At 69.2% G+C, this 56,938-nt stretch carries 50 protein-coding genes and 2 pseudogenes (2 of these 52 running past the window's edge); 27 read left to right on the top strand and 25 right to left on the bottom strand.

From position 1 onward, the window contains the following. Positions 1-670, top strand: partial view of a Gfo/Idh/MocA family protein gene (locus EDD27_RS58215; RefSeq protein WP_338324740.1) — the 3' portion only. 377 nt of this gene lie to the left of the window's left edge; only the last 670 of its 1,047 coding nucleotides appear in the window; the start codon falls outside the window, past its left edge; the stop codon is at positions 668-670. A 5-nt stretch (positions 671-675) separates the two neighbouring features. Then, positions 676-1,770, top strand: coding sequence for a zinc-binding dehydrogenase (locus EDD27_RS52700; RefSeq protein ID WP_241564732.1), 1,095 nt, complete (start codon positions 676-678; stop codon positions 1,768-1,770). 9 nt (positions 1,771-1,779) lie between these two features. Here EDD27_RS52700 and EDD27_RS59160 read toward each other — a convergent pair. The 3 genes and pseudogenes from EDD27_RS59160 to EDD27_RS52685 form a co-directional block, all read right to left on the bottom strand. Further along, positions 1,780-2,955: pseudogene (locus tag EDD27_RS59160) on the bottom strand (MGH1-like glycoside hydrolase domain-containing protein); the annotation flags it as partial. Further along, the gene (locus EDD27_RS52690; RefSeq protein ID WP_127940180.1) at positions 2,955-3,740 is read right to left on the bottom strand and encodes a sugar phosphate isomerase/epimerase family protein; all 786 of its coding nucleotides are present in this window, start codon (positions 3,738-3,740) and stop codon (positions 2,955-2,957) included. The pseudogene EDD27_RS59160 and the gene EDD27_RS52690, both read right to left, overlap by 1 nt. A gap of 3 nt (positions 3,741-3,743) precedes the next feature. Continuing rightward, entirely contained in the window at positions 3,744-4,772 is a 1,029-nt protein-coding gene (locus EDD27_RS52685) for a zinc-binding dehydrogenase (protein ID WP_127940179.1), read from the bottom strand. 698 nt (positions 4,773-5,470) lie between these two features. On the opposite strand from EDD27_RS52685, the gene EDD27_RS52680 reads away from it, so the two are divergent. From EDD27_RS52680 to EDD27_RS52665, 4 genes are all read left to right on the top strand, one after another. Then, positions 5,471-6,844: an ABC transporter substrate-binding protein gene (locus EDD27_RS52680; RefSeq protein WP_127940178.1), complete on the top strand. Its 1,374-nt coding sequence runs from the start codon at positions 5,471-5,473 to the stop codon at positions 6,842-6,844. Positions 6,845-6,980: 136 nt separating this feature from the next. Next, positions 6,981-7,895 carry a carbohydrate ABC transporter permease gene (locus EDD27_RS52675; RefSeq protein ID WP_206642054.1) on the top strand — a complete coding sequence of 305 codons (915 nt, stop codon included), beginning with the start codon at positions 6,981-6,983 and terminating at the stop codon, positions 7,893-7,895. Between the two features lie 115 nt (positions 7,896-8,010). Beyond that, positions 8,011-8,856: a carbohydrate ABC transporter permease gene (locus EDD27_RS52670; RefSeq protein WP_127940176.1), complete on the top strand. Its 846-nt coding sequence runs from the start codon at positions 8,011-8,013 to the stop codon at positions 8,854-8,856. Between the two features lie 3 nt (positions 8,857-8,859). Further along, positions 8,860-10,008: an ROK family transcriptional regulator gene (locus EDD27_RS52665; RefSeq protein ID WP_127940175.1), complete on the top strand. Its 1,149-nt coding sequence runs from the start codon at positions 8,860-8,862 to the stop codon at positions 10,006-10,008. 4 nt (positions 10,009-10,012) lie between these two features. On the opposite strand, the gene EDD27_RS52660 is transcribed toward EDD27_RS52665, so the two are convergent. Both EDD27_RS52660 and EDD27_RS52655 read right to left on the bottom strand, forming a co-directional pair. Next, positions 10,013-10,768 carry a helical backbone metal receptor gene (locus tag EDD27_RS52660; protein WP_127940174.1) on the bottom strand — a complete coding sequence of 252 codons (756 nt, stop codon included), beginning with the start codon at positions 10,766-10,768 and terminating at the stop codon, positions 10,013-10,015. 62 nt (positions 10,769-10,830) lie between these two features. Next, positions 10,831-12,039, bottom strand: coding sequence for an RNA-guided endonuclease InsQ/TnpB family protein (locus EDD27_RS52655; protein WP_127940173.1), 1,209 nt, complete (start codon positions 12,037-12,039; stop codon positions 10,831-10,833). A 185-nt stretch (positions 12,040-12,224) separates the two neighbouring features. Between EDD27_RS52655 and EDD27_RS52650 the strand changes: the two genes are divergently transcribed. Next, positions 12,225-13,037, top strand: coding sequence for an SAM-dependent methyltransferase (locus EDD27_RS52650; RefSeq protein WP_241564731.1), 813 nt, complete (start codon positions 12,225-12,227; stop codon positions 13,035-13,037). A 3-nt stretch (positions 13,038-13,040) separates the two neighbouring features. Further along, positions 13,041-13,928 (top strand): TIGR03619 family F420-dependent LLM class oxidoreductase, encoded by an 888-nt coding sequence (locus EDD27_RS52645; protein ID WP_206642052.1) that lies wholly within the window; start codon positions 13,041-13,043, stop codon positions 13,926-13,928. Positions 13,929-13,968: 40 nt separating this feature from the next. Here the strand turns inward: EDD27_RS52645 and tpx are convergent, their stop codons facing one another. Then, positions 13,969-14,469: a thiol peroxidase gene (tpx, locus tag EDD27_RS52640; protein ID WP_127940172.1), complete on the bottom strand. Its 501-nt coding sequence runs from the start codon at positions 14,467-14,469 to the stop codon at positions 13,969-13,971. Positions 14,470-14,521: 52 nt separating this feature from the next. After that, a complete protein-coding gene (locus tag EDD27_RS52635; protein WP_127940171.1) occupies positions 14,522-15,133 on the bottom strand; it encodes a helix-turn-helix domain-containing protein in 612 nt (203 codons plus the stop codon). Between the two features lie 633 nt (positions 15,134-15,766). On the opposite strand from EDD27_RS52635, the pseudogene EDD27_RS52630 reads away from it, so the two are divergent. Both EDD27_RS52630 and EDD27_RS52625 read left to right on the top strand, forming a co-directional pair. Next, a pseudogene (locus EDD27_RS52630) lies at positions 15,767-16,182 on the top strand (YciI family protein). After that, positions 16,182-17,396, top strand: coding sequence for an RNA polymerase sigma factor (locus EDD27_RS52625; RefSeq protein WP_127940169.1), 1,215 nt, complete (start codon positions 16,182-16,184; stop codon positions 17,394-17,396). The pseudogene EDD27_RS52630 and the gene EDD27_RS52625 overlap by 1 nt, the downstream one beginning before the upstream one ends. A gap of 709 nt (positions 17,397-18,105) precedes the next feature. On the opposite strand, the gene EDD27_RS52620 is transcribed toward EDD27_RS52625, so the two are convergent. The 4 genes from EDD27_RS52620 to icmF all read right to left on the bottom strand — a co-directional run bounded on the left by EDD27_RS52620 (position 18,106) and on the right by icmF (position 24,672). Continuing rightward, on the bottom strand, positions 18,106-18,864 hold the full coding sequence (locus EDD27_RS52620; protein WP_127940168.1) for a dienelactone hydrolase family protein: 759 nt from the start codon (positions 18,862-18,864) through the stop codon (positions 18,106-18,108). 154 nt (positions 18,865-19,018) lie between these two features. Then, a complete protein-coding gene (locus EDD27_RS52615) occupies positions 19,019-19,309 on the bottom strand; it encodes a hypothetical protein (RefSeq protein ID WP_127940167.1) in 291 nt (96 codons plus the stop codon). A 117-nt stretch (positions 19,310-19,426) separates the two neighbouring features. After that, on the bottom strand, positions 19,427-21,424 hold the full coding sequence (locus EDD27_RS52610) for a S8 family peptidase (protein ID WP_127940166.1): 1,998 nt from the start codon (positions 21,422-21,424) through the stop codon (positions 19,427-19,429). 77 nt (positions 21,425-21,501) lie between these two features. After that, complete coding sequence (gene icmF, locus EDD27_RS52605; protein ID WP_127940165.1) at positions 21,502-24,672, bottom strand: fused isobutyryl-CoA mutase/GTPase IcmF; 3,171 nt, start codon at positions 24,670-24,672, stop codon at positions 21,502-21,504. 102 nt (positions 24,673-24,774) lie between these two features. Between icmF and EDD27_RS52600 the strand changes: the two genes are divergently transcribed. Next, positions 24,775-25,824, top strand: coding sequence for a glucose 1-dehydrogenase (locus EDD27_RS52600; RefSeq protein ID WP_127940164.1), 1,050 nt, complete (start codon positions 24,775-24,777; stop codon positions 25,822-25,824). Positions 25,825-25,983: 159 nt separating this feature from the next. On the opposite strand, the gene EDD27_RS52595 is transcribed toward EDD27_RS52600, so the two are convergent. After that, positions 25,984-26,919 carry a CHAP domain-containing protein gene (locus EDD27_RS52595; RefSeq protein WP_277750862.1) on the bottom strand — a complete coding sequence of 312 codons (936 nt, stop codon included), beginning with the start codon at positions 26,917-26,919 and terminating at the stop codon, positions 25,984-25,986. A 172-nt stretch (positions 26,920-27,091) separates the two neighbouring features. Next, positions 27,092-27,862, bottom strand: coding sequence for a PP2C family protein-serine/threonine phosphatase (locus EDD27_RS52590; protein ID WP_127940162.1), 771 nt, complete (start codon positions 27,860-27,862; stop codon positions 27,092-27,094). A 76-nt stretch (positions 27,863-27,938) separates the two neighbouring features. On the opposite strand from EDD27_RS52590, the gene EDD27_RS57570 reads away from it, so the two are divergent. The 9 genes from EDD27_RS57570 (at position 27,939) to EDD27_RS52550 (ending at position 37,201) form a co-directional block, all read left to right on the top strand. Next, positions 27,939-28,100, top strand: coding sequence for a hypothetical protein (locus tag EDD27_RS57570; protein WP_241564728.1), 162 nt, complete (start codon positions 27,939-27,941; stop codon positions 28,098-28,100). A 45-nt stretch (positions 28,101-28,145) separates the two neighbouring features. Next, the gene (locus tag EDD27_RS52585) at positions 28,146-29,759 is read left to right on the top strand and encodes an HsdM family class I SAM-dependent methyltransferase (RefSeq protein WP_241564727.1); all 1,614 of its coding nucleotides are present in this window, start codon (positions 28,146-28,148) and stop codon (positions 29,757-29,759) included. Positions 29,760-29,806: 47 nt separating this feature from the next. Next, positions 29,807-30,697 carry a serine/threonine-protein kinase gene (locus EDD27_RS52580; protein WP_127940161.1) on the top strand — a complete coding sequence of 297 codons (891 nt, stop codon included), beginning with the start codon at positions 29,807-29,809 and terminating at the stop codon, positions 30,695-30,697. Between the two features lie 175 nt (positions 30,698-30,872). Next, the gene (locus EDD27_RS52575; RefSeq protein WP_127940160.1) at positions 30,873-32,156 is read left to right on the top strand and encodes an ABC transporter substrate-binding protein; all 1,284 of its coding nucleotides are present in this window, start codon (positions 30,873-30,875) and stop codon (positions 32,154-32,156) included. Next, on the top strand, positions 32,153-33,115 hold the full coding sequence (locus tag EDD27_RS52570; RefSeq protein WP_127940159.1) for a carbohydrate ABC transporter permease: 963 nt from the start codon (positions 32,153-32,155) through the stop codon (positions 33,113-33,115). The genes EDD27_RS52575 and EDD27_RS52570 overlap by 4 nt, the downstream gene beginning before the upstream one ends. Further along, positions 33,112-33,915: a carbohydrate ABC transporter permease gene (locus EDD27_RS52565; protein ID WP_127940158.1), complete on the top strand. Its 804-nt coding sequence runs from the start codon at positions 33,112-33,114 to the stop codon at positions 33,913-33,915. Before EDD27_RS52570 ends, EDD27_RS52565 begins: the two co-directional genes overlap by 4 nt. Next, entirely contained in the window at positions 33,912-35,273 is a 1,362-nt protein-coding gene (locus tag EDD27_RS52560; RefSeq protein WP_127940157.1) for a GH1 family beta-glucosidase, read from the top strand. The genes EDD27_RS52565 and EDD27_RS52560 overlap by 4 nt, the downstream gene beginning before the upstream one ends. Positions 35,274-35,294: 21 nt before the next feature. Next, positions 35,295-36,290 (top strand): LacI family DNA-binding transcriptional regulator, encoded by a 996-nt coding sequence (locus EDD27_RS52555; protein ID WP_127941536.1) that lies wholly within the window; start codon positions 35,295-35,297, stop codon positions 36,288-36,290. Further along, a complete protein-coding gene (locus tag EDD27_RS52550; RefSeq protein WP_127940156.1) occupies positions 36,287-37,201 on the top strand; it encodes a phosphotransferase family protein in 915 nt (304 codons plus the stop codon). The genes EDD27_RS52555 and EDD27_RS52550 overlap by 4 nt, the downstream gene beginning before the upstream one ends. Here EDD27_RS52550 and EDD27_RS52545 read toward each other — a convergent pair whose 3' ends face one another. The 6 genes from EDD27_RS52545 to EDD27_RS52520 form a co-directional block, all read right to left on the bottom strand. Beyond that, positions 37,202-37,579 (bottom strand): hypothetical protein, encoded by a 378-nt coding sequence (locus tag EDD27_RS52545; protein ID WP_127940155.1) that lies wholly within the window; start codon positions 37,577-37,579, stop codon positions 37,202-37,204. Positions 37,580-37,614: 35 nt separating this feature from the next. Continuing rightward, positions 37,615-39,123, bottom strand: coding sequence for a glycoside hydrolase family 13 protein (locus EDD27_RS52540; protein WP_127940154.1), 1,509 nt, complete (start codon positions 39,121-39,123; stop codon positions 37,615-37,617). Positions 39,124-39,127: 4 nt separating this feature from the next. Next, positions 39,128-40,054: a carbohydrate ABC transporter permease gene (locus EDD27_RS52535; RefSeq protein ID WP_241564726.1), complete on the bottom strand. Its 927-nt coding sequence runs from the start codon at positions 40,052-40,054 to the stop codon at positions 39,128-39,130. After that, on the bottom strand, positions 40,051-40,911 hold the full coding sequence (locus EDD27_RS52530) for a carbohydrate ABC transporter permease (protein WP_127940153.1): 861 nt from the start codon (positions 40,909-40,911) through the stop codon (positions 40,051-40,053). The genes EDD27_RS52535 and EDD27_RS52530 overlap by 4 nt, the downstream gene beginning before the upstream one ends. A gap of 11 nt (positions 40,912-40,922) precedes the next feature. Beyond that, positions 40,923-42,233 (bottom strand): ABC transporter substrate-binding protein, encoded by a 1,311-nt coding sequence (locus tag EDD27_RS52525; protein ID WP_241564725.1) that lies wholly within the window; start codon positions 42,231-42,233, stop codon positions 40,923-40,925. A 296-nt stretch (positions 42,234-42,529) separates the two neighbouring features. After that, positions 42,530-43,519 (bottom strand): LacI family DNA-binding transcriptional regulator, encoded by a 990-nt coding sequence (locus EDD27_RS52520; RefSeq protein ID WP_127940151.1) that lies wholly within the window; start codon positions 43,517-43,519, stop codon positions 42,530-42,532. Positions 43,520-43,802: 283 nt separating this feature from the next. Here EDD27_RS52520 and EDD27_RS52515 point away from each other — a divergent pair, with 283 nt between their 5' ends. Further along, positions 43,803-47,024, top strand: a complete 3,222-nt coding sequence (locus tag EDD27_RS52515) for a discoidin domain-containing protein (RefSeq protein ID WP_241564724.1) — start codon at positions 43,803-43,805, stop codon at positions 47,022-47,024. Here EDD27_RS52515 and EDD27_RS52510 read toward each other — a convergent pair. Then, entirely contained in the window at positions 47,021-47,893 is an 873-nt protein-coding gene (locus tag EDD27_RS52510) for a PfkB family carbohydrate kinase (RefSeq protein WP_127940149.1), read from the bottom strand. The genes EDD27_RS52515 and EDD27_RS52510 overlap by 4 nt on opposite strands. Before the next feature lie 189 nt (positions 47,894-48,082). Here EDD27_RS52510 and EDD27_RS52505 point away from each other — a divergent pair, with 189 nt between their 5' ends. From EDD27_RS52505 to EDD27_RS52490, 4 genes are all read left to right on the top strand, one after another. After that, positions 48,083-48,820, top strand: coding sequence for a hypothetical protein (locus tag EDD27_RS52505; RefSeq protein ID WP_127940148.1), 738 nt, complete (start codon positions 48,083-48,085; stop codon positions 48,818-48,820). Between the two features lie 140 nt (positions 48,821-48,960). Beyond that, positions 48,961-49,662, top strand: a complete 702-nt coding sequence (locus tag EDD27_RS52500) for a DUF4344 domain-containing metallopeptidase (protein WP_127940147.1) — start codon at positions 48,961-48,963, stop codon at positions 49,660-49,662. A gap of 16 nt (positions 49,663-49,678) precedes the next feature. Then, positions 49,679-50,383, top strand: coding sequence for a maleylpyruvate isomerase family mycothiol-dependent enzyme (locus tag EDD27_RS52495; RefSeq protein WP_127940146.1), 705 nt, complete (start codon positions 49,679-49,681; stop codon positions 50,381-50,383). A 13-nt stretch (positions 50,384-50,396) separates the two neighbouring features. Then, complete coding sequence (locus EDD27_RS52490) at positions 50,397-50,669, top strand: DUF6343 family protein (RefSeq protein WP_127940145.1); 273 nt, start codon at positions 50,397-50,399, stop codon at positions 50,667-50,669. On the opposite strand, the gene EDD27_RS52485 is transcribed toward EDD27_RS52490, so the two are convergent. The 4 genes from EDD27_RS52485 to EDD27_RS52470 all read right to left on the bottom strand — a co-directional run bounded on the left by EDD27_RS52485 (position 50,643) and on the right by EDD27_RS52470 (position 52,944). Then, positions 50,643-50,882 (bottom strand): DUF3040 domain-containing protein, encoded by a 240-nt coding sequence (locus EDD27_RS52485; RefSeq protein WP_127940144.1) that lies wholly within the window; start codon positions 50,880-50,882, stop codon positions 50,643-50,645. The genes EDD27_RS52490 and EDD27_RS52485 overlap by 27 nt on opposite strands. A gap of 75 nt (positions 50,883-50,957) precedes the next feature. Next, entirely contained in the window at positions 50,958-51,905 is a 948-nt protein-coding gene (locus tag EDD27_RS52480) for a DUF1152 domain-containing protein (protein ID WP_127940143.1), read from the bottom strand. Positions 51,906-51,908: 3 nt separating this feature from the next. Continuing rightward, positions 51,909-52,154: a type B 50S ribosomal protein L31 gene (locus tag EDD27_RS52475; protein WP_127940142.1), complete on the bottom strand. Its 246-nt coding sequence runs from the start codon at positions 52,152-52,154 to the stop codon at positions 51,909-51,911. Between the two features lie 28 nt (positions 52,155-52,182). After that, positions 52,183-52,944, bottom strand: coding sequence for an SDR family NAD(P)-dependent oxidoreductase (locus tag EDD27_RS52470; RefSeq protein ID WP_127940141.1), 762 nt, complete (start codon positions 52,942-52,944; stop codon positions 52,183-52,185). 80 nt (positions 52,945-53,024) lie between these two features. Here EDD27_RS52470 and EDD27_RS52465 point away from each other — a divergent pair, with 80 nt between their 5' ends. Together EDD27_RS52465 and recQ are read left to right on the top strand one after the other, a co-directional pair. Further along, positions 53,025-54,209, top strand: a complete 1,185-nt coding sequence (locus tag EDD27_RS52465) for an MFS transporter (RefSeq protein ID WP_241564723.1) — start codon at positions 53,025-53,027, stop codon at positions 54,207-54,209. Between the two features lie 57 nt (positions 54,210-54,266). After that, positions 54,267-56,084, top strand: a complete 1,818-nt coding sequence (gene recQ, locus EDD27_RS52460; RefSeq protein ID WP_127940140.1) for a DNA helicase RecQ — start codon at positions 54,267-54,269, stop codon at positions 56,082-56,084. Positions 56,085-56,390: 306 nt separating this feature from the next. Here the strand turns inward: recQ and EDD27_RS52455 are convergent, their stop codons facing one another. Next, positions 56,391-56,938 carry the 3' portion of a TIGR03086 family metal-binding protein gene (locus tag EDD27_RS52455; RefSeq protein WP_206642050.1) on the bottom strand. Its footprint extends 61 nt past the window's final position, so the window shows 548 of its 609 coding nt (coding positions 62-609); its start codon lies off the right edge, out of view; the stop codon is at positions 56,391-56,393.

Here is a 56,938-nt window from a genome sequence, read left to right as displayed (position 1 = left end):
ACTCGACCTCGAAACCGCAGAATTCATCGCATCCGAAATTGAGCGGAAATCCTTGCCTTCCGCGGTCGGCCACCACTGGCGCTACCTCGGCATTGTCGAGCAGGCCCACGAGCTGCTCGACGGCCGCCCGGTACGCCTCGCGCTCGGACACTGGCTCGACAAGATCCCCCCGGTCGCCTGGTGGCTGAACCGCAGCATGTCCGGCGGCCAGATCATCGAGCAGGCGGTCCACGTGCTGGACCTGGCCCGCGTCCTGGTGGGCGAGGTCGCGATGGTGCACGCCGTCCCCGAGGACAACACCCATGACGGCGAGGTGGACCGGGCCACGGCCGCGGTGATGCGCTTCGCCGGCGGCGCGGCCGGCCTGCTGGCCACCTCCTGCCTGCTCACCCAGAAGCACCGGGTGGGGCTGGAGGTCTGCGCCGACGGCATCGCGCTGGAGCTGAGCGAGACGCGGCTGCTGGTCGACGGACAGCGCGTGATCGAGGACGACGGGCAGGCCAAGGTCCGGGTGGATCGGGAGTTCATCGACGCCGTGCAAGGCAAGGACGCGGACGTACGCGTGCCGTACCGTGAGGCTCTGCGGACCCACCGGCTGGCGCTGGCGCTCGCCCGGTCCGCAGCGGAACGGAGGCCGGTGATGCTGGATGAGTCCGGGGGTGCCGAATGAGCAAAATGCTCAGCATTGAGGCGCCTGGGCAGGTGACGCTGATCGAGGAGAAGCTGCCGGACATCCCCGAGGGCGGGTTCATGGTGGCCACCACGCACAGCGGCGTCTCCGCCGGGACGGAGCTGACCTACATCAAGGGCACGAACCCCTATCTGACCTCGACCTGGGACCAGGCGCTCGGCCTGTTCACCGAGGGCACTCCCTCGATCGAGTACCCGGTGCGCGGCATCGGCTACATGCAGGTCGGCCTCGTGGTGGAGACGCGGACGCGGGCCGTGTGCGAGGGCGCGATGGTGGCGATGTGCTACGGGCACCGCACGGCGTACGTGGCGGACCCGATGGAGGACAGGTTCGTCGAGCTGCCCGACGACCTCGACCCGCTACTCGGCATCTACGTCGCCCACATGGGCCCGATCTGCGCCAACGGCCTGCTGCACGCGGCACACGACCTGCACGGACCCGCCGTGCAGCAACTGGGCGACGGCGTGCGCGGCCGCCGGGTGGTGATCGTGGGCGCGGGCGTGGTCGGCCTGCTGACCGCCTGCTTCGCCCGGTCAGGCGGCGCGGCCGAGGTCGTGGTCGTGGACGAGACCCCGGCCAGGCTCACGGTCGCCGAAGCGCTCGGCATGAACGTGATGGCCGCGGACGACGATCCGGCGGTGGCGCTGAAGCGCCGCTGGCGGCACGGTCCGGGGGATCGCGGCGCCGATGTGGTGTTCCAGTGCCGCGGCCAGACTCGGGCGCTGGCGCTCGCCCTGCGGCTGCTGCGCCCGCAGGGCACACTGATCGACCTGGCCTTCTACACGCAGGGCGCGCAGGAGGTGCGGCTCGGTGAGGAGTTCCACCACAACGGGCTGACGGTGCGCTGCGCCCAGATCGGCCGGGTGCCGCGCGGGCTGGCGCACGCCTGGGACAGGGAGCGGCTCTCACACGAGACGATCGCCCTGCTCAGGCAGCACAGCGGAGTGCTACGCCGGCACCTGATCACTGACGTGGTCGGCTTTCACGAGGCCCCCGAGTTCCTCGCCGACCTCTCCACCGGCCGCCGCCAGACCATCCAGGCCGTGCTCAGCGACGACGTCGAGGAGGAGGGCGGCTGACCAGCTGAAGTCCCAGCAGCCGTGGCCGCGCAGCGTGAACGGGTCGAAGTACTCGCGGAAGCCGGACCTCGCCACCATGGTGAGCATGCCGTCGGCGAGCGGGCCGGCCAGGTCGGGGCGGCGGTCCTTGAGTCCCTGCCAGACCAGCCAGCAGAGGTTGATCCAGCTCGGGCCCCGCCAGTAGCGGACCGAGTCGAACTCCGGCGCCGACGGCGAGAAGCTGGGCAGGACGCCGTCCTTCAAAGCGAATCGGTCCAGCGCGGTCGCGATCAGCGTGTCGGCGATCTCGCCCGGCAGTGCGGTCAGCATGAGCGGCGTCAGCCCGGCGGCACTGGCCGAGTGGATGAGGTGTCCGGTGTTCACGTCGCGGGACTGGAAGAGGTCGCCGTCGTAGAGGTGCTCGACCATGGCCGCGGAGATGGCGGCCGCCTCGCGCTCGTGCGGTTCGGGGTCGAGGCCGCACACCTCCGCGATCTTGGCGAGCGCCTGCTCGGCCACGCCGTACGCGGTGTTGAACAGCGGGTCCTCGATGTGGAACGCGCCAGGCCGGCGGTAGCCGGAGTCGCGGTAAGCCTTGGCCAGCGCCACGTAGCGCTCGTAGTCGCGGTCGGTCGGCCGCTCCTCGGCGTTGACGGTGTCGATGTCCCTGCGTACGAACCCGGTGGGGCGTTCCTGCACACCCTGGAGCGGCAGGTCCCAGGCCGGGCTGTTGTCCATGCCCGACTCCCAGGGGTGCACGATCGAGATCAGGCCTTCGGGCGAGCGCCTGGCCGTACGCAGGAACTCCTGCTGGGCCACCAGCCGCGGGTAGATCCGGCGCAGGAACGCCGGGTCCGGCTCGGCCAGGTGCGTCTTCCACGCGGCCAGCGCGTGGACGGGCGGCTGGATGATGCCGGAGGTCGCGGTTCCCGAGGGCGCCCGGGTCTGCCAGAAATCGGGGCCAGGGAAGTATGCGCCGTCCGGCACCTTCGGGTTGAACACGATGTGCGGCACCCGCCCGTCCCGCCACTGGGCACCGAACAGGCTCAGCAGCTCCGACCTGGCCCTTCTCGGGGCCCAGCGGGCATGGCCGATCGCGATGAAAGCCGAGTCCCAGCTCCACTGATGCGGGTAGAGCCGGCGGGAGGGAACCGTGTAGCTGCCGTCCCAGTTCGCCACCAGGACACGTATGGCGTCACGCAGCATCAGAGGAACTTCCTGACGAAGGCAGCGGTCTGGGGCAGGACGATTTCCGGCTCGCCGCGCAGGCGGCATTCGAGCGCCAGGTAGCCGTCATAGCCGAAGGCGTCCAGCGTGGCCAGTTGCGCGCCCCAGTCGAGGTGACCGGTGCCCGGCTGGTTCCTGTTGGACTCGCTGATCTGCATGTGCGCGATGTAGGGGGCGGCCTCGGCCAGCGCGCGGCAGGGGTCGTCCTCCTCGATGTTCATGTGGTACGTGTCGCCGACGACCCTGATCGAGTCCATGGCGCAGTAGGAGACCGCGTCGGCCAGCGTGTTGACCATGTGGTTCTCGTACCGGTTGAGCGGCTCCAGCATGATCAGCACGCCGTTGCGCTGTGCGTGCTCGCCCAGGATGCCCAGCGCCTCAGCCAGCACCTCGCGGTCCTCCTCGGGACTGCGCGGCGGCTCGAACGGCGGCAGCCGCAGGGAGAACTGCCCCCACGAGGCCGGCGTCATGACGCCGATGCCGCCGAGCTCAGCGATCACCGTGAGCTGGGAGCGGAGCTGCTGGATCGCGTCCTTGCGCTTGGCCGGGTCGAAGTCGCCGATGAAGTGCGGCATGTCCACGCAGACCGTCGGCATGACCACGCCGTCCGCCAGGGCCCGCTTGAGCTCGGTGAGCCGCCCCGCGAAGTGGAAATCCCCCTTCCCGCGCAGCTCGATGGCGTCGAACCCGGCATCGACCGCGAACGCGAACTTCTCCTGCAGCGTGCGGCCGGGCAGAAGCTGCTCCTGTACGGCGAGCTTCACTGTTCACTCCTCGAATTGGAAGACGAGCTGGAGCACTTCGGACTGATGCTTGTCGATGAGGTCGAAGGCCTCGGCGGCCCGGTCGACGGGGACGACGTGGCTGATGAGCTCGGCGACGTCGACCTCGCCCCGGTGCACGAGCTCCATGAACGTGAGCTGCAGGCGCTCGACGTCCCACCGGTGTGCCAGCCACGAGGCGACACCGCCGATCTGGGAGGCCACGAGCTGGACCTGGTTGTGGTGGAACTCCTCGCCCAGCCGCAGCCCGATGCCGTCACCCTGGTAGAACCCGGCGGCCACGACCCGGCCGCCCTTGCGCACGGTCCTGATGGCCTCGTGCAGGCCGAGGTGGCTGCCGCTCAGCTCGATGACGGTGTCGGCGCCCTCGACGCGCTTGCGCATGAACTCGGCGACCGAGCCCGAGGCGATGTCGAAGGTCTCGGCGGCGCCGAACTTCCTGGCCAGCTCGAGCCGGTCGGGGATGGCGTCGGCGGCAACCACCCGGGCGCCGCTGAGCACGGCCAGGCGGGTGGCGAGCAGCCCGATGACGCCCTGGCCGAAGATCGCGATCTGGTCGCCCAGGTGCACGTCGGCGGCGTGCACCGCGTTGAGCGCGATGGCGCCCACGCGGGCGAAGACGCCGGTCAGCGGATCGGCGCCGGGCGGCAGCACGTGGCCGAGCAGCTTCTCCGCCGGCACGACGGCCTCGGCCCGGTGGCCCCAGATGCCCCACACGAGAGCGCCGATGGGGGGATCCGCGACATCGGCCGCCGCCTCCACCACCTCGCCGACCTCCTGGTAGCCCCAGCCGCTCAGCGGGTAGGCATGCGTCTGACCCTCGACGAACAGCCGGCGCTCGGTGTCCCACTTTCGGCTGAGGTAGGGGTTGGTTCCGCGATAGGCGGTGAGTTCGGTGCCTGCCGAGACTCCGGAGTAGAGCGTTTTCACGCGTACGGAGCCCGGAACGAGTTCGGCGGGCGACTCCAGGCCGACGCGGACATGGCCTGGTTCTTCAAAGGTGATGACGCGCATTCCCCAACACTTACGCTTAATGATCAATCAAAAGACAAAGCTTTATTGCTTGTTTGCATACGATAGTTGCGCCCGTAACACTCTTAAGTCTACGTCTTCCGCGGGGGGCTGCTGATGCAATTGGGGTTTCTGACCGCGTGTCTTGTGGAAAGTGACCTTACCGACGTCGCCCGCTGGGCCGCTCAACAGGGCTTCGAGGCCCAAGAAGTGGCTGGTTCCCCGTCGCTGGATGGCGGACGTCACATTAAGGTAGATCGTTTGACGAGGCTGAATACGCTCGAATCCAGGGCATCTTCGCCGATACCGGACCAACGCTTTCCTCGATCACATACTACGAGAACAACCTGCATCCTCAGCACGGTCTGAGCGTGAATGCGCACGTCCAGCCCGGTATTGACGCCACTGCCCCACGGTGGGCACGTTGGCGGGACGGAGCCCGGGCGGACTGTACGCGACGACCTGGAATGCGCGACCGACGTCTTCGGTCCTCTGGTCGAGTACGCCAGAGCAGGCAACGTGGAGATCGTCATTGAGAGCCGCGTGATGAAGAACTGGAACCCTGATGGGTTTGCGCGGCCTGATCCACGGCGTGGAGGTAGCACGGAGAGGGTACAGACCGGTCTCGGTATCGCCTACCGCACGTTGCGCCATCTGATCCCGGGGTAAGGGCGGCATATCCCCAATCAGAGGAGCGTGCCATGCCGAAGAAGGTAACCGCCGTCCTCTCCGTCGCACTGCTGATGGCCGCCACGCTGACGGCCTGCGGTGACGGCGGCGGCGAGCAGCCGACCGCGGTCAACAAGATCACGGTATGGACCGAGGAGAACCTCGAAGACCGGATGGCCGTGCAGAAGCAGATCGTCACCGAGTTCACCCAGAAGACCGGGATCCAGGTGGAGCTGGTCGCCATGGCCGAGGACCAGTTCAGCCAGTCCATCACGGCCGCCGCCGCGGCAGGCGACCTGCCGGACGTGATCGGCGCGCTGCCCCTGTCCGCCGTTCGCGAGCTGGAGACCAACGAGCTGCTCGACACCGAGACGCCGGGCAAGGTCGTCGACCAGCTCGGCCGGGACTCGTTCACCCCACGGGCCCTGGAACTCAACACCTCGGGAGGCCAGCTGCTCGCGGTGCCCAGCGACGGGTGGGCGCAGCTGATCCTCTACCGCAAGGATCTGTTCGACAAGGCCGGGCTGCAGCCGCCGGACACGTACGAGGCGCTGCAGGCGGCAGCCCAGAAGCTCAACACGGGCGGGGTCGCGGGCATCACGCTGGCGATCGCGCCGAAGGACTCGTTCACCGCGCAGAGCTTCGAGCACGTGGCGCAGGCGAACGGGTGCCAGCTGGTGGACAATTCCGGAAATGTCGCCCTGGACTCGCCGGCGTGCGTGCGGGCCTTCGAGTTCTACGCCAACCTGGCCAAGAACTACTCGGTCAAGGGCAAGCAGGACGTCGACACCACCCGGGCCACGTACTTCTCGGGCAAGGCGGCCATGATGATCTGGTCGTCGTTCATCCTGGACGAGATGGCGGGGCTGCGGAAGGACGCGCTGCCGAGCTGCCAGGAGTGCCGCGAGGATCCCGAATGGCTGGCCAAGAACACCGGCGTGGTGACCGCGCTGGAAGGGCCTGACGGGAGCGCGCCCGCGCAGTACGGCGAGATCGTCTCGTGGGCGATCACCCGTGACGCGGCCAAGGACCCGGCCGCCAAGTTCGTCGCGTACATGATGAACGAGGGCTACGAGCGGTGGATCGGCATGGCGCCCGAAGGCAAGTTCCCCACCCGGACCAACTTCGCCGAGCAGTGGAACAAGCTGCCCGCCGGGGTCGACTCCAAGAAGCCGCTGGCCGACATCTACCCGGCCGACGTGCTCGAGGCCCTGCGCAAGAGCCCCGAGACGTTCGCGCGCTGGGGCATCCCGCAGGGTCAGGGCAAGCTGGTCGGCGCCACCATGGGCGAGCTGCCGGTGCCCAAGGCGCTGAGCGGGGTCGTGGACGGCTCCCTCACCCCGCAGGCCGCCGCCGCCCAGGCCAAGACCGACGTGGAGACGATCAAGCGCGGGATCCGGCAGTGACCACCATGCGTAGCAGACCCCCGGCTGCCATGAAAACGCCGCGAGGGAGAGCCGTCGCCTGGAGGAGGAGCGACGCAGGAGCGACGGGGCAAGGCGGCGGCATATGGCGACCGAGCCCGCCGAACGGAGTGAGGCCATGAGCACGGGCCGCACGCTTCGGCAGCAGGAGGGTCGCGCGGGACTCGTGCTGATCTCGCCGACGCTGATCATCACGCTGGTCGTGGTGGTGGTGCCGCTGCTGTGGGCGATCATGCTGGCGTTCCAGGACGCGCGGCTGATCAACATCCGGCGGGTGGGGATCTTCGGCAACTACACGCTGGAGAACTTCACGTACGTGATCTCCGAGCCGGGCTTCTGGTCGTCGCTGGTCAACACGCTCGTCTACACGGTCGCGGGCACGGCGTTGTCGATCGTGATCGGGCTGGTGGCGGCGCTCGCACTGCGTGACAAGTTCGCCGGGCGCACGCTGGTCAGGGCCTCGATCCTGATTCCGTACGTGGCGCCGGTGGTGGCCGTGGCGTTCCTGTGGGAGACGATGCTCAACCCCCAGTACGGCATCGTCAACACGTGGCTGCGCGAGCCCATCGCGTTCCTCACTCAGGCCAGGGGCGAGTTCCTGGGCATCCAGGTGCCCGTGGCGCTGCTGACCGTGATCGCGTTCGAGGCGTGGCGGTATTTCCCGTTCGCGTTCCTGTTCATCCTGGCCAGGCTCCAGGCGCTGCCCGCGGAGCTGGACGAGGCCGCGGTGGTGGACGGGGCCACGCCCACCCAGCGCTTCCGGTACGTGATCATGCCGCAGCTGTGGCGCATCATCGCGTTGCTCTCGGTGCTGCGGTTCGTGTTCACGTTCACCAAGTTCGACGACGTCTACCTGCTGACCGGCGGCGGGGCCGGCACCGAGGTCGTCAGCGTGCGGGTCTACAACTTCCTGACCGCCCGCGACGACATCGGGGCCTCGGCCGCGCAGGCGATCGTCCTGGCAGTTGTGCTCGTCGTGTTCCTCATCCTCTACCTGCGCTTCTTCAGCGGGGGTGAACGTGAGCAGGAGTGAGCCCGACGCCCCGCGAGCAGAGCGAGCAAATGGACAGGGTGCGGTTCCGCGAAGCGGAGTGGAGGCCCGACGCAGGAGGGACTCCGCGGAGCGAGTGAGGAGCGGTGAGCGACCAATGAGCAGGGATAGCTTCGAACGGATCCTCTTCAGGTATCTGAAGCCGCTGGTGATCCTGGTGCTCTTCGTGGTCACCGCGTTCCCGTTCTTCTACATGGTGATGTTGTCGGTCCGCGACATCCAGGAGCTCATCCTGGATCCCGGCTCGCTCTGGCCGAGCAGCTTCACCCTCGACACCTACGTGAACGTCCTGACCAGGCAGGGCTTCCTGACGTTCATGAGGAACAGCGCGATCATCGCGGTCGCGTCGGTGGCGTTCACGCTGCTGATCTCGATCCCGGGCGCGTACGCGGTGGCGCGGCTGCGTTTCTTCGGGCGGCGGCAGGTGCACTTCCTCTTCCTGGCGGTGTACCTGTTCCCGGCGATCGTGCTGGCCATCCCGCTGTTCGTGCTCTTCACGATGCTCGGGCTCCGGGGATCCCTGGTCGGACTGATCCTCGTGTATATCGCGCAAACCGTGCCAGTCACGGTATACATGCTCCGCAACTACTTCGAGACCGTGCCGCAGAGCGTGGAGGAAGCGGCCGCGATCGACGGGTGCACGAGACTGTCGACCATCTGGCGGGTGGTGCTGCCACTCTCCAAGCCCGCGCTGATGGCCACCGGCCTCTACGCCTTCATGATCGCGTGGAACGAGTTCCTGTTCGCCCTGCTCTTCCTGGTGGAGCGGCGGGACAGCTGGACCGTTTCCCTAGGGCTTTCACAGCTCGCGGGAAGCATCGAGATCCCGACGACGGTCCTGATGGCCGGGTCGGTGGTGCTCACGCTACCGATCGTGATCGTCTTCTTCGCCAGCGAACGACTGCTGACGGAGGGGCTCACGGCGGGAGCCGAGAAGGGATGAACCATGCTGACGGCAGGGCAGATCCTCCAGCTCATCCGTAATGGCTCCTGCCGTACGCGCAAAGAACTCATCGAGTACACCGGTCTGTCCCGGTCGACGATCACCGACCGGGTCGACCGGCTCATCGACGCCGGATACATCCACGAGTCCGGCGTCGGCGCCTCCGGGGGCGGGCGACCGCCCTCGGTGCTCGACGTGGACGCGACCAAGCGGCTGATGCTGGTCGCCGACCTGGGAGCCACGCACGTCCGGGCGGCCCTGACCGACCTGGCCGCCCGGCCGCTGGCCGAGGAGAGCACCGAGATGCGCATCGACCGCGGGCCCGAGGCCGTGCTGTCGTGGGTGCGGCAGGCGTTCCAGCGCATGCTGGACCGGCACGGACGGCCCGCCGCGGAGGTGTGCGGCATCGGGCTGGACCTGCCGGGCTCGGTGGACCACACCAACGGGCGGGTGATCAGGTCGTTCCTCATGCCGGGGTGGGACGACCATCCGGTGGGCGAGGCCATGGGGGCGGCGTACGACGTGCCGATCCTGGTGGAGAACGACGCCAACGCGATGGCCCTGGGCGAGTGGTGGTCGTCCTGGCGGGCGACCGACTCGCTGATCCTCATCAAGGTCTCGACCGGGATCGGCACCGGCATCATCCTCAACGGGCAGATTTATCGCGGCGTCGAGGAGGCCGCCGGAAACATCGGTCACGTGCGCATTCGCGAGAGCGACGACCGGGTCTGCACCTGCGGCTCGCGCGGCTGCGTCGCCTCGCTGGCCAGCGGCCACGCCCTGGCCGCCGACCTGGGCCAGGAGTTCAGCCGGGACGTGGTCCGGCTCGTGCAGGCCGGCGACCCCACGGCCATCGCCCGCACCCAGGAGGCGGGGCGGACGCTGGGCGTCGTGCTGGCCACGGCGGTCAGCCTGCTCAACCCGGGGGTGCTGGTCCTGGCCGGGGACATGGCGGAGACCAGGGAGCACTACCTGACCGGGATCAGGGAGATCGTCTACCGCCGCAGCCTGCCGTACACGACCAGGAACCTGGAGATCGTCACCTCGTCACTGGGCGACCGGGCCGGGATCGTGGGCATGGCGGTCATCGTCATGGAACACGTGCTCTCCCCCGCCTCTGTGGACGCCGCCCTGGCCGACCCGGTGAACTGACCGCTCAACCGCCGCCCAGGTCGCGCCGCAACCGCTCGGGCGCCTCGACCAGCGAGGGGCCGTACCAGGTCAGCAGCCGCCCGCTCACCAGGGCGCAGCTGTGGCCGGGGAAACACTCCGGGCCGTCCGCCGCCGAGAACGCATACGGCTCGTCCGGCAGGACCACCAGGTCGGCCCGGCACTCCACCAGCTCGGGGAGCGGGATCTTGGGGTAGCGCTCGGCGTGGCCCGCGTACAGGTTGTCGACGCCGAGGTGCTTCAGCACGTCCCCGGTGAAGGTGTCGCGGCCGACGACCATCCACGGCCGACGCCAGATCGGGATGATCGCCGTCCTCCTCCGACCCTCCGCCGCTGCCTCCCCCCACGCCGCCTCCGCCGCATCCAACCAGGTCGGGCGGTCGGTACGGCACGCGTACGTGAACATCCGCTCCAGCGAGACGAACGCCTCCTCCAACGTCTCGATCTTGGTGACCCAGACGGCGATACCCGCGGCACGCAGCGCCTCGAGGTCGGCCGGGCGGTTCTCCTCGGCGTTGGCCAGGACCACGTCAGGCCTGAGCTTTTTGATCGCCTCCAGGTCGGGGTTCTTGGTGCCCCGGACCCTGGTCACGTCGAGGTCGGCCGGGTGCGAGCACCAGTCGGTCGCCCCCACCAACGCCTCCGGCACGGTCGCCGCCACCGACTCGGTCAGCGACGGCACCAAGGACACGATCCGCCGCACGGTCTCCGGGACCGCCACGGCCATGCCGAGGTCATCCATATCAGCAGACTAGATCTGTGACTCCACCCACGGCTGAAGCCGCGGGCTTCCTGCGTCGGTGGCTAGGCCACGTCGCAGAGGACCAGCCCGGCCCTGTTGAGGACGTTGGTCGCGCCGACGTGGTCCGCGTTAGCCGCGAACCCGCACTTCACGCACTCGAACTTGGCTTGCGTGACGCGGTTCTCCTTCGCGACGTGCCCGCATGCGAGGCACGTACGGGAGGTGTTACGCGCGTCCACCGGAACCAGGAGGCGACCGGCACTCTCAGCCTTGTTCGCCAGGATTCCGAGGAACCGCACCCAGCCCGCGTCGAGGATGCTGCGGTTGAGCCCGGCCTTCGCGGCGGCGCCGTTCGGCAGGAAGGCGCCGGGCACCTCCGGGTCGGGCTTGGGCTTCGGCGTGCGGGTCATGCCCGCCGTGTTCAACCGCTCGTGCGCGATGACGTCGTGGTCGCGGATCAGCGCCCGGGCAGTCTTGTGGTGGAAGTCGAGCCGCTGACGGCGGATCTTGGCGTACAGCTTGGCGACTTTCCGGACGGCCGCACGGTGGCGCTTGGCGCGTTGCCGGGTCCGCTTCGGGAACGTCGCAAGGTGCCGCTGGGCCTCGGCGAGCTCGTCCGCCATCGCATGCATGAAGCGCGGGTTGGCGACGTGCTCTCCGCCCGAGGTGGTCAGGAAGTACGTGGTGCCCATGTCGATGCCGACCACCGCGCCCGTGGGCGGGAGCGGCTCAGCGGGAACCTCGTCGCACGCGAGGACCACGTACCAGCGGCTCCCCTCGCGCTTGATGCTGATCGTCTTCACCCGGCCTAGCACGGGCCTGTGCTGGTGCACCCGGACATGCCCGATGCCCTGCAGCCGGACGAAAGTCGCCGTCGGGTGCTCGGGCTGGGAGTCCCACCGACAGCCGTCGCCGTCTTTGGGCCACTCAACGGTGTCGAACCAGCCGCGCCCCTTGAATCTCGGGAAGCCTGGTGTGCGCCCGGCCTTGACGCGAGCGAAGAACGCCTTAAATGCCTTATCCAGCCGTCGTAGGGTGGCTTGCTGAGAGGAGAACGACCACCGGCCCTGCCCGTCGGGGTCGTCAGCGCGGATGTCCTTCAACTCCCCGGACTGGTCGCCGTAGCCGACCGTCACGCCCGCCTTGCGGTAAGCGGTGCGCCGATGCTCCAAAGCTCCGTTGTACAGCTGGCGGTGGTCTTCCAGGCATGCGGCAAGTGCGGCGGCCTGCTTACTGGTGGGGCGCAGCAAGAACTTGAACGACCTGCGCACGTCCACCCCCTACGTTCGGTAACGAGATCACCACGGTACGGCTGACACCGACAAAAATGTGCAGGGAGGGAGCGCGGATTTCCCCCGCCACCTGAAGGCGGCGGTTCCCTCCGCGCGAGTCTGATGGATAAGAGCGGCCTGATGTCGGTATAGATCCGTAGAATCACCCGAAAGATCGTTACCACGTGATCGGGGGGGATGTGGTGGAGCGAGAGTCGCGCGGCTTCGATCCGGACACGCCCAACGTTGCCCGGCTCTACGACTACTTTCTCGGGGGCAAGGACCACTTCCCCGCGGACAGGGAGGCGGCGGAGCGGATCTTGCGAGTTGCTCCCGAAGTGCGGGCCGCCGCCCGGGCGAACCGGGCGTTCCTCACGCGTGCCGTGCGTCACCTCGCCGGAGCCGGGGTGCGGCAGTTCCTCGACATCGGCACGGGGTTGCCGCGGCGGGAGAACGTGCACCAGATCGCCGGCGACGGCTCCCAGGTCGTCTACGCCGACGTGGACCCGGTGGTCATGGTGCACGCGCGGGCGCTGCTGGCCGACCAGGGCGGCACGACGGTGGTTCAGGGCGACCTCCGCAAGCCCGCCGACATCCTGGACGATCCCGAGGTCAGGCGGGCGATCGACTTCGGCCGTCCCGTGGGTGTGCTGCTGACGGCGGTCATGCACTTCGTCACCGAGTCCGAGCGGCCGCAGGAGATCGTCGCCTGCCTGCGCGACGCCATGGCGCCCGGCAGCTATCTGGTCATGTCCCACGGCACCAGCGACGCCCGCGCCGCCGCCGTGAATGCGGCCACCGAGGTCTACCGCACTGCCAGCGCGCCGCTCACGCTGCGCGGCCGGGGACGGATCATGGAGCTCTTCGACGGGTTCGAGCTGGTGGACCCCGGGCTGGTCTGGTTGCCCGAATGGCATCCCGAACCGGGCGACACCGTCGACTTCACCGACGGCCCTCAGTCGTCGCTGATCCTGTGCGGTGTGGGCAGGAAGGCCTGAGGCGTGGACGTCGGGCTGGCGGTGCCGCAGTACGGCAGGTTCGCCACGCTGCGCAGCACGCTCGACGTGGCGCGGGCGGCCGAGGAGATGGGATTCGCCGGCTTGTGGGCAGGCGACCGGCTGATGACGCCGCTGCGGTCGAAGGACCGCTATCCGGGCGGGGGCGGCATCCCGGAGGCACATCGGGTCTTCCTGGACCCGTTCGCGGTGTTGTCCGTGGCCGCCTCGGCCACGTCCACCATCGGACTGGGCACCAGCGCGCTGAACGCCTGCTGGTATCCGCCGCCCGTCCTGGCCCGCTCCCTCACCACCATTGACCACCTCAGCGGCGGCCGGCTCGCCGTCGGCCTCGGGCTCGGCTGGTCCTCCGACGAGTACGCCGCCGTGGGCGTGCCCTGGCACGACCGGGCGAAGCGGTACGAGGCCACCCTGGACGCGCTGGAGGCGATCTGGACCACGGACCCGGTGTGGTTCGAGCACGAGCTGTGGACGATCGCGCCGAGTCACATCGAGCCCAAGCCGGCCCGCCGCCCGCCGCTCTACCTGGCCGGCTTCTCCGGGCCCGCGCTGCGCCGCATCGGCCGCCGGGCCGACGGCTGGCTGACCGCCGCGCTGCCCATTCCCGTGCTCACGGCGATGTGGCGGACGGTGTGCGAGAGCGCCGAGCAGGCCGGCCGCGACCCGGGGGCGCTGCGCATGGTCATGCGCTGCAACCCCGTCATCACCGACCAGGGCAGCCCGCCCAGGAGCGGCACGGTGGCCGAGATCGCGGCGTATCTGGCCACCGCGGCGGAGGCCGGGGTCCACGAGCTGATCCTGGACCTCCAGCTCACCGCCACGAGCGACCAGCACCTGCTGGAGCTGGCCGCGGACATCAGATCCCGCCTCTGAGGTCATCTTCGAGTGCGCTGACCGCGGCCTCCCGTGAGGCCTACTTGAGGGCGCTCAGCGCGCCCTCGTAGTCGGGCTCCTGCGTGATCTCCGGCACCAGCTCGGAGTAGATCACCTTGTTGTCGCCGTCGAGCACCACCACCGCACGCGCGGCCAGCCCCGCCAGCGGCCCGGACTCCTGCGCCACGCCGTAGTCGGCCAGGAACTCGCGGCCGCGCATGAGCGACAACATGGTCACGTTGTCGAGGCCCTCGGCGCCGCAGAACCGCTTCTGCGCGAACGGCAGGTCGGCGGACACGCAGAGCACCTCGACGCCGGGGTGCTCGGCGGCCACCTGGTTGAAGCGCCGCACCGAGGCCGCGCAGACGCCAGTGTCGACGCTCGGGAAGATGTTGAGCACCTTGGTGGCCTGGCCGAAGTCCTCCAGGGAGCGCTCCGCCAAGTCGTTGCCCACCAGGCGGAAGGCGGGCGCGCTGTCGCCGGGCTGCGGGAAGGTGCCGCCCACGGTGATGGGGTTGCCCTTGAATGTGACGTCTGACATGAAAGCCTCCTGATAGCCGTGTTCCCGATCCCGGATCTTATCCGCGTCAGGATCAGGCCCAGTCGTTGCGGGCGGCGTGCCAGCCGAGCTGGGCGCGGGTGCGCACGCCCGCCAGATCCATCAGCGCCCGCAGCCGCCGCTGGAGCGTGCGCAGCGACAGGTCCAGCTGTCCCGCCACCGCCTCGTCGGTCAGCCCCGACAGGAGCAGTCCGAGGATCTTCCTGTCCAGCTCCGTGACGGAGGACTCCGGCTGCTCGTCGAACGCCTCCGCCGTGTTCAGGCGCAACGGGTACGCCCGCTGCCATACCGCGTCGAACAGTGCCTCCACGGCGGCCAGCAGCCCACTGCGGTGCAGGAGCACGGCGGCCGGCTCGCCGCCGGGCTCGGTCGTCAGCGGCACCAGGGCGAGCTCGCTGTCGGCCATCATCAGCTTGATGGGCAGCTTGTCCGTCACCCTGACCTGCACGCCCCTGCGCAGGGAGTCGATCGTCTCGGCCACCGCCCCGGGCCCGGCCAGGAACTCGCGCTCCACCACGACGAAATACTCCACCCCGCGATCCACGGCCTGGTCCTCGGCCGTGTTGGATCCCGGGGGCACCGCCACGAAGGGCGCCGTGGAGAACGAGCGTGCCCGTTTCCGCGCCGCCGCCTGGTTCCCTGTCAAGTGGGCGTGTTGAGGTTTAAGGCTTCGCGTCCTCGTCATCTGGGAGAAGTGTGTCTGGTGTTATCTTGGGTGGCTGTCAGTAGTCAGGCCATGTGAGGCAGGTAAGGTTGGCGCGTATGGTTTTGTTCGTGAGTTCCGGCGCCAGATGTCGCTGAGTTCGGGCGCCAGCGAGATCTCCCCGCTCTCGATGTTCGTGAGTTTCGGCGCCACACCGGTTGCGACGGCCGCGCCCGGCGTCGAACGGATCTCCGCTCACGCATAGTGACGAACCATGGGAGGCCGGCCGCGCGTTGTCTGCGGCAAGAGAGTGCGCCGCGGGCGAAACGCCGCTGAAGATTCCCGTCGCTATCTTCAGCCCGGTAGCGGAAAGAGTCACTGAGCGCGTCCCGAATGCTTTCCCCAGATCCGTGTGAGCGTCGCCGCCTTCCAACGATACGACGATAAGCTTTCTGATCAGCAGGGCGTCCACGTCAGCCATCGCTCAGGGGCCGCTCTGACGGGCGAAACCCAAGTCGGAGGGATCGGCTACGTCGCGGCGAGAGATTTCTCCGGGGCCGTGTCGATCCGCGGGCCGCTCGTTCGACCTTTGGGTGCGAGGGCCGAGAGGCGGCCCCGCCGGACGAGGAGAACGCGATGCCGAAGTACCTGCTGATCATGCGGGGCACCGACGAGTCGAACGCGGCCATGATGGCCAACATCGACGAGATGATGGCCACGACCCGCCAGTTCATCGAGGAGATGGTCAAAGCCGGCGTTCTCCTGGCGGCGGAAGGGCTGGACGATCCGGGCCAGGGCGTCGTGGTCGACTTCAGCGGCGAGGCCCCGGTGGTCACGGACGGGCCGTACGGCGAGACCAAGGAACTGTTCGGGGGCTTCTTCCTGCTCGACGTCGCCTCGAAACAGGAGGCGGTCGAGTGGGCCAAGCGGGTCCCGGCGGCCCCCGGGTCCAAGATCGAGGTCCGGCGGGTGCCCGGGAGCGACGAGGTCCCGCAGGTCGACGAGTGATCATCAAGGGCTGGGCCGGGCGCGAGAGCAACGGCCAGATCTGATGGGTACGGCCGATGTCGAGGCCGTCTGGCGGATCGAGTCGGCGCGGATCGTCGCCGCGCTGACCCGGTTCACCGGCGATTTCGGGTTGGCCGAGGACGCCGCCCAGGAGGCGGTGGCCGAGGCGCTGGTGTCGTGGCCGCTCACCTCTCCGACCGATCCGGCCGGCTGGCTGATGGCCACGGCCCGGCGGCGGGCGATCGACGCGATCCGCCGCCGGACCGCCCTTCAGGACCGATACGCCCTGCTGGCGGCCGACCTGGTGGTTGACGAGGAAATCGATCCCGACAAGATCGATGACGACGTGCTGGCGCTGATGTTCATCAGCTGCCACCCGGTGCTCTCCCCTGAGGCCCGGGTGGCGCTGACCCTGCGCGTGGTCGGCGGCCTGTCCAGCGAGGAGATCGCCCGCGCGTTCCTCGTACCCGTGCCGACCGTGCAGGCCCGCATCACCCGGGGCAAGAAGACGATCGCGGCGGCCGGGGTGCCGTTCGAGCTGCCGCCGGCCGCCGAGCGCCGGGAGCGGCTGGGCGGCGTGCTCAGCGTCCTCTACGTGATCTTCACCGAGGGGTCGACGGCCACGTCGGGCGACCGGCTGTTGCGCCCCGACGTCGCGTACGAGGCGATCCGGCTGGCCCGCACGCTGGCCGCGTTGCAGCCGGACGAGCCGGAGGTGCACGGCCTGCTGGCGTTGTGCGAGCTGACGGCCGCGCGTTTCCCGGCCCGGACCGGCCCGGACGGTTCGCCGGTCCTGCTGGAGGAGCAGGACCGGCGGCGGTGGGACTTCTCGGCGATCCGCCGTGGGCTGGCCGCGCTGGCCAAGGCATCGACTCGTGGCCTCGGCCCCTACGGCCTGCAGGCCGCGATCGCCGCCACCCACGCGTCGGCGCCCTCGGTCGAGGCGACCGACTGGGACCGGATCGTGGTGCTCTACGAGGCACTCGGCCGGGTCGCGCCCTCGCCGGTGGTCGAGCTCAATCGGGCCGTCGCCGTTGCCATGGCCTCGGGTCCGGCGCAAGCCCTGGCCATCGTGGACGAGCTGATCGCCTTGGACCGGCTCCCCGGTTCGCATTTGGTTCCGACCGTACGCGGTGAGCTGCTGGCCCGACTCGGACGGCGACCGGAGGCGCGCGCCGAGCTGGAGCTGGCGGCCCGGCTGTGCGCCAACCAGCGCGAACGCTCAGTGCTGCTGCGCAAGGCGGCCACGCTGAGCTGACTTCTCCAGCTCGGCCAGCCGGGACTCAAGCGCGGCCCGGATACCCGTCGATCGCATCGGCCCCGACGGCCGAATCCCCGAATGCGGACGGCGGGAGCGCGGCGAACCCGGGGAGAAACTCGCCCACGGTCGGCGCGTAGACCTCGTCCGGGACCGACCGTGGCCCAGGTGCTTTGTCAGGCCAGGGTGGCAGCAACGGTTCGATCAGATCCCATAGGTCGTCGACGACCCACGCCTCACTCGCGCTCCACCGAGCGAGGCTGATTTTCACATCGTGGCGCTGATCAACATCTATTCAGCAGATCGTGTTAGGGACTTCAAAGCATCGCGAGGTAGTTAAGCGCCGTGCACCCTCATTTCGGCAGAAGGCGCATCCACATCGTTCATCACGGCGGCCGAGTTCTACGGAGAGTCATCTGGCGACGTGTGCTTACCTCGCCAGGATCTCGGCCATGGTCAACAAGTGGCGCTCGTTCTCACGAACACTCGCACGCGGTAGGCCAGCGAAGTGGCGCCGAAAGTGACCAACATCTGGCTCGCGTTCTCGCGAACAAAATCAGCGCGTACTTGCCTCACCAGTATTCAGGGGTCTTCAGCCATGTCAGGCATGTCAGGTGCACTGCCTCGGTACTACCGGCCTGAACGGGTGGTAGCCGCGGTTGACGACTACGGCTTGCTCGGCTGTGCCATCGCGTCGGCGCCGGTGGTGTCAGAAGCTACTGCCAGCGCTACCCAGGTGCCGAGCGAAGAATCGGATCGAGCTGTCGATTTCGAAAGATGGGACTCGAAAGTGGCTGCCGGGGTTGGCGTGCAGGGTTTTCTCGGCGGAGCCGAGTGCGTCGAACAGCTTCATGACTGAGTCCCGCGGATTGCCTTCATCGTCCCACTGCAGCAAGAACTCGACCGGGATTGTGATCCGCGCCGCAGTGTCGGTGAGCCAGTCGCTTCCGGTGAGGCCGAGGACCGCGGCTTTGATCCGGGATTCGGCCGCGACGAGGCGGATGCCCATCTCACCGGCCTGGGACAGGCCGTAGTACCCCACGGGCTGGCTGTCGCCGACGGAATCCAGTTTCTGGAGCGCGTCGAGGGTGGTCTGCCAGTCGGGGATGAGCTGCGCCGCCACGGTTTCGTTGAGGGCGGGCCACTCCGGGCCGAACCAGAAGGGCTCGCCCGCGGCCTCTCGTTCCTGGATGAGCGCGACGAGCCGCCGGATTTCCGGGTGTTCCGGCCTGTCGCCGGTACCTGGCGCGTCGATCGCGGCGACCGCGAAGCCGCAGGAGGTGACGTAGGGGAAGGCGCGGGAGACGACCTCCCATCCCTTCTTGTGCTGGCCGCCGCCGTGCCCGATCAAGACCAGTGGGCGGGGACCGGAGCCTTCGGCGGGCGTCCAGAGCACCCCGGGGATGTCTCCGATGGTGAAGAGCTGTTCGCGGATGCCGTCAGTGAACGTTTCCGAGGTGATGCGCATGGCGGTATTACATCGGCATTCCCGCTGACGCGGCGAGTCGATTATCGGCTTATTCGGACCGGCATCTGACGGCCTGGGAGGCACCGGCGACGCTTGGGCTACTACTACCGAAATGACGACCCGCTCGCCGAGCTGGCGATCCTGATCCCTCCGATCAGGGCAGATTCGAGCGCTGTTGCTGGCCACGAAGTCTCTCCAGCGGGGCCGCAACCTCATTGACTTGCTCAGGTTTCCGGGTGGACCACTCGGAGACCTCGTTGAACCATCGGTTCCAGACCGCGCCTACAGCCTCGGCTGTGATCTCTTCCTCACCACACACCAGAGCGGTGAGATCACGCACTTCAGGGTCGTACTCGTCCTCAGGAGCCCCCATGCCTAACAGGCCTTCGGGGTCGCACTGATTGATCAGCACACGGACAGCAGCGGTTACCTGATCATCTCTCATGGACTCCAGCATGCCCCGGCGCAGCCGAGCTTCCCTCTACTTGCCTAACGTTCCTGACAGGCCTTCAAGCAGCTGACCTGCTAGTTCTCCTGATAACCCTAGATAACCGCAGGACCGTCAGGGTTCCCGTGCCCGTAGCGGAACGACGTTGGTCGCAGCTAGTTGAAGCTCCTCGCGCAGCTCGGTGTTCTCGGCGGTCAGTGCGTTCACGACGCGGACCAGCGCGGGAACGTCGGCCCGCAGCCGGACGAGCTCCTTGTCCTTGTTCGCAACGGTCTTCTTCAGCTTTGTGATCTGCTCGCGCAGCCGGACCTCGACGTCCGGTGTCGCTCCGCGCTCCTTCACCCGCTCGTAGAACTCGTTGCGCAGGTCGGTGTGGCGCTGTGTGAGCGCGTTGCGTGGGACACAGGCTTCCTGGGCTAGGGTCACCTTCGCCGGGTCGATGGTGAGCGTGGCCTCGGCGGTGCCGTGCGCGGGCACGGTGAGCTTCGCCGTGGACAGGCCGGCCGCGTCGGAGCCCGTGACGGCCAGGTCGAGGGCGATCTCGGCCTCGCCGTCGTTGCGGTAGACGATCGTCCTGGCCGTCTTGGGGTCATCGGCGGCGTGCGGCCAGTCGTAGAAGGCCGTGGGCAGCGAGCCCGTGGCCGTGAGCGTCGCGCTGACGGACGCGGCCACGTCAAGCCGCCCGGTTCCCTGCTGGAACGGCGTGTACGGCAGCGCCTTCGCCGAACTCATCAGGGCGTCCTTGACCTGCTGCCCGGTCCAGTCCGGATGCCGCTGCACCAGGATGGCCGCCGCGCCCGCGACGTGCGGGGTGGCCATGGAGGTACCGTCCAGCTTCCAGTACGGCCCGCTCGCCTCGTCGTTGTACGACGAGTGCGCCGCGTTGATCCCCACGCCGGGAGCGGAGAGGTCCGGCTTGAGCCCGTACGTCCTGTCGAGCGGCCCCATGCTGGAGAAGTCGGCCCGCTCGTCGCTCTTGTCCACCGCGCCCACGGTCAGCGCCAAGGCGGCGGAGCCGGGCGCGCCGATCGTGCCCTCGCCGTAGCTGTTGCCTGCCGCGATCACGAACAGCGTGCCGTGCTGCTTCGACAGGTTGTCCACCGCCTGGGCCATCGGGTCGGCGCCGCCGTCGGGCACGTCGCTGCCCAGGCTCATGCTGACGACTTTCGCCCTGGCCGCGGCCCACTCCATGCCTGCGATGATCCACGAGTCCTGGCCGTAGCCGTTGTCGCCGAGCACCTTGCCGACGAGCAGGTCCGCGCCGGGGGCGACGCCCTTGTTCGCGCCGTCCGAGGCGGCGCCGGTGCCGGCGACCGTGGAGGCGACGTGGGTGCCGTGCCCGTTGACGTCCTTGACCTCCTCGCTAGGTGCGAGTCCGTCGCGGTCGACGGTTTCGTCGGGAACGAAGCTGGCGGACTCGGTGATGCGGCCCTGGAGGTCGGGGTGGGTGTCGTCGACGCCGGTGTCGAGCACGGCGACCTTGACGCCCTTGCCGTCGTAGCCGGCGGCCCACGCCTGCGGGGCGCCGACCTGCGGCACGCTCTCCTTCAGCGTGACCTTGGCCTTGCCGTCGAGCCAGACCTTGGCGATGCCGCCCGACCTGGCCGCGGGTGCGGCGATCGTGTTCCAGAACGGGCGCGGGTCCGCCCCGACCTGGAGTGCCGCCCCCTTGACGCTGGGCAGCGCCCTGACGACCTGGGCGCCGGTCATCGAGCGCGGCATGACGCCCGAGTACGTGACGATCACCGGCGGCGTGCCCTGGTAACCCATGGCGGCCAGGCCGGCGACGTCGAACAACCGCCGGTCGAGCCGCTCGGCCGCGATCAGCGGCACGGCCTCGTCCGGCAGAACGTAGACCTTCCCGTCTGACTGGAGGACCTGGACGCCGCCCTGCGCGCCGTCCGGCCGGTCCACGGTGACGGTGTCCTGCTCGCCCGGTCCGTCCACGTAATGGACCCGGTCGCCGGTGATGAGGGTGATCTCCGCCTCTTGGAGCGCCGGCTCCGGGGGCGCGGACTCCCGGGAGTCCGCGTGCGCGGCCGTCGGCACGGCCAGCACTGTCGCCGCGAGCGCTGTGGCGGTCAGCGTCCTGGCGGGGAAGTTGAGGGGCATGGGGTGGATTCCACCGCTCCCGCCATGCCCCCGGGAAGGTCATCCGCGCGGCGGGAACCCGCCCTGGCGGGAGCCCGTCACACGTTGCGTCGGTATTGGCCGCCCGCTTCGAACAGCGCCTCCGTGATCTGGCCGAGCGAGCAGTGGCGGGCGGCCTCCATCAGCACCTCGAACGCGTTGCCTTCCGACATCGCCACCTCGCGCAGCCGCGCCAGCTGGGCGGGCGCCTCCGAGCGGTTGCGCTCGTGGAAGGTGCTCAGGCGCTCCAGCTGCGAGCGCTTCTCCTCCTCGGTGCCCCTGGCCAGCTCCAGTTGGTGCGGCGCCGGCTCCTCGGAGTCCTTCGTGAACGTGTTCACGCCGATGATCGGCAGCGAGCCGTCGTGCTTGCGCATCTCGTACAGCATGGACTCGTCCTGGATCTTGCCGCGCTGGTAGCCGGTCTCCATCGCGCCCAGCACGCCGCCCCGGTCCGAGAGGCGCTCGAACTCGGCGAGCACCGCCTCCTCCACCAGGTCCGTCAGCTCGTCGATGATGAACGAGCCCTGCAGCGGGTTCTCGTTCCTGGCCAGGCCCCATTCGCGGTTGATGATGAGCTGGATCGCCATGGCGCGGCGGACCGAGTCGGCCGTCGGGGTGGTGACGGCCTCGTCGAAGGCGTTGGTGTGCAGGCTGTTGCAGTTGTCGTAGATGGCGATCAGGGCCTGCAGGGTGGTGCGGATGTCGTTGAAGTTCATCTCCTGGGCGTGCAGGGATCTGCCCGAGGTCTGGATGTGGTACTTCAGCTTCTGCGAGCGCTCGGCGGCGCCGTACCGCTCGCGCATGGCCACCGCCCAGATGCGGCGCGCCACCCGGCCCAGCACGCTGTACTCGGGGTCCATGCCGTTGGAGAAGAAGAACGACAGGTTCGGCGCGAAGTCGTCGATGTTCATGCCGCGGGCCAGGTACGCCTCCACGTACGTGAGCCCGTTGGCCAGGGTGAAGGCCAGCTGGCTGATCGGGTTCGCGCCGGCCTCGGCGATGTGGTAGCCGGAGATCGAGACCGAGTAGAAGTTGCGTACGCCGTTCTGGATGAACCACTCCTGGATGTCGGCCATCATCCGCAGGCTGAACTCGGTGGAGAAGATGCAGGTGTTCTGGCCCTGGTCCTCCTTCAGGATGTCGGCCTGGACGGTGCCCCGGACGGTGGCCAGCGTGCGGGCCCGCACCTCCGCGGCCTCCTCGGGCGTCGGCTCGCGGCCGTGCTCGGCGCGGAAGCGGTCGAGGGACTGGTCGATGGCGGTGTTGAGGTAGAAGGCCAGGATCGTGGGGGCGGGGCCGTTGATCGTCATGGACACCGACGTGTTGGGCGCCGTCAGGTCGAACCCGTCGTAGAGCACCTTCATGTCGTCGAGGGTCGCGATCGAAACCCCCGACGTGCCGACTTTTCCGTAGATGTCGGGGCGGGGATCGGGGTCGTGGCCGTACAGCGTCACCGAGTCGAACGCCGTCGACAACCGGGTCGCGGGCTGGCCGTGCGACAGCAGCTTGAAGCGCCGGTTGGTGCGGAAGGCATCGCCCTCCCCCGCGAACATCCGCGTCGGGTCCTCGTCCTCCCGTTTGAACGGGAAGACGCCGGCGGTGAAGGGGAACGTTCCCGGCAGGTTCTCACTCCGCAGGAACCGCAGCAGGTCGCCGTGGTCGGTGTAGCGGGGCAGGGCAACGCGGGGCACGCGGTTGCCCGAGAGCGTCTCCCGCCAGAGCGGCGTGTGGATCTCGCGGTCGCGTACCTTCACGACCAGCTCGTCGGCCGTGTAGCGCTCCTTGACGGCGGGCCAGGTGTCGATCAGGGTGCGGCTCTCCTCGGTGAGCTCCCGGTCGGCCTGCGCGTGCAGCTCCTTCAGCCGGTCGTCGTCCATGAGCTCCTGGACGGCCGCCAGTTGCTGACGGCGGCGCGCCACCTCGGCCTGGGCGAGGGTCTCGGCGTGGTACGCGCGGACGGTCTCGGCGATCTCGGCCAGGTAGCGGGACCTGGCGGGCGGCACGATCGCCGCCGAGGCCTGCGAGGTGCGCCCGGACACTTGCGGCAGCAGGCCCGGGCCCGCCTCCTCCAGCAGGAGGCCCTTGAGGTGGTGGTAGAGGGCCGTGACGCCGGCGTCGTTGTAGCGGGCGGCGATGGTGCCGAAGACCGGCATGTCCTCGGGTCTGGCGCCGAAGGCCTCGCGGTTGCGTACGAGCTGGCGGCGCACGTCCCGTAGGGCGTCCTCCGCACCGCGCCGCTCGTACTTGTTGATCACGACGGCCTCGGCGAAGTCGAGCATGTCGATCTTCTCGAGCTGGGAGGCCGCGCCGAACTCGGGGGTCATCACGTAGATGGGCACGTCGACATGGGGAACAATCCCAGCGTCGCCCTGGCCGATGCCCGGCGTCTCCACGACCACCAGGTCGTAGCCGGCGGCCTTGCACGCGGTGATCACACCGTCGAGGCAGGCCGGCACCTCGTTGGCGGCGCCCCTGGTGGCCAGGGAGCGGAAGTAGACCTGGGGGCCCAGACTGTTCATCCTGATCCGGTCCCCGAGCAGCGCGCCGCCGCCACGCCTGCGCGTGGGGTCGATGGCGATGACCGCGATGCGCAGCTTGTCGTCGTTGTCGACGCGGAACCTGCGTACCAGCTCGTCGGTGAGCGAGGACTTGCCCGAGCCGCCGGTGCCCGTGATGCCCAGCACGGGCACGTGCTTGTCCGCGGTCAGCCCCTCGATCCCGCGGCCGCCCTCGATGAGCGTGATCGCCCGGGCCAGCGCCGCCTGGTCGCCCGCGACCACGGCCTCCACCGAGGGCGGGTCGCCCAGCTCGACGTCACAGTCCTCGATCAGCTTGTTGATCATCCCGGGCAGGCCGTACCGCTGGCCGTCCTCGGGCGAGAAGATGCGGGTGACGCCGCGCGAGTGCAGCAGGTCGATCTCCTCGGGCACGATCACGCCCCCGCCGCCGCCGTACACCTTCACGTGCCCCGCACCGCGCTCACGCAGCAGCTCCACCAGGTAGGTGAAGAACTCGACGTGCCCGCCCTGGTAGGAGCTGATCGCCACGCCCTGGACGTCCTCCTGGATCGCAGCCGTGACGATCTCCTCGACCGAGCGGTTGTGACCGAGGTGGATCACCTCCGCGCCCTGCGACTGGAGAATGCGCCGCATGATGTTGATCGCCGCGTCATGGCCGTCGAACAGGGCCGCGGCGGTCACGAAACGGACTGGGTGTACCGGGACGTGCACGCCTGATCACTCCTTCGTGAGGGCTCTCCTTCGAAGATACTAGGACGTCCTACTATTTCCCAGGACGTGCGGGGTAGGAAACCGGCGAGGAGGTGACGCCGGATGCGTGCGCTGACGTTTGCGCCAGGCCACAAAGGGACGCTCGACGTGCAGGACGTGCCCGACCCCGAACCCGGCAAGGGTGAGCTGCTCGTCCAAGGGCTCGCGCTGGGCATCTGCGGGACCGACAGGGAACTGGCGGACGCCGAGTACGGCTGGCCGCCGCCCGGCAAGGAACGGATGATCATCGGGCACGAGTCGCTCGGCCGGGTGCTCGAGGTGCCGGAAGGCTCGGCGTTCTCCGCCGGCGATCTGGTGGTCGGCGTGGTGCGCCGGCCCGATCCTGTGCCGTGCGCGGCGTGCGCGCGCGGCGAGTTCGACATGTGCCGCAACGGCCGCTACACCGAGCGCGGCATCAAGGAGATCGACGGGTACGCCAGCGAGCGCTGGACCGTCGAGGCCGGATACGCGGTGCGTCTGGACCCGTCGCTGGAGAGCGTCGGCATGCTGATGGAGCCGGCGTCGATCGTGGCCAAGGCGTGGGAGCAGATCGAGCGGATCGGCTCGCGGGCCTGGTTCGAACCGCGCAAGCTGCTCGTCACCGGAGCGGGGCCGATCGGGCTGCTGGCCGCGCTGTTCGGGCAGCAGCGGGGGCTGGAGGTGCACGTGCTCGACCGGGCTCCGGAAGGGCTCAAGTCGCGGCTGGTGGACGATCTGGGCGGGACGTACCACTCGGCGTCGTCACTGGAGGCCTTCGCCTCCTCCAAACCGGACATCATCATCGAGTGCACCGGTGCGGGGCAGCTCGTCATCGACGCCATGATCACCACGAGCCCGGCGGGCATCGTGTGCCTGTGCGGCCTCGCGCCCGGCGGGCGTACGCACCGGGTGGACGCGGGGGTGATCAACCGGGACATCGTGCTGGAGAACGACGTGGTCTTCGGCACCGTCAACGCCAACCAGCGTCACTACAGAGATGCGGCCGCGGCGCTGGCCAAGGCGGACCCGGGGTGGTTGGAGCGGCTCATCACGCGTCGGGTGCCGCTGGACCGCGCCCTGGACGCCTTTGAACCAGGCGACGACGTCAAGGTCGTCATCGACCTCACCTCATAGCGCAACAACCCGGCAGCACGGACGCAGCCGCCCAGCCGGCGTCGCCCGGCATCGACCCTGCCGACTGCCCGGCGTGGCGTTGCGGACCGGCAGGGCCACTCGGCCGGCAGGGCGTTGCCGACCAGCGGGCGGCACAACGTCTGGGCAGCGATGGGTGGCTCAGGTGGGGTCGTAGGGCTTGCGCCGGGTGGGGCTGGAGTGCCGGGTGGCCGCATTTCCGGAGCCGGCCGGGACGCGACTCCTGGTGGAGCGGTCGGGCTGCGTGGCGGTGGCGCGTTTCTTGGCGGTCCCTGGTTGCGCTTTGGGGGCGCCGGCCTGCGCCTTGGTCGCGCCCGCCAACGCCTTCGCCACGCCCACCGGGGCCTTCTCGTGGGTCTCGCCCTCGTCACGCATAGGGGACGTGGAGCGTGTGGGGCGGGGTGCCGGCTTCTCGGCGCGCCGGCCGGTTGGCGCGTTCCATGGCCAGGGCAGGCGGCGGTGGGTGCCGCGGCGGCGGCCGGTGACGCGTAAGGAGAGCACGATGGTCATGAGCACCATGGCGGCCAATAAGGCGGGCGGCGTGCCTAACACGTCCAGCGGCGACCCGGGCGCGGGCTCCGACCGTGGCGCCGAGACGAAGGGCCGCTCGGTCGAGCGGATCTCGTCGGCCTTCTCCGCACCGGCCTTGACCAGCCGCGGCACACCGTACCCGACGACCTTGTCGGTCTCCCGGGTCTTGCGCTTGAGCCAGACGCGATCGACGTTCGCCTCGATCGTGTGGATTTTCTTGCCGTCGACGCGCTCCACGACTCCGACGTGGTCGATGCCTTTGTAGCTTTTGCCGCCGCGCCAGTCGAAGAAGACCAGCGCGCCGGGCTCGGGACGCTGTGTCCAGGCTCCCTGTTTGATGAACCAGGCGGCGTGCGACGGCGTCCAGGCGAACTCGCCGACATATTGGGTGAGGCCCGCCTTGTCGGCCGCCCAGGCCAGGAACATGTCACACCACGGCGCATTGCGGTACTGGGTGTCTTGGACGCGATCCGCGTACCACTGGCCGAACTTGGTGAACTGGCCGCCCTTCTCCTTATAGCCGAGTTCCTGCCGTACCGTTTCCAGCAGCTCGTCAGCGATCGGGTCCAGGGTGACTCCTCCCAGAAAACCGGCAAATCACGATGGACTGTAATAGCGCCGTCAAGAAATTGCGCGGATGACTGAGAAAGTGTCTTGCAATGAGCCGAAATATCGGCTATGTGACTGTTGAGACAGATGGGACTAGCGCCCACGCATGTCAGGAGCCTGCACCCACGCGATAAACGGTCACGTCCCCCGCGCCCGGCGCCACCACGTCGGCCACGATCACGGTCACGTTGTCGGGCGACCCGCCTTCGTTGGCCAGATCGATGAGCCGCTGGACGGCCGCCGCCGGGTCTGCCACCGTGGTCAGCACCTCGTGCAGGACCTCGGGCCCGAGGACGGTCGTCAGCCCGTCGGAGCAGAGGAGGTAGCGATCATCAGGCTCGGCCTCGCGCAGCGCCATGTCGGGCTCCGCCCTGCCCTCGCTGCCGAGCACCCGCAACACCATCGAGCGCCGGGGATGCACGGCGGCTTGATCCTCCGTGATCCTTCCTTCGTCCACCATCGACTGCACAAGTGTGTGATCCTTGGTCATCTGGTAGAGAGCACCATCGCGCAGCAGGTATCCGCGGGAGTCACCGAGATGAGCCAGGGCGAACCGGTAGCCGTCCCACAACATGGCGGTCACCGTGGTCCCCATCCCCCGGCGCGCCGGGTCGATGTCGGCCAGCTCCACCAGCCTGCGCCCCGCCTCCTGCACGGCGCCCTCCAGCGCCGCCTCCAGGTCGGCACCGGTCTCGGGAAGCGTGGCATCCAGCTCGTGCATGACCGCGATGGCGGCCGAGCTCGCCAGCTCGCCCGCCGCGTGCCCGCCCATCCCGTCGGCCACCACGAGCAACCGGCCACTCGCATAGCCGGAATCCTCGTTCTGCTCCCTGCGGCGGCCCACGTCTGATCCGGCGGCATAGCGGATGTTGTGCTTCATACCCTGCAGTAAATCATTGGTTGAAAGACTTCACAAGCAGATGCGCTGAAGACTCTTGTGAACTACTCTGGGCTCCATGAGCCACGACCCGACCGTCAACGCCGGGGACATCGCCCGGCTCGCCGGTGTCGGGCGGGCCGCGGTGAGCAACTGGCGCCGCCGCCACGACGACTTCCCTCAGCCCACCGGCGGCACCGCCAACCAGCCGTTGTTCTCCCTGCGTCAGATCGAGTCCTAGCTGCGCCGCTATGGGAAGTCCTACCAGGTCTCGCTGGGAGATCGGGTGTGGCAACGCCTGAAAGCCGCCGGCGATTTGCGGCTGGGCGAGTTGGTCGCCCAGGCCGGGACGTTGCTGGCCGGGCAGCAGAGCGCGCCGGCCGCGGCCTCCGGTGAGTCCTCCCTGAGCGACGGTCCGAGCCGGGCGGACACCGCACCGGACCGGCTCGATCCGGAGCTGGCCGGGCTGGTCATGGAGCTGGCGGGGCAGCACGACCCGCTGACCGCGTACGAGTTCCTGTGCGAGCGTTACCTCGAAGCCCACTCCCGCCAGCTGTCGGTCACCCGCGAGGACGTGGCCGAGCTGATGGTCCGGCTCGTACGCACGGACGGCGGGACGGTCCTCGACCCCGCCTGCGGGGTCGGCACGCTGCTGCTGGCCCTCGACGGGACGGCTCGGGTGCTGGGCCAGGAGCTCAGCGAGACCTCGGCCGCCATCACCGCCTCCAGGCTCCGGCTGCGTGGCGTCGACGCCGACATCGTGGCCGGCGACTCGATGCGTCACGACGGCTTCGCCGGGCAGCGGGCCGACGCGGTGGTGTGCGACCCGCCGTTCAACGAGCGGGCCTGGGGTTACGAGGAGCTGACCGGCGATCCGCGCTGGGAGTACGGCCTGCCGCCGCGCGGCGAGCCCGAGCTGGCCTGGGTGCAGCACTGCCTCACCCACGTCAAGCCGGGCGGGTTGGTGGCCATCCTCATGCCCCCGGCCGCCGCGAGCCGCAAGGCGGGCCGCCGCATCCGCGCCAACCTGCTGCGTGCCGGCGCGTTGCGTGCCGTCGTGGCGCTTCCCGGCTCGGACCTGTGGCTGCTGCGCCGCCCGGCCGCGGGCGAGCGGCCGCCGTCCGAGGTGCTCATCCTTGACGCCACCGCCGACCTGGGGAGCGTGGAGCCGGCCTGGCGGGCGTACCTGGAGGACCGTTCCGATCAGAGCGTGCGCATCATCGACCTGCTGGCCGACGAGGTCGACATGACCCCGGCCCGCCACCAGCGCCGCGGCGACGTCGGCCGGGCCTTCGCCGAGGCTCGCGACCGTTTCCTGGCGGCCGCCGCCGTGCCGCCGGATCTGAAGATCCTGGAGCAGCCGCTCGACCAGCCCGCCACCACGCTGGGCGATCTGATCAAGGAGGGCCTGGTGACCACGTTGCAGGCCCCGCCCAAGATGACCGCGGACGGCGGCGACGTCCCGGTCCTCACCGCGGACGACGTGCTCAACGGCACGCCACCCTCCGGCTTCACGACCATGCAGCAGGGCTTGGTCACGATCCGCCCCGGCGACGTGGTGGCCTCCTACTCCAGCGTGCGCGTGATGGCCGACGGCGGCGCGGTGCTGGGCCCGCACCTGACGCTCTACCGGGTGGACTCGCGCCGGCTGGATCCTGACTTCCTGGCCGGCTACCTGCGTGCCGCGGGTGGCCGGGCCACGACCGGCTCCAGCAGGTTCGACGTGCGCCGCACCCGCCTGCCGCGGTTGTCGCTCAAGGAGCAGAAGGCGTACGGCGAGGCCTTCCGCCAGCTCGCCGTGCTCGAAGACGCCATTCGCAAGACCTCGACGCTGGGGCAGACGCTCATCAGGCTTGGTCTCGACGGCCTGACGGACGGCCACCTGCACCCTCAGTCCTGACTTTCCGTATGTAGTAATTTTCCGTGAAAGGCTGCGGGGAGGGGCGAATGGTCATCGGTGACCGCTATGAACTCGACGACCTCCCTCTCGGTCAAGGCGGCATGGGCGCGGTCTACGCCGGGCACGACCGTCACCTGGACCGCCGGGTCGCGGTGAAGCTGCTCAGGGTGCCCAGCGGCCCGGAGCAGGAGCTGGAGCGCCGCTTCATCCGCGAGGCCCGCATCCTGGCGAGACTGGAGCATCCCGGCGCGCCCGTACTCTACGACTTCGGCACCCATGAGCAGCGGCTCTACCAGGTGATGCAGTTCATCGAGGGCGTGACGGTGGCCGACGTGGTCAGCGAGCACGGGCCGCTGCCCGTGCCGTGGGCGGCCGCCATCGCGGCCCAGGCGTGCGCGGTGCTCTCGGCGGCGCACGCCCTGTCGATCTGCCATCGCGATCTCAAGCCGACGAACCTGATGCTCTGCCCCGACGGCAGCGTGAAGGTGCTGGACTTCGGCCTGGCCCTGCTGCGTGACGCGGACGTGACCACGTTCACGCGGATCGGGCAGATCCTGGGCACGCCGGCGTACATGGCGCCGGAGCAGATCCAGCACGGCATCGCCGAGCCGCGCAGCGATCTCTACTCGCTCGGCTGCGTCCTGCACGAGATGTTGACGGGACGCCAGCTCTTCACCGGGCCCACCGACTACATGGTCTTCGAGAAGCAGGTCAAGGAGCGTCCGCCGGCCGTCCCGGGCATTCCCACCGCGTTGAGCGCGCTGCTGGCGCAGCTGCTCGAGAAGCAGCCAGGCGACCGGCCGGCGGACGCGAACGAGCTGTACGAGCGGCTCGACCCGTTCGCCGTTGAACTCCCCATGTTGCCCGGCTTCCTGACGAAGGCCCCCAGCCCCGGCCGCATGTACGCCCGCATGGCGGGCCGCGCCCTCAGCGGCTGAAGCCCCTGCCCCCTCCGTCGATTCCGCTGCGCGCGCCTTGCACCGGCCGTGAACGCGCTCTCTCGCGTGAACCGATCGTTATCTAACACCCGTTGACAGAGCGAGGTGAATCTCGGGAATCTCTTGAGAGAGCGCTCTCTCACCCGATCCCCTGACTCCTTCACAGGAGGGTTCCATGACCCCTCGAATCCGGCTCGCCGTACCTCTCCTCGCCGCGGCCCTGCTCACGGCCGCGTGCGGCGGCGGAGGGAACACGGCCACCCCGACGAGCGCCGCGCCGGGCGAGAAGATCAAGCTGACCATCGGCCTCTTCGGCGACTTCGGCTTCAAGCCGCTCTATGAGGAGTACAAGAAGACCCACCCGAACATCGAGATCGTCGAGAACGTCACGCAGTTCAACGACCACCACAGCAACCTGGTCAAGCGGCTGGCCACGAACGCGGGCGCGGGGGACATCGAGGCGGTCGAGGTCGGCTACATCAGCACGTTCACCGCGCAGCCCGGCAAGTTCGCCGACCTCAAGCAGTACGGGCTCGACCAGCGCAAGGCCGACTACCTGGACTGGAAGTGGCAGCAGGGCCTGAGCAAGGACGGCACGCAGGTGCTCGGGCTCGGCACCGACGTCGGCGGCCTCGCCATGTGCTACCGCAAGGACCTGTTCGACAAGGCCGGACTGCCGACGGACCGGACCGAGGTGGCGGCGCTCTGGCCGACGTGGGAGCAGTACATCGAGACCGGCAAGAAGTTCGCCGCGGCGAACGTGGCCGGCGCGAAGTTCGTGGACTCCCCCGGTGAGATCTTCCGCGCCATGGTCAACCAGGCCCCGGTCGGCCTCTACGACGCCCAGGACAACATCATCGTGGGCACCAACCCCGACGTGAAGAAGGCCTGGGACCTGTCCAACCAGCTCACCCAGGAGGGCCTGACCGCCAAGCTCGCGGCCTTCTCGCCGCCGTGGAACACCGGTTTCGCCAAGGGCTCGTTCGCCACGATCATCTGCCCTGCCTGGATGACCGGCTTCATCCAGGAGCAGGCCAAGGACGCCTCCGGTAAGTGGGACATCGCGACCGTGCCCGGCGGCTCAGGCAACAGCGGCGGCTCGCACCTCATGGTGCCCAAGCAGAGCAAGCACCCGAAGGAGGCAGCCGAGCTGATCAACTTCCTGACCTCCAAGGAGAACCAGGCGAAGGTGTTCAAGGAGGAGGGCACGTTCCCGTCCATCCCGGCCCTCTACGACGACCCGTCGATCCAGAACTTCACCAAGCCGTTCTTCGGCGACGCCCCCATCGGCAAGATCTACTCCGAGGCCGCCAAGGCGCTCAAGCCGCAGCACCTCGGCCCCAAGGAAGGCGACGTGCGCGTGGCCATCGGCAACGGCCTCGGCCGCGTCGAGCAGGGCAAGCAGACGCCGGACGAGGCGTGGGCGCAGGTGCTCGAGGACGTCAAGAAGATCAAATGAGCACCCTTCCCCTCGCGATCACGCGACGGCGTAGGCGCAGCGTGCGGCACACCCTCGACCTGAGGGTGTCGCCGTACGCCTACGTGGCGCCGTTCTTCCTGCTCTTCTGCGCCTTCGGGCTGTTCCCGCTGGTCTACACGGCCTGGGTGAGCCTGCACGAGTGGACGCTGTTGTCGGAGACCCAGGAGTTCGTCGGGCTGGGCAACTACTCGACGCTGCTGGCGGACGCGTACTTCTGGAACGCCACCTTCAACACCCTCTCCATCGGCGTGCTGTCGACGGTGCCGCAGCTGGCGCTGGCCATCTGGCTGGCGCACCTGCTCAACCGGCGGCTGCGCTTCCAGACGTTGTTCCGCGTCTCGCTGCTGCTGCCGAACGTCACGAGCGTCGTGGCGGTCGTGGTGATCTTCAGCCAGCTCTTCGGCCGGGACTTCGGAATGATCAACTGGATCCTGTCCTGGTTCGGCGTCGGGAACATCGACTGGGCGGCCGGCACCGCGACCTCGCACATCGCCCTGTCGGTGATGATCATGTGGCGCTGGACCGGCTACAACGCGCTGATCTTCCTGGCCGCCATGCAGGCCGTCCCTCGCGAGCTGTACGAGGCCGCCACGCTGGACGGCGCGAGCAACTTCAAGCAGCTACGCAGCATCACGATCCCGATGATCCGCCCGACGATCGTCTTCGTCGTCATCGTCTCGACGATCGGCGCCATGCAGATCATCGCCGAGCCCATGTTGTTCGGGCAGAGCAGCGGCGGCGGGGGCGGCATCGCCACCGGCGGCCCGGACCGGCAGTTCCAGACGCTCGCGTTGTTCGTCTACGAGCAGGGCTTCGCGAACTCGACGTTCGACTTCGGCTACGCCTCGGCCGCGTCCTGGCTGATGTTCCTGGCCGTGGTGTTCGTCGCCGGGATCAACTTCCTGATCACCCGCAGGGTGAAGGGCGGGCTGGTATGAGGCTGCGCTATCTGACCCTGATCGCGGTGGCGTTCTTCTCGGCGTTCCCGCTCTACTACAGCGTCGTCGTGGCCTCCCGGCACAACTCGGCGCTGGCCCAGGTGCCGCCGCCGCTGATCCCCGGCGGGAACTTCTTCGCCAACGTCTCGCGGGTCTTCGACACGGTGCCGTTCGGGCTCGCGCTGGTCAACTCCCTCATCGTGGCGGGGTCGATCTCGATCGCCGTGATGTTCTTCTCGACGCTGGCGGGGTTCGCCTTCGCCAAGCTCGCGTTCCGGGGCAGGAACATCATGCTGGTCATCACGGTCGCCACCATGATGGTCCCGGCGCAGCTCGGCATCATCCCGCTCTACATGCTCATGGTGAAGCTGGAGTGGACCGGCACCAACTATGCGTTGATCGTGCCGGCGCTGGTCAACGCGTTCGGCGTGTTCTTCATGACCCAGTACCTGTCGCGCGCGCTGCCCACCGAGCTGCTGGAGGCCGGCAGGGTGGACGGGTGCTCGACGTGGGGGCTGTTCTGGCACGTCGTGTTGCCTGCCGCGCGGCCGGCGGCGGCGGTGCTCGGCATGCTGACGTTCATGTCGGCCTGGAACGACTACTTCTGGCCGCTCGTCGTCCTGACCCCGGACAACCCGACGGTCCAGGTGGCCTTGTCGACACTGGCCAGTGGGTACGTCAACGACTACGTGCTGGGCCTGGCCGGCACCGCGATCGGGACCCTGCCGCTCGTGGCCGTCTTCGCCCTCTTCGGCAAGCACATCATCGGCGGAATCATGCAAGGAGCTGTAAAGGGATGATCTTTCCCGAGGACTTCGTCTGGGGAGCCGCGACGGCCTCCTATCAGATCGAGGGGGCGGTCAAGGAGGACGGGCGGGGCCAGTCGATCTGGGACACCTTCTCCCACACCCCCGGGAAGGTCGTGGACGGCGACACCGGCGACGTGGCGTGCGACCACTACCACCGCTACAAGGACGACATCGGGCTGATGCGCGAGTTGCGGCTGGGGGCCTACCGGTTCTCGATCGCGTGGCCGCGCATCCAGCCCGACGGTGCGGGGCCGGTCAACCCGCGTGGGCTGGCGTTCTACGACAAGCTCGTGGATGAGCTGCTAGCCGCCGAAATTTCGCCCTATGCCACGCTTTATCACTGGGATCTTCCCCAAGCCCTCGAAGACCGCGGTGGTTGGACAAATCGCGACACGGCCTACCGGTTCGCCGACTACGCCGCGGCCGTGCACGACCGGCTCGGCGACCGCGTCCACACCTGGGCCACGCTGAACGAGCCGTGGGTCTCGGCATACCTCGGCTACGGAAACGGCGTGCACGCGCCGGGCCGCCGCGACCCGGCCGAGGCCATGCGCTCGGCCCACCACCTGCTGCTCGGCCACGGACTGGCCGCGCGCCGGCTGCGGCCCGGGACCGTCATGCTGGTGGTCAACTCCGCGCCGGTGCTCACGCCTGCCCAGGTCGGCGACCCTTCCGCGGTGCCGAGCGAGGCGGACGCGGCCGCCGTTCACCGCATCCACGCGCTGCTGACCCGGCAGTTCCTCGACCCGGCCGTGCACGGCACGTACCCGGCCGAGGTTCTGGAGGCGGCGGCGCGCAACGGCGGGACCGAGCACATCCGGGACGGCGACCTGGCGCTGATCAACGCACCGATCGACCTGATCGGCATCAACTACTACAACCCGTGCGTCGTCGAATCAGGCCCCGGCCTGCCCGCCGACGCCGCCTGGCCGGGCTCGGAGGACGTGCGCTTCGCCGCGGCGGACGCGCCGACGACCGCCATGGGCTGGCCGATCGTCCCCGACGGCCTGTCCCGGCTGCTGATCCGGCTCTCACACGACTATCCCGAGGTCGGCCTCATGGTCACGGAGAACGGCGCGGCCTTCGACGACGTCGTGGAGAACGGCCGGGTGCACGACGCCGACCGGCTGGCGTACCTGGACGGGCACCTGCGCGAGGTGTGGCGGGCCGTCCAGGCCGGAGCGGACCTGCGCGGCTATCTGGTCTGGTCGCTGCTGGACAACTTCGAATGGGCGGAGGGCTACCGGCGGCGGTTCGGCATCGTGCACGTGGACTACCCGACGCAGACCCGGGTGCTCAAGGACAGCGCTCTCTGGTATCGCGACGTCATCGCCAGAAACGGGCTGTAGATTTTCCACGTGAGTTCCCTTATGAGACGCCCGACCCTGGAGGCGGTCGCCGCCCGGGCGGGGGTCTCGCGTGCCACCGCCTCCCGCGTGGTCAACGGGCAGACGACGGTGGCGCCGGACATCCGCGACGCCGTGCTGCGCGCGATCGACGAGCTGGGCTACGTGCCCAACTCGGCCGCGCGCAGCCTGGTCACCCAGCGCACCGACTCCATCGCGCTGGTCATCAGCGAGCCCGGCACCAGGGTCTTCTCCGACGACCCATGGTTCTCCACGGCGATCAGGTCGGCGTCGGTGGAGTTGGAGGAGGTCAACAAGCAGGTCGTGCTGATGCTGGCGTCCAACGCCAAGAGCCACGCCCGGGTGGAGCGCTACATCGCGGGCGGGCACGTGGACGGGGTCATGCTGATCTCCATGCACGGCGCCGACCCGCTGCCGGCGGCGCTGTCGCGCCTGCGCGTCCCTGTGGTCTCGTACGGGCGGCCCGCCGTCCCCGTGAACATCCCGTACGTCGACAACGACAACCTGGGCGGCGCGGAGACCGGCGTCAGGCACCTGGTGGAGCAGGGACGCCGCAGGATCGCCACGATCGCGGGCCCTCAGGACATGATCGCCGGCCAGGATCGGCTGGCCGGCTACCGCAACGTTCTCCGCGACTCCGACCTGCGCTCCATCGTCGCGGTCGGCGACTTCACCCGCCAGTCGGGTGCGGTCGCGATGCGCCAGCTGCTGGGCGACGACCCGTCGATCGACGCCGTCTTCGTCGCCAACGACCTGATGGCGGTCGGGGCCTTGCAGTCGCTGCGCCAGGCGGGGCGCCGGGTGCCCGACGACGTGGCCGTGGTGGGCTTCGACGACATCGAGGCCGCCAAATACACCGAGCCGCCGCTGACGACGCTCAGACATCCGGTGACCGAGCAGTCGGCGGCCATGGTCCGGCTGCTGCTCAGCCTGTTCGAGGGCGGTCCGGCGGAGCCGATGATCCTGCCGACGGAGCTGGTGATCCGGGAGTCGGCTTGACGAGTGGCCTCCACGACCAGGACCTTCCCCGCGGCCTGCCCGGCATGATCTCCAACAGCTCGGCCGTGGCCGCCGCCGTCGCCGTGGCCGCGGAGCACGGGGTGCGGGCTCGGGAGCCCGTGGTGCTCAACGACTCGTTCAACCTGCGGATCCACCTGCGGCCCGCGCCGATCGTGGCGCGGGTGCCGACGGTCACGGCGCTCGGCCGGCCGCGGCCCGCCGACGTGCTGCGGCGGGAGCTGGAGGTCGTCTCCTACCTGTGCGGGCTGGGCGCGCCGGTGGTGCCGCCGAGCGACCTGCTGCCGGCGGGGCCGCATCTGCGGGACGGGGTCGTGGTGTCCTTCTGGACCCATGTCGAGCACGACCCGGACTACGCGGTGACGCCGGAGCAGGCCGGGCGGGCGCTCGCGGGACTGCATCAGGCCCTGCACGGGTTTCCCGGCCGCTTGCCGTACCTCTGGCCGGTGCTGGAGGAGCCCCTGCGGCTGCTGGACCTGCTCGACGGGCAGGTCGAGGCAGACGTGCTGGAGCGGCTGCGCGAGGCCCACGCCGGGCTGGCCGAGCGCGTGGAGGGCGGGGCCGTGCAGGCCGTTCACGGGGACGCGCACCCGGGGAACCTCCTCGCCACCTCCTCCGGACTGCTGTGGAACGACTTCGAGGAGACCATGGCCGCGCCGGCCGGTTGGGATCTGGCGTGCCTGCTCCGCACGACCAGGCTCGACGGGCAGGCGGCCGTGCGCGCCTATGGCGCCGACCCCGGCGATCCGGGGGTGCGGGCTTTCCTGGCGGCACGCGGGTTGCAGGGCACTCTGTGGATGCTGGTCAGGGCGCTGCGGTTCCCCTCGGAGGCGGACACGGCGCGGGCGGCGCTCGAGGCGTGGCTCCGCGACCCGAGCGGCGCCACCCGTTGATCAGACGGGCACCACCTCGGCCACGCCGTCGTGGTCGTCGCGATGCGGACGACGGCTCGAAGGCGGCCCGCAGCGCGTACGCTTCCCCGCCCGCCCGCTCGATCGCCACAACCGTCCCCTTGGCCAGCTCGTCGTTGCGCGCGTCATCCGGTGCCGTGGCGCGACCCCACCGTGGGCCTGGGCGACGGGCAGGTCGACGTGGCCGTCGCCTGGCTGCCCATGCCCCGGCGACGGCGGCTGCTCCTGGACGGTCGTGAGCACGGAGGACCGGTGGGTGGCGCTGCCTGCCGGGCGCCGGCTCGCCTCCCATGCCGTGGTCGCGTTCGCCGAGGTCACCGGGGAGCCTTTCGTGGCGCTGCCGGTCTCGGCCGGACCCATGCGGGACTTCTGGCTGGGCAATGATCAGCCGTACGTCACGCCAGCCACACCGTGGTGTCGGCAGGCAGGGCGCCGTCCTCCAGAGGGCCGCTCGCCAGGACGACCGTGCCCGGGGGCAGGCCGATCGGCTCGGGGCCCAGGTTGGTGACGCAGGTCAGGCCGGAGTCCCGGCGGAAGGCGAGGACCTGGCCGGTCGTCGGCAGCCAGGTCAACGTCCCGTCCCCCAGCGACTCCCTGCGGATGCGCAACGCCGTGCGGTACAGGTTGAGCATCGAGCCCAGGTCCGTACGCTGGGCCTCGGCCGTCAGCTTGCGCCAGCCCTCGGGTTGCGGAAGCCAGGGCGTGCCGCCGCCGAAGCCGAACGGCGGCTCCTCCCCCGACCACGGCAGCGGGACACGGCAGCCGTCCCTGCCGGGGTTGGCTCCGCCGGACCTGGCGTACATCGGGTCCTGGCGCAGCTCGTCAGGAAGGTCCTCCACCTCCGGCAGGCCGAGCTCCTCTCCCTGGTAGACGTAGACCGAGCCGGGCAGCGCCATCGACAACAACGCGGCCGCGCGGGCGCGGCGGTAGCCGAGCTCCAGGTCGGACGGGGCGCCGTGGAGGCGGCCGCCGTGCTGGAACGCGGTGTCGGCGCGGCCGTAACGGGTGACCGGCCTGGTCACGTCGTGGTTGGACAACACCCAGGTCGGCGGGGCGCCGATGGGCGTGTGGGTGGCCAGGGTCAGGTCGATCACGCGGCGCAGCTCGGCCGCCTCCCATGGGCAGGACAGGAAGTCGAAGTTGAACGCCGTGTGCAGCTCGTCGGGGCGCAGGTAGCGGGCGAAACGCTCCTGATCTGGGAGCCAGACCTCCCCGATCAGGACGCGCTCGCCGTACTCGTCGGCCACCTCGCGCCACCGGCGGTAGACGTCGTGGACCTCGTCGAGGTCTTCGTAGCCGGTGTCGGACTTGAACAGCAGGGCCGCCGAGTCGATGCGGAAGCCGTCCACGCCGCGCTCGAACCAGAACCGCAGCACGTCCTCGAACTCCCGGTGCACGTCGGGGTTGGCCCAGTTGAAGTCGGGCTGCTCGGGGGCGAACAGGTGCAGGTACCACTGCCCGTCGGGCACCTGTGTCCAGGCCGGCCCACCGAAGATCGACTGCCAGTCGTTCGGCGGCTCGTCGGCGAACCAGAACCGGTCGCGGGCCGCCGGGTCCGCCAGCGCCTCCTGGAACCAGGCGCTCCGCGTCGAGCTGTGGTTCGGCACCACGTCGATGATGACCTTGATGTCGAGCTCGTGTGCCTCCTCGATGAACCGCCCGGCCTCGGCCAGCGTGCCGAAGACCGGCTCGATGTCGCGGTAGTCGGCCACGTCGTAGCCGCCGTCGGCCATCGGCGACGGATACCACGGGTTGAGCCAGATCGCGTCGATCCCGAGGTCTTTCAGGTACGGCAGGCGGGAGCGCAGGCCGGCGAGGTCACCCACGCCGTCACCGTTCCCGTCGGCGAAACTCCGCAGGTAGACCTGGTAAATCGCGGCCCCCCGCCACCACGTTTGCGACATGCGCTCATCCCTTGATGCTCCCGGCGGTGAGTCCCGCCATGATGTGCCGTTGGAAGACGAAGAAAACGATGATCATGGGGATGCCGGCGATGACGAGGCCGCCCATGACCTGGTTCTGGGTCACCGCCCCGGCCGTCTGCGACAGGCCCACGCTGATCGTCATCTTCTCGCTGTCGGTCATGACCAGCAGCGGCAGGACGAAGTCCTTGAACGCGGTGACGATCGTGAAGATGGACACCACACCGAGGATCGGCCTGGAGACCGGCAGCACCACCGACCACAGGACCCGCAGCGGCCCCGCGCCGTCGATCTGCGCCGCCTCGATCAGCTCCCGCGGTATGGAGTCGAAGAACCGCTTGAGCAGGAAGATGTTGAAGCCGTTGGCCGCCGCGGGGAACCACAACCCCCATGGATTGTTGAGCAATCCCAGGTCCACGATGGTGACGTAGAGCGGGATGAGGATCACCATCGGCGGGATCATCAGCGTGGCCAGCATCGCGCCGAGGATGACGTTGCCGAACATCGGCCGCAGCTTCGACAGCGCGTACGCCGCCGTGACGTCCACCGCCATGCAGAACAGCCAGGCTCCCAGCGAGTAGTAGGCGGTGTTCGCCAGCAGCGTGCCGATGTCGAACAGCTCCCACGCCTCGAAGAAGTTGCCGAACGCCGGATCCTCAGGGAAGAGCGTCGGCGGCATCTCGGCGATCTCCTCCGGCGTCTTCATGGCGCCGGTGATCATCCAGTAGAGCGGGAAGACGAAGGCCAGGGTGAACAGGACGACGACCGCGACCAGGACGAGCCAGTAGATCCGCCGCCCCCACCGGCTGTTGAGCTGGTGCGGCGAGACGATCGTGCGGAACTGCACGTGAATGGGCTTCGGCGCCCTCTTGCGTCTGCGCCTGGCCGCCACGTCCGCGCCGATGGCGATCACGGCTTGTCCTCCCGGGTGGTGCGGAGCTGGACGGCGGCGAAGACGAGCAGGGCGAGCATGAGCAGCATGCCGAGCGCCCCGGCCTGGCCGTAGTTCATCTGCGAGAAGGCGAACTGATACATCAGGTACGCCACGCTCACGGTCGCGTTCTCCGGGCCGCCGCCGGTGAGCATGTACGGCTCGATGAACACCTGCATGGTCGCCACGATCTGCAGCATCAGCATGAGCAGCAGGATCAGCCGCGTCTGCGGGATCGTGACGTGCCGGACGCGCTTGAGGATCCCGGCCCCGTCGAGCTCGGCGGCCTCGTACAACTCGGGTGGGATGTTCTGCAGCGCGGCCAGGTAGATCAGGGTCGCGCTGCCCATGTTCATCCACGTGGAGACGAGGACCAGCGAGATCAGCGCGGTCGACGAGCTGTCCAGCCAGGCCAGCGGCGGCAGATGGAAGAAGCCGAGTATCTGGTTGAACAGCCCGGGCCCCGGATCGTAGAACCACTGGAACAGCAGCACGGCCACGATCGGCGGCAGCATGACCGGCAGGTAGACCACGAACCTCAGGTAGGCGCGGGCGTGGCGCAGCTCGTTGAGCACGAGCGCGACGACGAACGGCACGGCATAGCCGCACAGCAGTGCCAGCACCGTGAACTCCACGGTGTTCAGCCAGGCCTCGCCGAAGGCCGGGTCCTGGACGGCGGCCTTGAAGTTGTCCAGTCCCACCCAGGTCGGCGGGTTGATCAGGTCGGTCTTCTGGAAGCTCAGAATGAACTCCCTGACCATCGGATACCAGGCGAACACCGTGAAGCAGAACAGCGCCGCGCAGAGGAACCCGTAGGCCGTCAGATTGCGCCTCACCATGTCTTTCAAGGTCAGCCCTTGGCCGCCAGCATCGTGTTGGTCTTGGTCTCGGCGTCGGCCAGCAGCTGGTCGATGTTGGCGTCCTTCCGGCTCAGCACACCTGACATGACCACGTCGAGGATGGCGTACAGCTCCTGCGCGTGCACGGGCTCGGCCTTCGGCGGGATGGTGGCCGCGGCCTGCACGTACGGCTCGTAGTTCGTGACCGGCAGCGAGGCGTTCTTCACCCGGTCGGCCTGGATGGCCTTGCCGGTGGGCGAGTCGCCGTACACGTCGTTGTCGGGCACGCCGACCGGGTTGCCGTTGGCCTTGCCGCGGGCGAAGTCGAAGCGGCCCTTGCCGACGGTGTTGAAGCGGAAGTCGATCCACGCCATGCCGGCCTTGGCCTGCTCGGGCGTGGCCTTCGGGTTGATCATGTACGCCTCGCCGCCGCTCAGCGACGCCTTGGCCTCGGGGAAGCCGGTGATGCCGTAGTCGGCGACGTTGCCCTTGAACTTGTTGACCACGTCCGTGACCACGTCGGGGGCGCCGAGCATCATGCCGACCTTGCCGCTGCCCATCGCCATCATCAGCGACTCCCAGCCGACGAGGAGCTTGCTGCCCATGCTGTTGTCGACCCAGCGCATGTCGTGCAGGTTCTGCAGCACGGCCTTGCCCTCGGGCGAGTTGAACGCCGCCTTCTTGTTGTCCGGGGTCAGGATGGCGCCGCCGCGGCCGTAGATGGCCTGGGTGAAGTGCCAGCCGCCGGTGTTGCCGCCGGAGTACTCGCCGTAGCCGACGAAGCCGGGGCCGAGAGCGGCTATCTTCTTCGCCGCCTCGCGGACCTCGGCCCACGTCTTGGGCGGAGTGTTCGGGTCGAGGCCGGCCTTGGTGAACAGGGCGCGGTTGTAGACCAGGCCGACGCTGTAGTGCACGTTGGGGACGCCGTACACCTTGCCGTCCTTGGTGACCAGCTCGCGTACGTCGGGGCGCAGGTCGTTCCAGTTCTTGATCGTGCTGGTGTACGGGGTGACGTCGAGTGCCTGGCCCTGGGCGATGACGTCGTCGTAGTTGGTGACGGGCACCACGAAGACGGTCTCCATCTGGCCGCCCGCCAGTTTGGGGCCGAACGTCTTGGGGTCGAAGCACGGCTGCTGGTCCGTGCTCTTGACCGTCACGCCGGGGTGCGCCTTCATGAACTCGGCCACGTCCGCGTTCCAGGCCTGCCGCTCCTTGGGCGCGGATTTGGCGGGCCGGCAGGCCACCGTGATCGTCACGGAGTTCGCGGATGACGACGAGGGCGCTTCGCTGGACCCGCAGGCGGTGGCCGAGACGCCGATCACGGATGCGATTAAGAGGCCGGTGGATCTCCGCATGGTCTGACCCTTCTGATGCGAGGTGCCCACACCATAGGATCGGCGACCGAAGTGCGCAATATTTCGACTGCCTATTGCAAGATAACGACTGAGTTACGCGCCTACCGTAGTACCCGTGACCTCCGCACGGGCCGGGGTCCCTTGAGGGAAAGGATGGAGGCAGAGCGCGACGCTCCCACCGCTCGCACAGGCGGAGGTCCTTCGGTGGGAGGGATGGGTGAGGGCCGGGGATCCGTCCGCTGGGTGCCGCGGCGGGGCGGGCGTCAGGTGGTGGCTCGGGCGGTGGAGGCGCGGACTACCAGTTCGGGCTCGAACAGCAGCTCGTCCGCCGGCACCGCCGCCTTGTCGATCTGCGCCACCAGCAGGTCCACCGCGGCCCTGCCCATGGCGTCGATCGGCTGGCGGACCGTGGTCAGCGGCGGCTCGGTGCAGTTCATCAGCGCCGAGTCGTCGAAGCCGATGACCGAGATGTCGCCGGGCACGGCGAGCCCGGCACGGCGGGACGCGCGCACGGTGCCGAGCGCGAGCAGGTCGCTGGCGCACACCACGCCGGTCACACCCCGCTTGACCAGCCTGGCGGCGGCCGCGTGGCCGCCCTCCAGCGAGAACATCGTGTGCTCGACCAGCCCGGCGTCGCCGCCCTCGGCCAGGAACGTCTCCAGCTTGCGCCGCGACGGCATGTGGTCCTTCGGCCCGAGCACCATGCCGATCCGCTCGTGGCCGAGCGCGCGGAGATGCGCGACCGCGATCTCGGCCGCCACCACGTCGTCGCACGACACCTGCGGGAAGTCGAGGTGCTGGACGGCCGCGTTGACCAGGACCGTGGGCAGCTTGCGCTCGTGCAGCAGCTCGTAGTGCCCGTGCGCGGCGTCGGCCTGCGCGTACAGGCCGCCGGCGAAGACCACGCCGCTGACCTGCTGCTGGAGCAGCAGGTCCACGTAGTCGGCCTCGGAGACACCGCCGACCGTGCGCGTGCAGAGCACCGAGGTGAAGCCCTGCTGCGCCAGGGCGCCGCCGACCACTTCCGCGAAGGCGGGGAAGATCGGGTTCTGCAGTTCGGGGAGCACCAGGCCGACCAGCCTGGCCCGGTCGCCGCGCAGCTGGGTGGGGCGCTCGTAGCCGAGCACGTCGAGCGCGGTCAGCACGGCCTCGCGGGTCGCGTCGGAGACCCCGGGCTTGCCGTTGAGCACGCGACTGACGGTCGCCTCACTCACTCCGACCTTCTTCGCCACCTCTGCGAGTCGTCGTGTCATGCGCAAACTATACGGCCTGGCACGCAAGCGCTTGCAATGGCTTACGTTGAGCGAACGTCACGCCTTGCGCGGCGCCCACAGCGGATTTCCGGCTCCCATCCGCTTTCTGACCAGCACCGACGGACGGAAGCTCACACCTCCTGTTAGTCGTGGATTTGCGCAATCTCATCGAAATATTGCGGCCATCTGCTCGACATCCTATGGTTCGGCCATCCGCCGTACCCGCCGAAGGGCCACCCCCATGAGAGCTCTGTTAGCCGCCCTTTCGTTAGCCATCGGACTCGTGACCGCTCCCTGGGCCGCGCCTGCCCAGGCCGCGGCCGACACGAATCTCGCGGCCGGCAAGACCGCCACCGCGAGCAGCCACACCGACGTGTACCCCGCCGCCAACGTGACCGACGGCAACCAGGCCACCTACTGGGAGTCGGCCAACAACGCCTTCCCGCAGTGGGTCCAGGTCGATCTCGGCACGGCCGCGAGCGTCAACAGGCTCGTGCTCAAGCTCCCGTCCGGATGGCCCAGCCGGACGCAGACGCTGACCGTCCAGGGCAGCACGAACGGCTCCAGCTTCACCACCATCGCAGCCTCGGCCACCTACACCTTCAACCCGGCCGCGACCGTCACTGTCACCGGGACGACCACCCGGTACGTCCGGCTGCAGATCACCGCCAACGCTGGCTGGCCGGCCGGTCAGCTGTCCGAGTTCGAGGTCTGGGGCAGTGCTCCGGACACGGGCGCCAACCTGGCCCTCGGCAAACCGATCTCCGCCTCCTCGCACACGCACACGTACGCGGCCGCGAACGCCAACGACAACAACGTCCAGACCTACTGGGAAGGCGGCGCCTACCCCAACACGCTCACCGTGCAGCTGGGCGCGAACGCCGACCTGACGTCGATCACGCTCACGCTCAATCCCGACCCCGTGTGGGCCAGTCGCACGCAGACCATCCAGGTCCTCGGCCGCGAGCAGAGCGCGACCGGCTTCACCACACTGGTCCCCTCGGCCGCCTACACGTTCGACCCCGCGACCGGGAACTCGGTGACGATCCCGGTGACCGCCAGGGTCGCCGACGTCCGCCTGCAGATCACCGCCAACTCCGGCGCGCCGGGCGGCCAGGTGGCCGAGTTCCAGATCTTCGGCACCGCCGCGGCCAACCCCGACCTGACCGTGTCCACCTTGGCCTCGGCTCCGGCCGCGCCGGTGGAGACCGACGCGATCACGCTGTCGGCCACGGTCAGGAACGCCGGCACCGCGGCCGCCGCAGCGACCTCCGTGACCTTCTACGCGGGCACCACCAAGGTCGGCAGCGCCGGCGTAGGCACGCTGGCCGCAGGGGCGTCGACCACCGTGTCGGCGAATATCGGCACAAGAGAGGCCGGGACCCACCAGCTCTCCGCCAAGGTCGACGAGAACAACACGGTCATCGAGCAGAACGAGACCAACAACACCACGACCGGCACGCTGACCGTGAAGCCGGTCGACACGGCCGACCTGATCGCCTCCCCCGTCGCCTGGACCCCCGGCAACCCGGCCGCGGGCTCCGCGGTGACGTTCACCGTGGCGATCAAGAACCAGGGAACGATCGCCTCCAGCGGCGGCGCCCACGGCATCACCCTCACCGTCACGAACGAGTCCGGCACCGTCGTCCGCACCCTGACCGGCTCGGCCACCGGCGCGATCGCCCCGGGAGCCACGACCGGCCCGGTCACGCTGGGCACGTGGACGGCGGCCAACGGCAGGTACACGGTCAAGACCGTGCTCGCCGACGACGCCAACGAGCTGCCGGTCAAACGCGCCAACAACACCAGCGAGCTGCCGCTCTTCGTGGGCCGCGGCGCGAACATGCCCTACGACACATACGAGGCCGAGGACGCCGCGATCGGCGGCGGCGCGGCCCGCGTGGGCCCGAGCAGGGAGATCGGCACGGTCGCCGGCGAGGCCTCGGGACGGCGCGCGGTGACGTTGCACCAGACCGGCGCGTACGTCGAATTCACCACCAAAGCTCCCACGAACACCCTGGTCACCCGCTTCTCGCTGCCGGACGCCCCGGGCGGCGGCGGCATCGACTCCACCCTGAACGTCTATGTGGACGGCACGTTCCTGAAGGCCATCAACCTGACCTCCCGCTACGCCTGGCTCTACGGCCCAGAGGCCAGCCCGGACAACAACCCGAGCTCAGGCCCGCCCCGCCACATCTATGACGAGGCGAACCTGCTGCTCGGCACCACCGTCCCGGCCGGCCACACGATCAGACTGCAGAAGGACGCGGCCAACCCGCACACCTACGCGATCGACTTCGTCGACTTCGAGCAGGTCACGCCGCTCGCCAACCCCGACCCGGCGAAGTACGCCGTACCGACCGGGTTCACCCACCAGGACGTCCAGAACGCCCTCGACCGAGCCCGCATGGACACCACCCTGACCGGCGTCTACCTGCCCGCGGGCGACTACCAGACCTCCTCCAAGTTCCACGTCTACGGCAAGCCGATCAAGGTCGTCGGCGCCGGACCGTGGTTCACCCGCTTCCACGCCCCGTCCGGCCAGGAGAACACCGACGTCGGCTTCCGCACGGAGGCTTCGGCCAACGGCTCGGCGTTCGCGAGCTTCGCCTACTTCGGCAACTACACCTCGCGCATCGACGGTCCTGGCAAGGTGTTCGACTTCTCGAACGTGGCCGATATGACGATCGACAACATCTGGGTCGAGCACCAGGTGTGCATGTACTGGGGCTCGAACACGGACAACATGACGATCAAGAACTCACGCATCCGCGACGTGTTCGCCGACGGGCTCAACATGACCAACGGCAGCACCGGCAACCATGTCACCAACATCGAGACCAGGTCCACGGGCGACGACAGCTTCGCGTTGTTCTCGGCAACCGACAACAACCCCGGCGAGCAGCACGGCAACGTCTACGAGAACCTGACCTCGCTGCTCACCTGGCGGGCCGCCGGTGTGGCCGTCTACGGCGGCTACGACAACACCTTCAGGAACATCTACGTGGCGGACACCCTGGTCTACTCGGGCGTGACGATCAGCTCGCTGGACTTCGGGATCCCGATGCACGGGTTCGGTGCGAGCCCGCCCACGACGTTCGACAACATCTCACTGGTACGGGCGGGCGGCCACTTCTGGGGGCAGCAGACCTTCCCGGCGATGTGGTTGTACTCGGCGTCGAAGGTGTTCCAGGGCATCCGGATCACCAACCTGGACATCGTCGACCCGACCTACCACGGGATCATGTTCCAGACCGACTACGTCAACGGTCAGGCGCTCAACCCGGTGCGGGACACGGTCTTCACGAACGTGTCGATCAGCGGGGCGCGCAAGAGCGGCGACGCCTTCGACGCCAAGTCAGGCTTCGGCATCTGGGTGAACGAGCTTCCGGAGCCGGGCGAGGGCCCGGCCGTCGGCGCGGCCACCTTCAACGGCGTGCGGTTCAGTGACAACCACCAGAACGTCAAGAACACGACCTCGACGTTCACGCTCACCGTCAACTAGAGCTCGGCCCTGGTGGGCAACCCCTGCCAGTCGCTCACGCTGGTCACCGCGGCGGCGCTCAGCAGCGCCCCGCGGTACAGGCGTTCCTGCGGGGTGAGACCGTCCAGGGCGGCGCTGATGTAGCCCGCGGCGAACGCCTCCCCCGCGCCCGCGGTGTCCACGATCGGCACCTGCCAACCTTGGACGTCGTAGCGCATCCGATCCGCCCGCACGCTGGCCCCCTTGGCGCCGCGGTCCACGACGACCTCCCGCTCCGGCGTGAGGGCCGGCTTGACGAGGTCGAGCTCGTCCTGGCGAAGGAAGAGCAGATGCGCGGCGCAGGCCAGCTCGCTGAGGGTCTCCTCGGCCTCGCGTACCGACGGCCACAACTCGGGGACGTACTCGACGGCGAAGGAGATCATCACCTCGGCGTTCCTGGCGGCGCTGACGGCGGCGCGTACGGCGTCCAGCGCGTCTATGCCGAGGCCGGCGGTGAGGCCGGTGACGTGCAACATCTTCGACGCGCCTATCCGGTCGATGGGCACGTTGCCGGGCGCGAGCCGCGACCCGGCCGAGCCGGTGCGGTAGTGCGTGACCTTGAGGTCGCGGGCCACCCGGCTCTCCCTGAGCAGCAGCCCCGTGCGCAGCCCCTCGGACACGCGCATGTCCGCCACGTCCACGCCCTCGCCCCTGAGCACGGTGAGCGCCCTGGCGCCCAGTTCGTCGTCGCCGACCTTGCCCAGGTACGCGCACGAGTGACCGAGCCTGGCCAGCGCCACGGCCAGCGTGAACTCCGGCCCGCACACATCCAGCCTGGCCTCGCTCTCGTGGCGAACCCGGCCGCTGGAGACGACGCCGAGCGGCTCGCCCAGCGTGTAGACGTCGGTCATGGACCAGACTGTAGTGGGTCAAGTCAACCTAAAACGGATTTTTTCGCATAAGTCCAGGTTGCGACCGTGATCAAATTTTTTCTGTAACTTTAGCCAACCTTTTCCCTATTCTGTGCCTCAAAGTAGTAGAGGAAGTCGGCCACCCCAGGCCGGCTTCAACGTGATACGGGGAGAGGAATCAGCACCCTCATGAGAAGAATCGCACTAGGTATCGTCTCCGCCCTCGTGGGCGGGGCCATGCTGGTGTCGGGGGCGGGGGCCGCCTCCGCCACCAAGGCAGACACGCAGCTCAAGATCCGCGACATCACGCCGAACCCGGTTGTGGTGGAGGCCGGCGCGGAGACGACTGCTTACTTCGACATCGGGGCCAGCTCCGACGTCCAGAAGGTCGAACTGAGCGTCGCTCCCGCCGACGACGGCTTCCGCACGATGCGGACCAAGGACGTCAAGGACCTCGAGGGCTGGCGCTTCGCGATCGGCTTCAACGAGAACGACCCTGACGGCAAGTGGAAGGCCACGGCCGTGGCCTTCGACGGCGCCGGCAAGCAGATCGCCAAGGACGAGGCGTTCTTCGCGGTCGAGATCAACAAGGGCAAGGCGGAGACTGCCATCTGGAGCTTCCGCGCCGACCCGTACAAGGTCCGCAAGGGCAAGTCGATCTACTTCTCCGGCCGCCTCGTCGTTGACGACAACGGCTGGGAGGGCGTCCGTGGCGAGAAGGTGAACGTCTACTACCGCGCCAACGGCTCCAGCGCCTGGAAGTGGGTCGCCTCCGACTGGACCGGTCATGGCGGCAAGTTCTACGCCAAGACGAAGGCGTGGAAGAGCGGCACGTTCCGTGCCGTGTACGCGGGTGACGACGAGCTCGAGGGCGCCAAGAGCCGCACGGACTACGTGCGGGTCTACGGCTCCTGGTGGCGTCGCTGATCCACCACGCTGAGGCCCGGTCCCCTCGGGGGCCGGGCCTTCGGCTTGTCCGGATCCTTTACCTTCTCCCAGGTTTATCGATCACCTGATCGCCGCATGGACAGTCCCATTGTCGTGATCGCCCTGGAAGGAGCCCCCGCATGCCGCATTCCCTCCTCGCCCTCGTCCTGACGAGCACGCTGGGAGCGGCCCCTGCACCCGACCTGACCGTGCGGTACGAGCCCCCCGGCTCGCCCCGCGCCGAGCTGGCCAGGAAGGTGTTGAAGGAGAGCGAGGCGCTGAAGACCAGGATCAAACTGCCCAAGCCGGTCGAGGTCGTCGCCCGCGACTGCGACAAGCCGTCGGCCACGTGGGACGGCGCGGAACGCCGGATCACGATCTGCTACTCCCTCGTCGGCGAGGTCCGCCGCACGCTGATCGGGATCTCGCAGACCGAGGAGGCCGACGCGCGCGCCACGGACCGCCGTGTCGACGGCGCGCTGACCGCGCTCTTCCACCACCAGCTCGGGCGGGCCCTGGGCGCCATGAACGGCCTGCCCGACAGCGAGGCGCGGGCCGACCAGTTCGCCGCGCTGACGCTCGCCTCGGACGCGCCGAAGCGGGTGCCGGCCGCCGCCGAGGCCCGCCACCTGCTCGCCAGTCATGCCGGACTCGGCCGCCTCTCGGGGCAGGAGGAGTCCGCCACGTTCGCCTGCCTGCTGTACGGCGCCGACCCCGCCAGGCACGCCCGCATCGCCAAGGGCGGCTGGGTTCCCGCCGCACGCGCTCCGTTCTGCGCCGACGAGTACAAGCGGGTCAGGTCGGCCATCGGTGCCATGGCCCCAGTGAAAGCCGGCACGTAGCGGGTAGCGTCCGAGTATGGCTGAGGACCTGCTCAGAGACTATGACCCGTTCGACATCTTCGACGCCGAGGCGGCCAGGCTCGACCGGTTCTTCGGCGGCCTCGGCGAGAGCGGGTGGAGGCGGCCGTCCCGCTGCGCGGGCTGGTCGGTCCGCGACGTGCTGGCGCATCTGGCGGGCGAGGAGGCGTACAACCACGCCTGCCTGGACGGGACCGTGCAGGAGCTGATGGACCGGCTGGCCGACGAGGGCGTGAGCGGGTTCAACGACTTCAACGAGTGGTGCGTGCGCGAACGCCGCGACCTTCCCGTCGAAGAGGTGCTGGAGGAGTGGCGGGTCAAGAACGGCGAGACGCGGCGGCGCATGCGGGAGCTCGGCCGCGACGCCATGCTCGACACGATGGCCGGGCCGTACCCCAACGGGTTGCAGGCCTTCCACTACGACTCCGAGTACGCCACCCACGCCGACGACGTCGGCGCGCCCGTGTCCGAGGACGAGGCCGACGACAGGACGTTCTGGCGGGTGGCGGTGGGGCGGTTCGTGCTGGCGGAGCAGGACGCCAAGGTGCAGGTCGAGCAGACGGCCGAGTACATGTGGGTGGCGCTGGACGGCATCACGGCGACGCTGTCGTACCCGGAGTTCGTGGAGGCCACGGTCGGGCGGGTGCCGGACTCGCACGGGCTCGACCCGCGCATCACCGCGGCCCTGAGGTGCCTGGCCTGAGAGGAGCTTGATCATGTGGCTGCGTAACCGTGAAGGCACGGAGCCACTGAGCGCGCGTAGCCCGTTGCGTGCCCGGCGGATCCTGTCCCTGGTGGCGCTGGTGCTCGGCGTCGTGGCGGCGGTGGTCTTCGTGATCATCGCCATGAGCACGGGAGAGCAGGTCTGGCGCTGGGAGGCCGCGATCGCCGCCGTGGTGGCCGTCGTCGCCGCCATCGACCTGGCCATGCTACGGCGCCGCCGTTCAGGTGGTCAGCAGCCTTCAGGTGGTCAGCACCGCGACCAGTAGGAGCAGGATCACCACAGCGCCCACCGTGAAGATCAGCCAGACGTGCGTCAGCGCCCACATGCGCATCCGATCACCGTACGCCTGCGGGAAGAGGTCCCCGCCCGCCTCGATCCTGTTGATGGCCTCCACACGCTTGGCCAGCTCGGGATCTTCCCGCTCGAGCTGCTGCTCGATCTGGGCGAGGATGCGGCGTTCCCTTCCAGAGAGACCCATCACACCACCACTGCTGCTGCTCTCACGCCGGTGAAATCCATGTACCCACCAGTAGGCGGGGCATGCCCGCCGCTTCTAGTGGGGGAACGCCTTGGGCGGGCGGGGCCGGATCTCGTCCCGGTACGCCGCTATTACGGCGGCGACCTGCCGTGCCAGCACGGTGTCCTCGATGCGCTCCAGATAGAGCGAGCGGCGGGCCAGCCCGTCGAGATCTACCGCGAAATAGAGGGCCATGAGTGGATTGATGAACAACTCGCTGCCGCGCGTCCGCGCGGTGAAACGTACGTCACCGAACTCACCGCGCACCGCGGCCGCGATCGAGCCGTTCACGATGCTGGGGTAGTCCGGCATCTCGGATCGGGCGTGGGCGACCGCGTCCAGGTAGAGCGCGCCCGGTTTCGTGGCCCTGGACAACGAGAACGCGCCCAGGTAGGCGCCGTCGCGCTCCAGCGCCGCGAGATTCTCCAGGACCTGTACGTGGTTGACACCGTGATAGGCGTCGACGCCGAACCCGAGGCAGGCGACGATCTTCTCCCGCAGGTCCAGTCCGTGCACGGCGGCGAGACTGGCCATGTCCTCGACCGGCGTGCCGAGACCGGCCTCGTCACCACGCATGAGGATGTCGGTGCCGCCGTCCACCAGGACGATCGTGTCGACGCCGAGCCGGCCGATCAACCGTGCGTAGGCGGCACGCAGCGGCCGCACGCCGACCTTGGGGAAGGCGTACACGGTCGCGGGCAGGCCCTGCGCGTCCAGCCAGCGGGCGAGGGCCCGCTCGGGGAAATACCAGTCGCGGGAGGCCGTGTCCGGGCCTATGACGGCGACGTCCTCGTCCAGCCAGGCGTCGATGTCCAGTGACTCCAGGCGGCTGAACGACAGGTTGGCCAGGTGGACCTCCTTGCCCTGGTCGCGCAGTGCGAGGGCAAGCGGTAACCCGGCGTAGACGTCGAAGCCCCCGCCCGCTCCCGCGACGAGGATCCTTTCGGAGGCCTCGAGGCGGGCGGACAGGGGCGAGTCGAGCATGCGTCAGATTTTGCCGTATCGCTGCTTGAAGCGTTCGACGCGACCGGCGGTGTCGAGGATGCGGCCCTTGCCGGTGTAGAAGGGGTGGCTGGCCGACGACACGTCCACGTCGACGACCGGATAGGTCTTGCCGTCCTCCCACTCGATCGTCCTGTCGCTGGTCAGGGTGGAGCGGGTGAGGAAGGCGAAGCCGGCGCTGGGGTCGCGGAAGACCACGGGACCGTACGCGGGGTGCAGGTTCTTCTTCATGACCCGCCCAACCATACGACAACGGTTTTCATTCCCTGGCTTCGGGATCGAGCCCCAGCACCGTCCGACCGCCGTCCACCGGGACGGTCGCGCCGTTGACGAAGGCGGCCTCGTCCGACAGCAGGTACGCCACCACGGCGGCGACCTCGCCAGGGGTGGCCACCCGTCCCAGGGGGTGGAGCGCGGCCAGCTGCTCTTCGACGGCCGCGGCCTCCTCCGGAGTCCGGGAGGCCAGGAAGGACTCGTAGCGTTCGGTGGCCACCGTGCCTGGGGCGACGGCGTTGACCCTGATGCCGCGCCTGCCGTACTCGACGGCCAGCGCCCTGGTCAGGCCCTCGGTGGCGGCCTTCGCGGTCGCGTACGGGAGGCTGCCCGGCACGGCTCGGGTGGCCTGGTGTGAGGTGACGTTGACGATGGCGCCCGGGATGCCGGCGGCGAGGAAGTGGCGCACGGCGGTGGCGCAGCCCACGACCGCCAGGTCCAGGTTCGCCGCGATCAGCGCCCGCACCTCGGCGATCGGTGAGGCGTGGACGGAGGCGTCACGGAACACGGCGGCGTTGTTGACCCAGCCCCTCAGCGTGCCCGATTCCTGGGCCAGGTCGGCGGCCCAGGCGGCGACCTCCTCGTCGGCCGCGTCGCCGATCACGGGCATCACCCTGGGGCCGGCCCAGGCGAGGGCGTCGGGGTCGCGTTCGATGGCGACCACGGTGTTCTTCTCACCGAGCAGCCTTTCGACCACGGCCTTGCCGATGCCCCGCCCGCCACCGGTGACCACATAGGAAGAACTCATGAGTCCATGGTCGCGCTCGCCTCGAGGGGCGTGACCTTTATCACCGTATTTCAGGCTGGTGAACGGGAACGATCCGTGACGTGATCGCCGCTCCCGGCCCGAAGTCGCCCGCGCGCATGATCGGCGCACTCGCGATCACGCAGACCGCCGGGTACGGCGTGCTCTATTACGCCTTCGCGGTGTTCATTCCGCCGATGTCCCGCGACCTCAACGCCGGGATCGCGCAGCTCACCGGGGCGATCACGCTGGCCGTCCTGGTGTCGGGCGTCGTGGCGCCCGTCATCGGCCGCTGGCTGGACCGGCACGGCGCTCGCGGGCTGATGACGGTCGGCTCCGCGCTGGGCGCGGCCGCGGTGCTGGCGTGGTCGCAAGTGAGCTCCGTGGCGCAGTTGTACCTCGTGTGCGCGGTGCTCGGCGTTGCGTCGGCCATGGTCTTGTACGAGGCCGCGTTCGCGGTGATCGTGGCCTGGTTCGACGCGGCGCGGCGGGCGCGGGCGCTGCTGGCCGTCACTGTGGTCGCCGGGTTCGCCTCCAGCATCTTCCTGCCGCTGACCGGGTTCCTCGTCGAGCGGTACGGGTGGCGGCAGGCGCTGGTCGTTCTCGCCGCCGGGTACGCGCTGACCGCCGTGCCCCTGCACGGCCTGGCGGTGCGGAGCCGCCGGGCGCCGCCCCACGTGAACCGGGGCGAGATCGTCGGCGCCGCCTTGCGGGAGCGGCCCTTCTGGCTGCTGGCCGCCGGGTTCCTCACCCATACCGGGGCGGTGGCGGTCATGGGCGTGCTGCTGGTCACGTACCTGATCACGCTGGGGCACCCGCCGCTGTTCGCGGCGAGCGTGGCGGGGCTGCTGGGCGTGCTCTCGGTGACCGGCCGGCTGGTCACCACGGGGCTGCAGGCGCGCTGGCGGGTGGCGCCGATCACGGCGGTGATGTTCGGGCTGCAGGGGCTGGCGGCGGTGCTGCTGCCGCTGGTCGGGCGAAGCGTGGCGGGGGCCGTGGCGGCGGTGGTCCTGTTCGGGCTTGGCTTCGGGGTGGCGACGATCGCCCGGCCCGCTCTGCTCGCCGACCGGTACGGCACCGCCGCGTACGCGTCGTTGAGCGGGGCACTCACGCTGCCGATCACCGTGGCCAAGGCGGTCGCGCCGTTGATGGCGGCCGGGATCGCGCAGTTCGCCGGGTATCCGGCGGTCATGGCGGCGGTGGCTGCGGCCTGCGTACTCGGGGCGCTGTCGCTGGTGGCCTACGATAGGTCCCCTGCCGCGACCTAGCGGATCGCCCTCCGCGAACTTACGATCCGTTCCCCCACGATCACGTAAGGTAGCCGCATGGATACCGCCTCCCAGGTTCTGCACCGCGTGTTCGGCTACGACTCGTTCCGTGCGGGTCAGCAGGAGATCATCGATCACGTCGTGGCCGGCGGCGACGCGCTCGTCCTCATGCCGACCGGCGGCGGCAAGTCGCTCTGCTATCAGATCCCCGCCCTGGTGCGCCCCGGCGTGGGTGTGGTCATCTCCCCGCTCATCGCGCTGATGCAGGACCAGGTCGACGCGTTGCGGGCGCTCGGCGTGCGGGCCGGGTTCCTCAACTCGACGCAGGATTTCGGCGAGCGCCAGCTGGTGGAGGCCGAGTTCCTGGCCGGCGAGCTCGACCTTCTCTACCTCGCCCCCGAGCGGCTGCGCGTGGAGGCCACGATGCGGCTGCTGGCCAAGGGCGACATCTCGGTGTTCGCCATCGACGAGGCGCACTGCGTGGCGCAGTGGGGCCACGACTTCCGCCCCGACTACCTCGCGCTCTCCGAGCTGCACGAGCGCTGGCCGGAGGTGCCGCGCATCGCGCTGACCGCGACCGCCACCCCGGCCACGCACGCGGAGATCTCCTCCCGACTCGGCCTTGAGCAGGCCCGCCACTTCGTGGCCAGCTTCGACCGGCCCAACATCCACTACCGCATCACGACCAAGAGCGAGCCCAAACGGCAGTTGCTGGAGTTCCTGCGCACCGAGCATCCGGGCGAGTCCGGCATCGTCTACTGCCTGTCGCGTTCCTCGGTCGAGAAGATCGCCGAGTTCCTGGTGGACAACGGCATCGCGGCGGTGCCGTACCACGCGGGGCTCGACGCCCGCACCCGAGCCACGCACCAGGCCCGCTTCCTGCGGGAGGACGGGCTGATCGTGGTGGCCACGATCGCCTTCGGGATGGGCATCGACAAGCCGGACGTCCGCTTCGTCGCCCATCTCGACCTGCCCAAGTCGGTGGAGGGCTACTACCAGGAGACCGGGCGGGCGGGTCGCGACGGGTTGCCGGCGACCGCGTGGATGGCATATGGGCTGCACGACGTCGTCCAGCACCGGCGCATGGCCATGGAGGGGGACGACGCCCACCGCCGCCGTCAGGTCCTGCACCTGGACGCCATGCTGGCGCTGTGCGAGACCGTCGGGTGCCGCCGGGTGATGTTGCTGGACTACTTCGGGCAGCAGGGCTCCGAGCCGTGCGGCAACTGCGACACCTGCCAGGCGGCGCCCGAGTCGTGGGACGGCACGGTCCCGGCCCAGAAGGTGCTCTCGACGGTGTTGCGGCTGGCGCGTGAGCGGCGGCAGAAGTTCGGGGTCGGACAGGTGGTGGACATCCTGCTCGGCAAGAAGACCGCCAAGGTGCTGCAGCACGGGCACGACACGTTGACCGTGTTCGGTGTGGGAGCCGACCTGGGCAACGCGGAGTGGCACGGGGTGGTGCGGCAGCTCCTGGCGCAGGGGTTGCTGGCGGTGGAGCCTGACCACGGTGCTCTGGTGCTCACGGACGACAGCGCGGCGGTGCTGCGCGGGCAGCGCGAGGTGCTGCTGCGCCGCGACACCCTGCGCCCGGCCCGCGCCAAGGTGGCCGCTTCTGCCAAGGGACGATCGGCCGCCGTCGAGCTCCCGGCGGAGGCCGCCCCGGTCTTCGAGCGCCTGCGGGCCTGGCGGGCCGGCGTCGCGAAGGAGCAGGGGGTTCCGGCGTACGTCATCTTCCACGACGCCACGCTCCGCGAGATCGCCACCCGGTCACCGTCGACACTGGCGGAGCTCAGCTCGGTGAACGGGGTCGGGGACAACAAGCTGGCGAAATACGGCGAGCAGGTCCTCGAAGCACTGGCCGACGCCGACACCTGACGCGGGCGTGGTGGCGACGGCACCTGACGCGGGGGCGTGGTGGTGGCGACGGCCGCACGAAGAACGGTCGTCGCCACCACGTTGGTCGGCCTGGTCGCGGCGGTCCGATGCCCCGCGCGCCGCCGATCGACCGGCCGGACGTGTGTTGTCGGCTCCTGGCGCGGCGGGTGGGCCCGCTCACGATCTTCTCACCGTATCGGACGAGCCGTCGCGGGTTCGCGGGATCCCGGAGCACCAGGTACACGAGGATCGTACGGTGTGCGCGCAGGACGTGCCCGACCGGGGCAGGGGTACTGACCAGTTAAGTTACGTGCACGACGGCCAGTTCGGGTCGCGGCCGAGATAGGCGAGCAGACGGTTCTGAGCGGGCGCGTACGCGGGGACGGTCACCTGCGCGGCGAAACGGTCCGGGCGGTCGGCCTGAGTGACGAACAGCGGGACGAGGTCGAGCAGTTCCTCGGCCATCAGGGGCGGGATCGGGCGGTGCTCGCCGCAGGTCCTGGCCACGTCCCAGCCGTGCACGGCGATCTCGATGGCGCCGACCACGGCCACCATCGGGGTGGTCAGGTGGCGGTCGTGTACGAAGATCAGATCGCCGGCGAGTGTGCCCGCCCAGGTGCCGAGGACCTCGGTGGCGTCGTCCCTGAGGAGCAGGGCCGGGTTGCCGCCTTGGGCATGCCGCCTCCGGGCGGTTCTCCTGGGGTGCGGGCCGACGTGGCCGGTGGCGGCCTCGTTCAGGGTGTGGAGGGAGTCCGTCACGTGATCGAGCAGCCGTTCCAGGGTCCAGCCGGCGCACGGGGTGGGACGGCAGAGGGCGGCCGGGGTCACGACACGAAGGCTGCCGAGCGTGTAGT

This window comes from Nonomuraea polychroma (assembly GCF_004011505.1).
GTDB classification, from domain to species: Bacteria; Actinomycetota; Actinomycetes; order Streptosporangiales; family Streptosporangiaceae; genus Nonomuraea; species Nonomuraea polychroma.
The sequence above is the reverse complement of the archived record's forward strand: the minus strand, read 5'-3'. Positions and strand labels throughout refer to the sequence as shown.

What these genes read in the sequence shown, in the direction of transcription:
- EDD27_RS52700 (WP_241564732.1), top strand. Translation starts at nt 676, where the DNA reads ATGCTCAGCATTGAGGCGCCTGGGCAGGTGACGCTGATCGAGGAGAAG.
- EDD27_RS52685 (WP_127940179.1), bottom strand. Translation starts at nt 4,772, where the DNA reads ATGCGCGTCATCACCTTTGAAGAACCAGGCCATGTCCGCGTCGGCCTG.
- EDD27_RS52680 (WP_127940178.1), top strand. Translation starts at nt 5,471, where the DNA reads ATGCCGAAGAAGGTAACCGCCGTCCTCTCCGTCGCACTGCTGATGGCC.
- EDD27_RS52675 (WP_206642054.1), top strand. Translation starts at nt 6,981, where the DNA reads ATGAGCACGGGCCGCACGCTTCGGCAGCAGGAGGGTCGCGCGGGACTC.
- EDD27_RS52670 (WP_127940176.1), top strand. Translation starts at nt 8,011, where the DNA reads ATGAGCAGGGATAGCTTCGAACGGATCCTCTTCAGGTATCTGAAGCCG.
- EDD27_RS52665 (WP_127940175.1), top strand. Translation starts at nt 8,860, where the DNA reads ATGCTGACGGCAGGGCAGATCCTCCAGCTCATCCGTAATGGCTCCTGC.
- EDD27_RS52660 (WP_127940174.1), bottom strand. Translation starts at nt 10,768, where the DNA reads ATGGATGACCTCGGCATGGCCGTGGCGGTCCCGGAGACCGTGCGGCGG.
- tpx (WP_127940172.1), bottom strand. Translation starts at nt 14,469, where the DNA reads ATGTCAGACGTCACATTCAAGGGCAACCCCATCACCGTGGGCGGCACC.
- EDD27_RS52625 (WP_127940169.1), top strand. Translation starts at nt 16,182, where the DNA reads ATGGGTACGGCCGATGTCGAGGCCGTCTGGCGGATCGAGTCGGCGCGG.
- EDD27_RS52620 (WP_127940168.1), bottom strand. Translation starts at nt 18,864, where the DNA reads ATGCGCATCACCTCGGAAACGTTCACTGACGGCATCCGCGAACAGCTC.
- EDD27_RS52615 (WP_127940167.1), bottom strand. Translation starts at nt 19,309, where the DNA reads ATGAGAGATGATCAGGTAACCGCTGCTGTCCGTGTGCTGATCAATCAG.
- EDD27_RS52610 (WP_127940166.1), bottom strand. Translation starts at nt 21,424, where the DNA reads ATGCCCCTCAACTTCCCCGCCAGGACGCTGACCGCCACAGCGCTCGCG.
- EDD27_RS52600 (WP_127940164.1), top strand. Translation starts at nt 24,775, where the DNA reads ATGCGTGCGCTGACGTTTGCGCCAGGCCACAAAGGGACGCTCGACGTG.
- EDD27_RS52590 (WP_127940162.1), bottom strand. Translation starts at nt 27,862, where the DNA reads ATGAAGCACAACATCCGCTATGCCGCCGGATCAGACGTGGGCCGCCGC.
- EDD27_RS57570 (WP_241564728.1), top strand. Translation starts at nt 27,939, where the DNA reads ATGAGCCACGACCCGACCGTCAACGCCGGGGACATCGCCCGGCTCGCC.
- EDD27_RS52580 (WP_127940161.1), top strand. Translation starts at nt 29,807, where the DNA reads ATGGTCATCGGTGACCGCTATGAACTCGACGACCTCCCTCTCGGTCAA.
- EDD27_RS52575 (WP_127940160.1), top strand. Translation starts at nt 30,873, where the DNA reads ATGACCCCTCGAATCCGGCTCGCCGTACCTCTCCTCGCCGCGGCCCTG.
- EDD27_RS52570 (WP_127940159.1), top strand. Translation starts at nt 32,153, where the DNA reads ATGAGCACCCTTCCCCTCGCGATCACGCGACGGCGTAGGCGCAGCGTG.
- EDD27_RS52565 (WP_127940158.1), top strand. Translation starts at nt 33,112, where the DNA reads ATGAGGCTGCGCTATCTGACCCTGATCGCGGTGGCGTTCTTCTCGGCG.
- EDD27_RS52560 (WP_127940157.1), top strand. Translation starts at nt 33,912, where the DNA reads ATGATCTTTCCCGAGGACTTCGTCTGGGGAGCCGCGACGGCCTCCTAT.
- EDD27_RS52555 (WP_127941536.1), top strand. Translation starts at nt 35,295, where the DNA reads ATGAGACGCCCGACCCTGGAGGCGGTCGCCGCCCGGGCGGGGGTCTCG.
- EDD27_RS52545 (WP_127940155.1), bottom strand. Translation starts at nt 37,579, where the DNA reads ATGGGTCCGGCCGAGACCGGCAGCGCCACGAAAGGCTCCCCGGTGACC.
- EDD27_RS52540 (WP_127940154.1), bottom strand. Translation starts at nt 39,123, where the DNA reads ATGTCGCAAACGTGGTGGCGGGGGGCCGCGATTTACCAGGTCTACCTG.
- EDD27_RS52530 (WP_127940153.1), bottom strand. Translation starts at nt 40,911, where the DNA reads ATGGTGAGGCGCAATCTGACGGCCTACGGGTTCCTCTGCGCGGCGCTG.
- EDD27_RS52520 (WP_127940151.1), bottom strand. Translation starts at nt 43,519, where the DNA reads ATGACACGACGACTCGCAGAGGTGGCGAAGAAGGTCGGAGTGAGTGAG.
- EDD27_RS52510 (WP_127940149.1), bottom strand. Translation starts at nt 47,893, where the DNA reads ATGACCGACGTCTACACGCTGGGCGAGCCGCTCGGCGTCGTCTCCAGC.
- EDD27_RS52505 (WP_127940148.1), top strand. Translation starts at nt 48,083, where the DNA reads ATGAGAAGAATCGCACTAGGTATCGTCTCCGCCCTCGTGGGCGGGGCC.
- EDD27_RS52500 (WP_127940147.1), top strand. Translation starts at nt 48,961, where the DNA reads ATGCCGCATTCCCTCCTCGCCCTCGTCCTGACGAGCACGCTGGGAGCG.
- EDD27_RS52495 (WP_127940146.1), top strand. Translation starts at nt 49,679, where the DNA reads ATGGCTGAGGACCTGCTCAGAGACTATGACCCGTTCGACATCTTCGAC.
- EDD27_RS52490 (WP_127940145.1), top strand. Translation starts at nt 50,397, where the DNA reads ATGTGGCTGCGTAACCGTGAAGGCACGGAGCCACTGAGCGCGCGTAGC.
- EDD27_RS52485 (WP_127940144.1), bottom strand. Translation starts at nt 50,882, where the DNA reads ATGGGTCTCTCTGGAAGGGAACGCCGCATCCTCGCCCAGATCGAGCAG.
- EDD27_RS52480 (WP_127940143.1), bottom strand. Translation starts at nt 51,905, where the DNA reads ATGCTCGACTCGCCCCTGTCCGCCCGCCTCGAGGCCTCCGAAAGGATC.
- EDD27_RS52475 (WP_127940142.1), bottom strand. Translation starts at nt 52,154, where the DNA reads ATGAAGAAGAACCTGCACCCCGCGTACGGTCCCGTGGTCTTCCGCGAC.
- EDD27_RS52470 (WP_127940141.1), bottom strand. Translation starts at nt 52,944, where the DNA reads ATGAGTTCTTCCTATGTGGTCACCGGTGGCGGGCGGGGCATCGGCAAG.
- recQ (WP_127940140.1), top strand. Translation starts at nt 54,267, where the DNA reads ATGGATACCGCCTCCCAGGTTCTGCACCGCGTGTTCGGCTACGACTCG.